Source organism: Streptomyces sp. NPDC096046, from assembly GCF_040303285.1.
Taxonomy (GTDB): Bacteria; Actinomycetota; Actinomycetes; order Streptomycetales; family Streptomycetaceae; genus Streptomyces.
In genome coordinates, this window is record NZ_JBEOSZ010000010.1 from 1 (window position 1) to 44,356 (window position 44,356).

Consider the following 44,356-nt stretch of genomic DNA (forward strand, 5'->3'; position numbering starts at 1 on the left):
TACACCCAGTACGAGGGCTTGCACCCGGCACGCCGAGAGCACGCACCGGACGCCGCTCCTTGACGGGCAAACGTTGCCTGCCGCGGCACTAGAGGTCCGGAGGCCCGCCCGAGCCCCTACTGCATGCACGGTCATCGAACCCCGCACCGGTGTTACCGTTCCGGTATGGCGTCGAAAACGGCAGGCGGGCAGCTTGAGGAGCGGTGGCGGGACATCCTGTCGACGCATGCGCGCACGCTGTGCGAGATCGACCGCGCGCTGCATCCGCACGGTCTCGGCGCGTCCGACTTCGAGGTCCTGGACATGCTCGCGGCCTCGGCGTCCGAGGAGGGCGAGCAGTGCCGGGTGCAGAACCTCGCGGGGCGCGTCCACCTCAGCCAGAGCGCGCTGTCGCGCCTGATCGCCCGGCTGGAGAAGGACGGGCTGGTGACCCGGTCGGTGTGCGCGGAGGACCGGCGGGGCGTGTGGGTCTCCCTGACGTCGAAGGGTCGTGACCTGCACGCCGAGGTGCTGCCCCTGCAACGCGCGGCACTGGCCCGGACGCTGGGCGGCTGAGCCCCCCGGGCCCGGGCCGGGCCGGTCGCCTCACTGACGTGCCAGCAGGGTGCGGACTCCCTCCGAGGTGAGTGTCAGGCGGTGCTCCGAGCTGCCGTCGATGGTGAGCGACAGGTCGTCGGCCGGCCACTGCGCGGCGAGGGCGCCGAGCGGCACCAGGCGGTAGCGGGAGACGAACGGCAGCAGCCCGGCCATCTCCACCTCGGAGGTGAACACGGGCACCACCGGTTCGCCGCCCGGCTGCTCCAGCACCGGCAGCGCCACCGCCGTGGGATTGGCGTCGGCGTCGCCCGCGTCGTCGGGCACGGGGATGAGCACGTCGCTGTTGGCGAGCGCGTCCAGAGCCGCCTCGTCCTCGGTGTTCTCGGCGAGGACGTCCAGAGCCCGCTGGGCGGGCGTGGGCGTGGGGTCGTTTGCAGGTGTCTCCATGGCAGATTCCCTGATAGCGGCGGTCGTGCGGCCAACCCGGGGCAAGATCCGCCCCCGGGTGCGGTCCTGCTCGCGTACCCGAACGGGCACGGGGCAACCCTGGTGGACCTCCGGGTTTCGTGGAGGCGTGGGAGAGATCTCGTGGGCCGGGCGCAGGCGGTTCCGAGTGGTGCCGGAGAACCAGCGGTCCCGCGCCGGTGCGCCCGCGGGCGCGCCGGTCAGCCGTTTCCCTCGGCGGCGGCCCGCTGCCAGGCGCCCTCCCGCAGCAGGCGCAGCCCGTTCAGGCCGACCAGGACCGTGGAGCCCTCGTGGCCCGCGACGCCCAGCGGCAGCGGCAGGTCACCGGCCAGGTCCCAGACGACGAGACCGGCGATGAACACCCCGGCGATCACCAGGTTCTGCACGACCAGCTTGCGGGCCCGGCGGGACAGGGCGACGGTGGCCGGGACCGCGGCGAGTTCGTCGCGCACGATGACGGCGTCCGCGGTCTCCAGCGCCAGGTCGGAGCCGGCCCGGCCCATGGCGATCCCGGTGTGCGCGGCGGCGAGGGCGGGCGCGTCGTTGACGCCGTCCCCGACGACCAGCACCTTGCGGCCCGCGCTCTCCATCTCCTGGACGGCGGCCAGCTTGTCCTGCGGCAGCAGCCCGGCACGCACGTCGTCGATGCCGGTCTCGGAGGCGAGGTGTGCGGCGGCCCGGGGGTTGTCGCCGGTGAGGAGCACCGGAGCGGTGCCGGTGAGGCGGGCGAGGGAGGCTACCGTGGCGGCGGCGTCCGGGCGCAGCCGGTCGGCGATGCCGAGCAGCCCGGCGGGGCTGCCGTCCACGACGACCAGGACGGCGGTACGGCCGGACTCCTCCAGTTCCGCGGCCGTGGCGACGGCGTCGTCCAGCCGGGCCGGGGCGCCCACCGCGACCGTACGGCCGCCGACGACGGCGGTGACCCCGACGCCGGGCGTGGAGGTGAAGTCCTGCGCGTCCGGCAGGTCGAGGCCGCGCTCGCGGGCCGCGTCGACGACCGCACGGGCCAGCGGATGTTCGCTGGGGCGCTCGGCGGCCGCCGCCAGCGTCAGCAGCGCCCCCTCGTCCAGGCCGCTGCCGGGCAGCGGCCGGACGTCGGTGACACGGGGGCTGCCCTCGGTGAGGGTGCCGGTCTTGTCCAGCGCGACCGCGTCGACCTGGCCGAGCCGCTCCATCACCACGGCCGACTTCACGAGTACGCCGTGCCGCCCTGCGTTGGCGATGGCCGACAGCAGAGGCGGCATGGTGGCCAGCACCACCGCACACGGAGAGGCGACGATCATGAACGTCATGGCGCGCAGCAGCGCGTCGGTGAGCTGCGCGCCGAACGCGAGCGGCACCAGGAAGACGGCCAGGGTCGCGGCCACCATGCCCAGCGAGTAGCGCTGTTCGACCTTCTCGATGAACAACTGCGTGGGCGCCTTGGTCTCGGACGCCTCCTGCACCATGCGGACGATCCGGGCGATCACCGAGTCGGACGCGTCGCGCTCGACCCGGATCCGCAGCGCGCCGGTGCCGTTGAGGGTGCCCGCGAAGACCTCGTCCCCCCACTCCTTCGCCACGGGCAGCGGCTCTCCGGTGATGGTCGCCTGATCCACCTCGCTCGCCCCGTCCAGCACCCGGCCGTCGGCGCCGACCCGCTCGCCGGGACGCACCAGGACGGTGTCGCCGACCTTCAGTTCCTCGACGGGGACGGCCTGTTCGCCGCCGTCGGGGCCGAGGCGGGTGGCTGTCGCGGGGGCCAGGTCGAGCAGGCCGCGGACCGAGTCGGCGGTGCGGGCCGTGGCCAGAGCCTCCAGCGCGCCGGAGGTGGCGAAGATGACGATGAGCAGGGCGCCGTCCATGACCTGCCCGATCGCGGCCGCGCCCAGGGCGGCGACGACCATCAGCAGGTCGACGTCGAGGGTGCGTTCCTTGAGCGCCTTGAGCCCTTCCCAGCCGGGCTCCCATCCACCGGTGACGTACGACAGCGCGTACAGCGGTCCCCAGGCCCAGGCCGGGGCGCCGGTCAACTGCAAGGGCAGCGCGAGCAGGAAGAAGACGGTGGCCGCGGTGGCCCAGCGCGCCTCCGGGAGCGCGAGGACGCGGGTGCGCCGCCGGGGGGCGGTCCCGGAGCGGTCGGGCTTGGCCCGTTCGGCCTGCTGTGGCGTGAGGGTGGAGGTCATCAGGGGTCCTTCTGGCGGGGGCGCGTCGGCGCCCCTCACCATACAGGAACACATGAAGACTCATTCATGCCTTCATATGCGAGTCCCCGCCGCGCGGGTCCCCCCCGTCACCTCACGGGCACGGCCACGTACTGGTGCTCCAGGAACTCGTCGATGCCCACCCGGCCGCCCTCACGCCCGAGGCCGGACTGCTTGACCCCGCCGAACGGGGCCGCCGGGTTGGAGACGAGGCCGGTGTTCAGGCCCACCATGCCCACCTCCAGGCCCTCGCTGACACGCAGCCCGCGGTCCAGCCCCCGGGTGAAGACGTAACCGACCAGGCCCCAGGGCGTGTCGTTGGCGCGGCGCAGGACCTCGTCCTCGTCGTCGAAGGTGAGGATCGCCGCGACCGGGCCGAAGATCTCCGTGTCCATCAGCCGGCTGCCGGGGTCCACGCCGGCGAGCACGGTCGGCGGGTAGAAGTTGCCGGGGCCTTCGGGCCTGCGTCCCCCGACGAGCACCTGGGCACCGCGCTCCACCGCGTCGGCGACCAGCTCCTCGACCTTGGCCCGTCCCGCCGCGTCGATCAACGGGCCCACGTCGACACCGGCCCGCGTGCCGGGACCCACCACGAGCGCGCCCATCCGCTCGGCGAGCCGCCGCCCGAACTCCGCGGCCACCGACCGGTGGACGAAGAAGCGGTTGGCGGCGGTGCAGGCCTCGCCCATGTTGCGCATCTTGGCGACCATGGCCCCGTCCACGGCCACGTCCAGGTCGGCGTCGTCGAAGACGATGAAGGGCGCGTTGCCGCCCAGCTCCATCGAGGTGCGGACGACGGTGTCGGCACATTGCGCCAGCAGGAGCCGGCCGACGGCGGTGGAGCCGGTGAAGGACAGCTTGCGGATGCGCCCGCCGCGCAGCAGCGGCTCGCACACCTCGCCCGCGCGGGAGGTGGTGACGACGTTCAGCACCCCGTCGGGCAGGCCCGCCTCTTTGAGGATCCCGGCCAGCGCGAGGCTGGCCAGGGGCGTCTGCGGGGCGGGCTTGAGGATCATCGTGCAGCCCGCGGCGATCGCCGGGCCGATCTTGCGGGTGCCCATGGCCAGCGGGAAGTTCCACGGGGTGATCAGCAGGCAGGGGCCGACCGGGCGGCGGGAGAGCAGCATGCGGTTGCGGCCGTCGGGCAGCAGCCCGTGGCCCCCCTCGATCCGCACGGCCTCCTCGGAGAACCAGCGGAAGAACTCCGCGGCGTAGGCCACCTCGCCTCTGGCCTCGGCGAGCGGTTTGCCCATCTCGGACGTCATCAGATGGGCGAGCTCGTCGGTGCGCTCCACGATGAGCTCGTAGGCGCGGCGCAGGATCTCGCTGCGTGCCCGGGGCGCGGTGCGGGCCCAGCCGGGCTGGGCCCGGACGGCCGCCTCTTCGGCGAGCCGGGCGTCCTTGGGGCCGGCGTCGGCGACGTGGCAGAGGATCTCGCCCGTGGCGGGGTCGTCGACCGCCATGGTGGCGCCGTCCGCGGCGTCCACCCATGCCCCGCCGATGAACAACTGCGTCAGTACCTCGGTCATGTCGTCTCTCCTGGTCGGTCGGCGGCGGGGTCGAGGAGTTCGGCGAGGTGCAGGGCGCGGATGCCCTGGTCGCCGGCGAGGTGGTCGATCTGGGTGGCGCAGCTGAAGCCGTCGGCGACGACGGGGCGACTGCCGAGGTTGTCGAGCCGGGGTTTGAGGGCCTGGTCGGCGACGGCGATGGAGGTGTCGTAGTGCTGGGCCTCGAAGCCGAAGTTGCCCGCGAGCCCGCAGCAGCCCTCGGCCTCGTCGACTCCGCGTACGCCCAGGCGGCGCAGCAGGTCGGCGGGGTGGCGGCCGGTGAAGGTGGCGTATTCGTGGCAGTGGGTCTGCAGGACGACGTTCTCGGGCAGGGACGGCGGTGTCCAGCCGGGGTCGGCGAGGTCGGTCAGCGCACCGGTGAAGGTGTGGACGCGGACGGCGACGCGTCGGGCCGCGCGGGTGCCCAGGAGTTCGGGCACGTCGCGCTTGAGGGCGGCGGCGCAGCTCGGTTCGGCGACGATGACGGGCCGGGTGTCGCCGTTGTCGAGGGCGGCGACGGTGCGGGCCATGATGCGGCGGGCCACGGTCAGCTGGCCGGTGCTGACCCAGGTCAGTCCGCAGCACAGATCGTCCTGCGCCGTGCAGGGGATACCGGCGTCGGCCAGGACACGGCCGGCCGCACCGGCGATCTGAGGGCGGAAGGCTCGGGTGAAGCTGTCGACGAAGAGGATCGCCTTGGCGGCCCCCTCGGGTTTCGCCGCGCGCAGGGTCGTGCGCAGGCTCCGGCGAGAGGCGAACGCGGGGATCCGGCGCTTGGTGGTGACCCCGCCGAGGCGGGCGAGGAGTCTGCCGAGCGGTCCGCGCAGCAGCAGGTTGATCGGGCGGGCGGCGTATCCGGCCAGGGCCGAGGTCAGGGGCAGCCAGCCCAGGGAGTAGTGGGAGCGGGGGCGGATCCTGCCCTTGTAGTGCTGGTGGAGGAATTCGGCCTTGTAGGTGGCCATGTCGACACCGACGGGGCAGTCGCTGGAGCAGGCCTTGCACGACAGGCACAAGTCGAGGGCGTCTTTGACCTCGGTGGAGCGCCAGCCGTCGGTGACGGCCTCGCCGCGCACCATCTCCTGGAGCATGCGGGCCCGGCCGCGGGTGGAGTCGTTCTCCTCACCCGTGGCCCGGTAACTGGGGCACATCACCCCGCCCGCGTCCGAGCGGCACCGGCCGACCCCGACACACCGGCGTACCGCACCGGCGAAACCGTCCGCGTCGTGCGGGAAACCGAACGTCGTGTCGACCAGGGGCAGTTCACGCAGTGCGAGGTCGGCGTCCAGCGGGGCGGGGTCGACGATGACGCCGGGGTTGAGCAGCCCGTCGGGGTCGAAGACGTTCTTGAACGCGGCGAACGCGGCGATCATGCGGTGGCTGTACATCACCTCCAGCAGTTCACTGCGGGCGCGTCCGTCACCGTGCTCACCGGACAGCGTGCCGCCGTGCTCGACGACCAGGGCGGCGGCTTCGGCGAGGAAGTGGCGCATCACCGCCCGGCCGGTGTCGCTCGCCATGTCGAAGTCGATGCGCACGTGGACGCAGCCGGCACCGAAGTGCCCGTACAGCACACCGGTCAGCTCGTGCGAGGCGAGCAGCTTGCGGAAATCACGCAGGTAGGCGGCCAGGTTCTCCGGAGCGACGGCCGCGTCCTCCCAGCCGGGCCACGACTCCCCGCCGTCCACCAGCCGGGCGGCGAGCCCGGCCCCGTCCTCACGCACCCGCCACAGCGAGCGGCGCTCCGCGGGACGTGTCACCACCCGGCCGCCGGTCAGCCGCCCCTGCGCCCTGAGCGCCTCCAGGAGTTCGGCGGCGCGGGCGTTCACGGTGGCCTGGTCGTCGCCTTCGAGTTCGACATAGAGCCACGCCCGGCCCTCGGGCAGACCGGTCACGGACGCGGGACCGCGGCGGGCGCGCATCGTGGCGACGATCGCCTCGTCCATGCCCTCCACCGCGCTGGGCGAGAAGCGCAGGATGTGCGGCACGTCCTCGGCCGCCTCGACGACGTCCTCATAGCCCAGGGTCAGCAGGGTGGATGCCTGTGCGGTCGCCACCAGGCGGACCGTCGCGGCGGTGACGACCGCACAGGTGCCTTCGGTGCCCACCAGAGCACGGGCCAGATCGAACCCGTTCTCCGGCAGCAGGTGCTGCAACTGGTAACCCGAGACCTGACGCGGAATACGCCCCAGCTCGGTCCGGATCAACGCCAGGTTGTCACCGACCAGACGCTTGAGACCGGCCTCCAGACGGGCGACGACATCACCGTCGGCCGGGTCGAGCGGATGCAGCCCCGTGTGATCGGCGACGGCCCGCACGCCGTCAGCCGTCACGATCTCCAGGGCCACGACATGCCCACCGGTCCGTCCATCGCGCACCGAACGGTTCCCGCACGCGTCGTTGCCGATCATCCCGCCCAGCGTGCACCGGCTGTGCGAGGACGGGTCCGGACCGAAATCCAGACCGTGCGACGCCGTCGCACGGCGCAGCGTGTCCAGGACCACACCGGCCTCGACCCGCGCGGTACGCGCCTGCACGTCGATGTCCAGGATCCGGTTCATGTACCGGGAGAAGTCCAGCACCACACCGGCGCCGACGGCGTTGCCGGCCATGCTGGTGCCGCCGCCCCGGGCCGTGACCGGCACACCCGCCTCGCGGCAGGCCCGCAGCACCGCCACCACGTCCTCGGCGGTGCGGGGGAAGGCCACCGCCCGCGGCGGGACACGATAGTTGGAAGCGTCGTAGGCGTACGGGCCGGTGGCCTCCGGGCCGGTCTCCACCCGCAGACCGGGCGCCAGCTGGGCGAGGCGGGCCGTGAAACCCTCCGGGTCGCGGGTGGCGGTGGTCATCGCTCCGACGCTCCCGACGTACCGGCTTCGACGGCGTTCGCCCAGGCCTGGAGGCCCTCGTCCACGCCCGTCTCGTCGATCACGAGCGCCGGGATCATCCGGACGACCTGGTTCCAGGCACCGCACAGCAGCAGGAGCAGGCCCTCGTCGATCGCGGCACGCTGGACGCGGGCGGCGGTCTCCGGGTCGGGGCTGCCGTCCTCGGTGACGAACTCGGTGGCGAGCATGAGGCCGAGGCCGCGCACATCACCGATGCCCGGGGTCCGGTCGGCCACGGCCTCCAGGCCCTGGCGGAGCCGCTTGCCCATCGCCTCGGCGTTCTCGACCAGCTTCTCGTCGCGCACGACGTCCAGGGTCGCGCAGGCGGCGGCGCAGGCGACGGCGTTGGCGCCGTACGTGCCGCCCTGCGAGCCCGGCCAGGCCTTCGCCATCAGTTCCTCGGAGGCGGCGATGCCGGAGATCGGGAAGCCGCTGGCCAGGCCCTTGGCGGTGACGAGGATGTCGGGTGTGACGCCGAAGTGGTCATGGCCCCAGAAGCGGCCGGTACGGCCGACGCCGGTCTGCACCTCGTCGAGGATCAGCAGGAATCCGTGCCGGTCCGCGCGCTCCCGCAAGCCCTCGAGGAAGGCGCGGTTCGCGGGGACGTAGCCGCCCTCGCCGAGAACCGGCTCGACGATGATCGCCGCCGTGTCGGCGGGCGACGAGATCGTCTGGAGGGTGTAGTCGAGTTCCCGCAGTGCGAAGCGGGTGGCGGTCTCCTCGTCCCAGCCGTACCGGAAGGCCGTCGGGAACGGGGTGACGACCACGCCGCTCATCAGCGGCGAGAACCCGGACCGGAAGCGGATGCCGGAGGTGGTCATGGAGGCGGCGGCGACCGTACGGCCGTGGAATCCGCCGTGACAGACCAGCACGTTGGGCCGGCCGGTGGCCTGTCGGGCCAGCCGCAGCGCCGCCTCGACGGCCTCACTGCCGGAGTTGGTGAAGAACAGGCTGTCCAGACCGGCGGGCAGCACCTCGCCCAGCTTGTCGACGAGGCGGCGCAGCGGCTGGTGCATGACGGTCGTGTACTGGCCGTGGATCAGCGTGCCGACCTGCTCCTGCGCCGCCGCCACGACCTTGGGGTGGCAGTGCCCGGTGCTGGTGACGCCGATACCGGCGGTGAAGTCGAGGTAGCGGCGGCCGTCCTCACCGTAGAGGTGGACGCCCTCGCCCCTGGCCGCCACGACGGGCGTGGCCTGGCGAAGGTGCGGCGACAGTGCGGTCATGGTGTCTCCCGGCCGTAGGACGAGGTCTGGTTGCTTGGCTCAGCTCCGGTACCCGAGCATCCAAGCCGCCGTGGGACACGACAACGCGTGATCTGTCCAGCCGGAACCCGTTGTTCGGACGTTGTGTCAACCGCTCGGTCCCCCGGGCCCCGCCCGCCCCTTTGGTGGCCGGCTCTTGCGCAGGTCAGCCCGGCTTGTCAGAGTGACCGGGCACGCAGGGAGGCACCGTGAACGAGCACCCCCCGACGGCCGGTCGCGCCCCGACTCTCGCCGACGTTCTCGCCCTGCCCGTCCTGGCCGCCGGACAGCCCCAGGTCGTCACGGGGCTGGACCGGCTGGACCGGCCGGTGCGCTGGGTGCACATCACGGAGCTGACGGACCCGGCCTCCTTCCTCAAGGGCGGCGAGCTGGTGCTGACCACGGGCATGCCCCTGCCCGACGACGCCGCGGGGGTCCGCCGGTACGTGGACGAACTCACCGAGGTGGGGGCGGCCGCCCTGGTCATCGAGCTCGTACGGCGCTACCACCGGCCGCCCGACGCCCTCGTGCAGGCCTGCCGGGCACGGGGTCTCCCCCTGGTCACGCTCGCCCGGGACGTCAACTTCCTGGAGGTCACCCAGGTCGTGCACGCGCTCATCCTCGGCAGCCAGGCCGACGCGATGCGGCGGACCCAGCGGATCCACGAGGCGTTCACGGCCCTCACCCTGCGCGGGGCGAGGGCGGAGGACGTGGTGCGCGCGGCGGCGGAGATGAGCGGCCGGACGGTCGTGCTGGAGAACCTGGTGCACCAGGCGCTGATCTGCGAGCCCTCCGGGAGCACGGTGGAGGAGGCGCTCGGGGACTGGGAGCGGCGCTCCCGGGCTACGGAGCCCGGCGGTCACACGCAGGTGGGCGGCCCGGAGGGCTGGCTCACGGCCCCCGTCGCCTACCAGGGCGAACGGTGGGGCCGCCTGGCCATGCTGCCCGCGGACGGGCCGCTCTTCGGGCCCGAGCACGTCACCGTCCTGGAGCGGACGGCGATGGCCCTGACCGTGGCCCGGCTCATCCACACCACGCCCTGGGAGCACACCGCCCACCGCAACGCCCTGCGGGAACTGGCGGAGCAGCGTCACCACTCCACCGAGGACGTCCGCGCCCGCTGCGCCGCGCTGGGTCTGCCCACGGAGGCCGGTGTCTTCCTGGCGATCCTCGTGGACCTGGGCCCCGGCGGGGAAGGCGCCGACCCGGAGACCCGGCTGCACCGGGAGCTGAGGTCGGCCGGCGTCCCGGCCCTGGCCGGAGAGCTCTCCCCCGGCCGCCTCGGCGTGCTGCTGGCCCTGCGCCCCGCCCAGCCCTGGCGGCCCGTGGCCGAGCGACTGAGCCGTACCGCGCTGACGCTGACCCCGCGGGCGATCGTCGGCGTCGGCTCGGAAGTGGCGGATCTCGCCGGCACCGCCCGCTCGTTCCGGGAGGCGGCCCGCGTCATAGAGGCCACTCCACCCGGCCAGCCGCTCCCCCCGGACCGTTCCTTCCACGAGCTGCCGGACATCGACCTGCGGCGGCTGCTGTACGCGCTGCGCGAGGACACCCGGATCCAGGACTACACGGAACGCCGGCTGGGCCGGCTCATCGACCACGACACCCGGCACGGCACCGACCTGCTGACGACCCTGGGGAACTACCTCGACGCCGCCGGCAACAAGACCACGGCGGCCCGTCGCGGCGGCCTGTCCAGGGAGACCATGTACCAGCGCCTGCGCACCATCGAACGCCTCCTCGACACCGACCTCGAGGCCGGCGACCGCCGTACCGAACTGCACGTCGCCCTCACGGCGTTGCGGGTCCTGCGCGCCGACTGAGGGGAGGCGGAGGGCTCGCGCCCCCGATGCCGGCCGTCCCGCTTTCGCCGCCGGACCGGCGTGCCGCCGCCGGTCGGTACCGCGGCTGCCGACCGTCCTGGAAGCGATCAGCTACTCGGTCCATCCGGTGCCGCCGGTGCCGCCAGTGCCGCCGGTGCCGCCGGTGCCGCCGGTGCCGCCGGTGCCGCGGCGATGATCGACGGCTCCGTAGGACGTCGGCGCGATGACGACGTCGTGCGCGACTGGGCTACGTCGCGCTCCCGCCGCCCCGGTGTGCACCGACCTGTCGCCGGGTGGGGCGCCGGCCCCAGGGGGCCGGCGCCGCGGGCCGGCGCACTGCCCGGGCGCTCAGGTGTCGAAGTCCACCGTCAGTGTCTCGGACACCGGGTACGACTGGCAGGTGAGGACGTAGCCCGCCTCGACCTCGGACGGTTCGAGGGCGAAGTTGCGGCGCATGTCGGCCTTGCCGTCGGTGACCAGGGCGCGGCAGGTGCCGCAGACCCCGCCCTTGCAGGCGAACGGCAGATCGGGGCGGGTCTGCTGGGCACCTTCCAGGAGGGTCCGCTCGCGGGGCAGGGCGGAGGTGGTGGAGCGTCCGTCGAGGGTGACGGTGACCTGGCTGACCGGGCCGGAGGGGCCGGTCTCGGTGTGCTGGACCTCGCGGACGGGCTCGTCGTCGGCGTAGAACAGCTCCTGGTGGACGCGGTCGGCGGGCACGCCGAGGCCGGTGAGGACCTGCTGGGCCGCGCGGACCATGCCGTGCGGGCCGCACAGCCACCAGTGGTCGGCGGACTCCACGTCGACGAGTGCGTCGACCAGGGCGGAGAGCCGTTCGGCGTCGAGGCGGCCGGAGAGCACCTCGGCCTCGCGGGGCTCGCGGGAGAGGACGTGGGCGAGCTGGAACCGCGTCGGGTAGAGGTCCTTCAGGTCGGCGAGTTCGTCCGCGAACATCACCGTACCGGTGCGGCGGTTGCCGTAGAGGAGGGTGACGCGCGAGCGGGGGTCGGCGGCCAGGACGGACTCGGCGATGGAGACCATGGGTGTGATGCCGGAGCCGGCGGCGATGAGGACGTGGTGGCCGTGGGTGGTGAGGTCGGGGGTGAAGGCGCCGGTGGGTGCCATCACCTCGACGGTGTCGCCGGGTCGTACGTCGTGCACCAGCCAGGAGGAGAACAGGCCGCCCGGCACCACCCGGACGCCGATGCGCGGTGCCGTGCCGGCGGGCGCGCAGATCGAGTAGGAGCGGCGCTCGTCCCGGCCGTCGACGTCGCGCCGCAGGGTGAGCGACTGGCCGGGCGCGAAGGTGAACGCCTCGGCCAGTTCGGCCGGGATGTCGAAGCTGACGGCTGCGGCGTCCTCGCACAGGGGCCGCACGGCGGCGACCCGCAGGGGGTGGAAGACCGGGCGGCGGCGGGCACGCGGACGTGCCGCCGGGGCGGGGGCCGGCTCCATCAGGTCCTCCATCAGATCTCCTTGACGTACTCGAACGGCTCGCGGCAGGCGAGGCAGCGCCACAGGGCCTTGCAGGACGTGGCGCCGAAACGGGAGGTCTCCTCGGTGTCGGGGTGACCGCACCGGGGGCAGGGCACCGAGCGGCGGGCCGGTGACAGCACGAGGGGGACCGGCCCGGTGGGGCGCGGGGGCGCGGCGCCGGGCGGGGCGATGCCGTGCTCGGCGAGCTTGCGACGGCCGGCCGGCGTGATCCAGTCGCTGCTCCAGGGCGGGTCGAGGACGGTGCGGATCTCCACGCGGGCGTAGCCGGCGTCCCGCAGCCGGGCGGCCACGCCCGCGCGCATCTCAGCCATCGCCGGGCAGCCCGAGTAGGTCGGGGTCAGGCTCGCGACGACCGTGCCGTCCGGGGCCATGGTCACCTCGCGCAGTACTCCGAGGTCGGCCAGCGTGAGCATGGGCAGTTCCGGGTCGGGCACCTGCTCGGCGATGTGCCGGGCCCTTCGGGCGTCCAGGAGCGCGGTCACCATGTCGCCTCCGGGTGGGCGCGGGCCACCCCCTGCAACTCGGCCAGCAGCGGGTCGAGATGCTCGGTGTGCTCCCCGGTGCGGCCCGCGCCGGGCAGCGGCCGGTAGACGGGCATGGGCAGCCCGGCCGCCTCGGTGACCTGGCGCAGCACCGCGACGACCTCGTCCCGGACGTCGTACGCCGTGAACAGCTCGCCGAGGTAGGGCGCCACCTGCTCCTGTGCCTTGCGCATCCGGCGGTGCGACTCCTCGGTGCCGTCGCCGAGGCGTACGGCCCACTCGGCCGCGTACTGGCGGTGGTAGGCCAGTTCCTTCACGCCCTTGGCGGCGATCGCCGCCAGCACCGGGTCGCGGTGAGCGGTGAGCCGCTCGAAATGGGCGAGGCGCCAGCTGGCGAGCACCAGCAGCCGCACGATCGAGAACGCGAAGTCGCCGTTCGGGAGTTCGGCCAGGCGTACGTTGCGGAAGTCACCGGGGTCGCGGAAGTAGGCGTAGGCGTCCTCGCCGCGGCCGGTGCCGTCGGCCTGGCCCGCGCGGGAGTAGAGCAGGCGGGCCTGGCCGAGCAGGTCGAGACCGATGTTGGCCAGCGCCACCTCCTCCTCCAGCTCGGGGGCGCGGGTGGTCCACTCGGCGAGCCGCTGGGCCGAGATCAGGGCGTCGTCGGCCAGGCCGAGGCACAGGGCGGCCAGTTCACCGGTGTCCACGTCGTCGGGCACGGTGGTGTCGACGCCGTGCAGGGGGTCCTCGAAGCCGGTGCCGTAAGCCCAGCGGGTGTCGTCCTCGTGTCCCTCGGCGAGGGTCATGTAGACGTGGTCGTCGCTCATGCCCTCTCCTTCAGATGTGCGGGACGTCGTCGGGGATGTCGTAGAAGGTCGGGTGCCGGTAGACCTTGTCGGCGCTGGGCTCGAAGAAGGGGTCCTTCTCGTCGCGGGTGGAGGCGGCGATGTGCTCGGAGCGCACGACCCAGATCGAGACGCCCTCGTTGCGGCGGGTGTAGAGGTCGCGGGCGTGGGTGAGCGCCATACGGTCGTCGGCGGCGTGCAGCGAGCCCACGTGGACGTGGTTCAGCCCGCGCTTGCCGCGTACGAACACCTCGTACAGGGGCCAGTCCTGCCGGTCGGCGGTCATGCCACCGCTCCCTTCCGCTCGCGGGCGGCCTGTTTGGCGGCGTGGGCGGTGGCCGCCTCGCGCACCCAGGCGCCCTCCTCGTGGGCCGTGCGCCGCCGTTCCACGCGTTGGTCGTTACAGGGGCCGTCGCCCTTGATGACCCGCATCAGCTCGTCCCAGTCGGGCGTGCCGAAGTCGTGGTGGCCCCGCTCCTCGTTCCAGCGCAGCTCCGGGTCCGGGAGCGTCACACCGAGTTTCTCGGCCTGCGGGACGGTCATGTCGACGAACCGCCGGCGCAGTTCGTCGTTGCTGTGCCGCTTGATCTTCCAGGCCATGGACTGCGCGGAGTTGGGCGAGGCGTCGTCGGGCGGGCCGAACATCATCAGCGACGGCCACCACCAGCGGTTCACCGCGTCCTGCACCATCTCGCGTTGCTCGGGGGTGCCACGCATCATCGTCATCAGCAGCTCGTAGCCCTGCCGCTGGTGGAACGATTCCTCCTTGCAGATCCGCACCATGGCGCGCGCGTACGGCCCGTACGAGGAGCGGCACAGCGGCACCTGGTTGCAGATCGCGGCGCCGTCCACGAACCAGCCGATCACCCCGACGTCCGCGAAGCTCAGCGTCGGGTAGTTGAAGATCGACGAGTACTTCTGGCGGCCCTCGATCAAGCGCCCGGTCAGATCCGCGCGGTCGGCGCCCAGCGTCTCCGCCGCCGAGTACAGGTACAGCCCGTGCCCGGCCTCGTCCTGGACCTTGGCGAACAGAATGGCCTTGCGGCGCAGCGACGGCGCGCGGGTGATCCACTCGCCCTCCGGCTGCATGCCGATGATCTCCGAGTGCGCGTGCTGCGCGATCTGCCGGATCAGTGTCTTCCGGTAGCCCTCCGGCATCCAGTCGCGCGGCTCGATCCGCTGGTCCCGCGCGATCGTCGCGTCGAAGTGCTGCTGGAGAACCGGCTCGGCGCCGTCCGTCCCCGCGGGGCTGGAGCGTGTCGTTTCCATCCGTCCCACTTCCCAACCGACCATTCGTTCGGTCCATGGTAGGACAAGCGGGCGCACCTTGGTAAGACCTCTGGGGCAAGTCCCGGACCTTGACAGGCGCCGAGCGGGCTGGTCCACATGACCGTCCGCATCGAGACCCGCCCCGGGCACCGGCTCCGGGCAGCGCCAGGCCGCGGCGGGGAGATCGAAGGCGGTCAAGGACGGCATGATCTGCTCGCGGCCTGACCCCGTGCGGCCGCCGCAGCCCTCATGAGCAGCACCTCTCCTCGCGCACCGTGGCGGCGCCGACCGGGCCGGGGTCGCTCGCCCGGGGGGCCTGTGCTTCCGCGGGGCGTACGGCCGGCTTGCGAATGAGGAGCAGGGCGGCGTCGTCGTGCAGTCGGCCGCCCACATGGGCCAGCAGTTCGTCGTGGAGCGCGCCGACCGTGTGAGCCGGCTCGTGCGAGACGTGGCGCCGCAGGCCTTCGGCGAGGGGGTAGAAGGCGCGGTCGCCGTCGCGGGCCTCGGTGACCCCGTCCGTGTAGAGCAGCAGTTGGTCGCCGTCGTCGAAGGGGAGCGTCTGGAGCCCTGGGGTGTGCCCGGTGAGGGCGCGCAGCCCGAGGGGCGGGGCCGGGTGTGCGGGTTCCACCGTGGTGATGCTGCCCGAGTCGCTCACCAGCAGCGGGGGCGCGTGCCCGCAGTTCACCACTTCCAGCTGCCCCGCCCGCCGGTATCCGGCGACCACGGCGGTGACGAAGTCGTCGTGCCCGAGGTTGCGCGCGAGGCTCCGCTCGATCCGGTCGACCACGGCCAGGAGATCGGCCTCGTCGTGGGCGGCCTCGCGGAAGACACCGAGCACCAGCGCCGCGGTCCCGACGGCGGGCAGCCCCTTGCCGCGCACGTCGCCGACGATCAGCCGCACGCCGTGCGGGGTGGGTATCAGCGCGTACAGGTCCCCGCCGATACGGGCCTCGGCCGCGGCGGCGCTGTAGCGGACGGCCGCCTGGAAGGGCCCGACCGTCGACGGCACGGGCTTGAGCAGCGCGTGCTGGGCGGTCTCCGCGACCGAGCGGACGGCGGCGAGCACCCGCTCGCGGCGCCCGCGCAGGGCGCTGGCCAGGACGCTCGCGAGGGTGACGGCGACCAGGGCCGACAGTACGGCGGTCAGTTCCCGGCCCGGCGCCCCGTCCCGGACGCCGAGTGTCACGCCGAGCGCCACGGCGAGGAAGCCGACGCACAGGACGCCGCGCGGTCCGCTGGTCGTGGCCGCCAGGGCGGGCCCGGCCGCCAGCAGGGGGAGCCAGATCATCCCGGCTCCGCCGGCGAGGTCGACCGACACGGCGAGGGCGACGACCAGGACGACGAGGACGGGCAGGACGGGTGTCCCGGCGGCCAGCCGTGCGACGGCGCGTCTGCGGGCCGAGGCCCCGGCACCGGCCACCCGGTTGCCGGAGGGTCGTACCGGCCGGTCGTCGACGCCATGGTCGCGGGCTTGGCTCATGTCTGGGTCCGCAGTCCTCACCTGTGCGCGGGGCACGTCGCCGGAATGTCCGTTTCATCCAGAGAACGGGGTGAGACCGGCCAGCGGCAAGGAGCGTGTTTTCAGATGGTGAGCGAGAGGCTCCGCGTCACCCGGCTCGCGGTCGGGAGCAGCCGTTCCCGGATCTCCGGCAGCCGGGACAGCCGGTTCGACGGCAGCGAGACACCGAGGGAGCCGAGCGTGTCCCCGCTGTAGACCGGGACGGCGACGCAGACCGTGCCGAGGGCGTACTCCTCCAGGTCCGTGACGGCCGGGGCCAGGGGCGGGGTCTCCAGCCGTCTGAGCAGCTCGGGGAGGCTGGTGACCGTTCGTGGGGTGAGATCGGCGAGGTGGTGGCGGGAGAGGTAGTCCTGGCGGGCCTCCTCGTCCAGTTCCCGCAGGACGGCCTTGCCCAGGGCGGTGGCGTGCCCCGCGTCCTCGAACCCCACCCAGAGATCGACGCGAGGGATGCCGGGCCCGTCGACGATCTCGGCGACCCGGATCTCGCCGTCCTCGTAGAAGGTGAGGTAGGCGGGGCTCGCGAGTTCGTCCCGCAGCGCGGCGAGGGTGGGCCGGACGCGGCTGAGCAGTGCCTGCGCACGGCCCGTGGAGCGCAGGGTCTGCAGTTTGTCGCCGAGGACGAAGCCGCCGTCGTCCAGCTTCCGCACGTACCCGTCGTGCGCCAGGGTCCGCAGCAGGTGGTAGGCGGTGGCCAGGGGCAGGCCCGTCTCACGCGCCAGCTGCTTGGCCGGCGCGCCGTTGTCGTGCGCGCTCACCGCCTCCAGCAGCCGCATGGCCCGCTGGACGGAGTTGATGAGCGTAGGGCCGTCTCGCGTACCCATGGGACCAGCGTGCGCCCGAGGCCCGGAGCGGGCAAGGCGGCCCGGTCGTGACGCCCGCCCTTTCGTCCTCGGCCTCGGCTCGGCCCGCGGCGTGGTCAGTCCGCCGGCAGGCCGTCCTCGGCCTCGGCGGCCCGGGGCGTGGGCAGTCCAGCGGGCAGGGTCTGTTCGGCCCAGATCGTCTTGCCGCGGTACGTGTGGCGGGTCCCCCACTTGTGGCACAGCTGCGCGACCAGCAGCAGGCCGCGCCCGCCCTCGTCGTGGACGCGGGCCCGGCGCAGGTGCGGGGCGGTACTGCTGGCGTCGGAGACCTCGCAGATGAGCCGGCGGTCGAGGATCAGGCGCAGCTGGATCGGCGGTTCTCCGTACCGGATGGCATTGGTGACCAGTTCGCTCACGACCAGCTCCGTGACGAACGCCGCCTCCTCCAGGCCCCACTGCGTCAGCTGCCGGCTCGCCCTGCTCCTGATCTCGGCCACCGCGGACGGTTGCGGCGGCACGTCCCAGGCGGCCACGTGGCCCGCGTCCAGGGCACGCGTGCGCGCGATGAGCAGCGCCACGTCGTCGCCCGGCCGGTCCGGGAGAACGTCCTCGACGACGGCGTCGCAGATGTGCTCCAGATCGGGTCCCGAGCGGCCCAGCGCCCGCATCAGCAGCTCCATGCCTTCGTCGCCGTCGCGGTCCCTGGACTCGACGAGGCCGTCCGTGTGGAGCACGAGCAGGCTGCCCTCGGGCAGCTCCACCTCGGCCGCCTCGAACGGCAGGCCGCCCAGCCCCAGCGGCGGCCCCGCGGGCAGGCCGAGGACGCGGGGCGCGCCACCGGGACTGAGCAGCACCGGTTCGGGGTGGCCGGCACGGGCCAGAGTGCAGCGCCGGGTGACCGGGTCGTACACGGCGTACAGGCAGGTGGCGCCGACGTCGGCGGCGCCGGAGGCGTCGTCGTTCTCGGCCGACAGCCGGTTGACCAGGTCGTCGAGACGGGTCAGCAGTTCGTCGGGCCCCAGGTCGACGTCGGCCAGGGTACGGACGGCGGTGCGGAGCCGTCCCATGGAGGCGGAAGCCTGGATGCCGTGCCCCACGACGTCGCCCACGACCAGGGCCACCCGGGCGCCGGAGAGCGGGATGACGTCGAACCAGTCGCCGCCCACCCCGACCTGCGCGTCGGCGGGCAGATAGCGTGAGGCGACCTCGACGGCGGTCTGCCGGGGCATGCGCCGTGGCAGCAGGCTGCTCTGCAGGGTCAGCGAGGTGTCCCGCTCCCGGGTGTAGCGGCGGGCGTTGTCGATGCTCAGGGCCGCCCGGGCGGTGATCTCGGCCGCCAGCAGCAGGTCGTCGTGCTCGAAGGGGTCGGGGCGCCGGTGCCGGGAGAAGGTGGCGACACCGAGGGTCACCCCGCGGGCCCGCATCGGGATCGCGAGGACGGAGTGGAAACCGAAGCGCCGCATGCGTTCCGCCCGGTCCGGCGCCTGGGCCGCCCACCGGTCGATCCCGGTCGGCCCCACCTGCTGGATCAGCGGCTGTCCGGAGGCCAGGCATTCGGCGGCGGGCGAGGTGGACGGGTAGGTGGCGACGGTACCGAGCGGGACCACCGCCTCGGGGCAGCCCGGCAGCACCGACTGGTTGGCCACGCGCCGCAGCTCGACCGGCCCCGGCAGCGTGGTCGCGCGCGGTTCCTGGCCGTCCTGGATGTCGGGGAGGAGGTCGACCGTGACGAAGTCCGCCAACTGCCCGACGGCCACATCGGCCATCTCCCGGGCGGTGCGGTCCAGATCGAGGGTGGTGCCGATGCGCACGCCGGCCTCGGCGACGAGAGCGAGCCGCTGCCGGGCCCGGTGCTCCTCGGTCATGTCGTGCGCGGACAGCAGGATCCCGCGCACGGTTCCCCGGGGATCGCGCACGGGAGCGAGAGACACCGACCAGAAAGTCTCGTGCTCATCGTCGACCAGGTGCAGGGCGGCCCGCAGGTGCTGCTGTTCCCCGGTGGCGACGGCTCTTCGCATCAGGTCCTCGGTGCGTTCGCCCTCCGGGTGGAGCACGATCTCCGACACTCTGAGTCCGCGCATCTCCGCTTCGGAGAGCCCCATCACGCGTTCCATGTCCGCGTTGGCCTTGAGGAGCCGCAGCCCGGTGTCGTAGAGCGCCATGGTGCACGGCGACTGGCTCAGGGACCAGCTGGTCAGCAGGTCTTCGTCGGGCCGCGGCCGGTCGCGGGACAGCGGCGAGACCAAGAGCCATTCATGGGCCTCGCCGTCGCCGCTCGGGCCCCGGGCGCGGCGGTGGGCCAGCAGGGTCACGGGGAGAAGGTGCCCGTCCCGGTGCCGCAGGGTCGCCGTGCCGTTCCACCGTCGTACCCCCGCGAGGGAGCGCGGGATCTCCTGCTGGGGGCCTCCCGCGAGCAGTAGGGCCGCCGGCCTGCCGATCACCGCCGAGGCCGGGTGGCCCACCAGGCGTCGCGCGCCTTCGCTCCACCCGGTCACCGTGCCGTCGGCGTCCACGACGGCCCGGGCCGTGGCCGCCTCGTCGAGGGGCGGCACCGGCCGCGGCGCCGCCCCTTCGCCTTCGGTGGCCCCCGGTGGGCCCATCGCGCTCACCCGCCTCCCGCAGCTACCTGTTCGAACCCGTCGATGCCATCGTCATCGATGCAAAGCCATGAATTCACGGAGTATGCGTGACAGACGGGGCGGGCCGAAAGGCCGGTCCCCTTGTAGATTGGCTCTACCGGACCGTCGCGCTCACGGACGGAGATGAGCGCGTCATGACAGCGGACATCAGTTTCACCGCCTTTCTCGACGCTACGCCGTGTCCCCATCTGCTGCTGGACGCGGACCTCGTGATCCGCTATGTGAATGCGGCGTATCTGCAGGCCACCGGGCGTGCCGAAGCGGAACTGACCGGAAGCTACTTCTTCGACGCGCTGCCGGGGAATCCCGGTGCTCCCGACGACGACACACAACGCGATCTCAAGGAGTCACTGCACCGGGTCCTGGACACGGGGCAACCGGACACCCTGGTGCTGCAGCGGTACGACATTCCCGCGAGCGACCGGCCGGACGGGTTCGAGGAGCGCTGGTGGTCCGACGTGCACACCCCGATTCCGGGACCGGACGGGGCGACGAAATGGATCGTCCAGCGCTCGGAGGACGTCACCGCCTTCGTGCACTCGGGACCGGCGCGGCGGCTCACCGAGGAGCTCACCGAGCAAGGGCGGGGCACGGCGGCCGAACTCTACGTCCGGGCCCGCCAACTGCACCGCCTGAACCAGGAACTGCGCAACGCCCATGCCCGTGAACGCCAGATCGGTGTCACCCTGCAAGAGGCCATGCTGCAGGCGCCGGACCTCGGCCGGCACGGCGACGCCATGGCCGTCCGGTACCTGCCCGCCACCAGATCGCTCAACGTGTGCGGCGACTGGTACGACATCGTGGATCTGCCGCCCGACCGCTACGCCGTGGCGGTGGGCGACGTCGTCGGCCACGGACTGCCCGCGGCAGCCGTCATGGGCATGCTGCGCAGCGCCCTGAGCGCCGCCATCCGGGCCGTGCCCAGCCCGGCCCAGGCCCTCGAAGTGCTCGGCCTGTACGCCCGCTCCGTCGACGGCGCGACCGCCGCGACCGCCGTCAAGGTGCTCGTCGACACCCGCAGCAGACTGATCATCTACAGCAACGCCGGACACCCGCCTCCCGTCCTGCTCCACCGCGACGGCGGCTGCGCGTTGCTGGACCAGGCCACCGACCCGCCGCTCGGCGCCCGCCCGCACCACGTCCCCCGCCCCCAGGCCGGCCTGTCCTACGCCCCGGGCGACACCCTCGTGCTCTACACCGACGGACTCATCGAGCGCCGCCGGGAGGACATCGACGTCGGCCTGTCCCGCCTGACCTCGGCACTCTCCCGGCACGCGACGCTCGCCCCCGACCGGCTGGCCGACACGCTGCTGAACCGTCTCGGTGTCACCGGCGGGGCACCCGACGACATCGCCCTCGTGGTGATCCGGCTCTGAGGCCGGGACGGCCGCCGGCCGGGATGCCCGCACGGGCGGAGAGTAGGCCGGAAGCGGACGAGGGGGGCGAAACGCCGCGGGGGTCCTTCTCGGCCCTCCCCGAACCGGCGAACATGCCATGTCATGGACATCTTGCTTGTCGCCAGCGCGTTCAACAGCCTGTCCCAGCGTGTGTACGCCGAGCTGTCGGACGAAGGGCACCGGGTGGACGTCGTGCTCGCCTCGCACGGGCCCGACGCCGTCCGGGACGCCGTACGCGAGATGGGCCCGGAGCTGATCATCGCCCCGATGCTCAAGTCGGCCCTGCCCGAGGACGTGTGGCGAGAGCACACCTGCCTGATCGTCCACCCGGGCCCACCCGGCGACCGGGGCCCCTCGTCTCTGGACTGGGCGATCGCCGAGGAGGCCCGCGAGTGGGGCGTGACGGTGCTCCAGGCCGAGGCGGCCATGGACGCGGGGGACGTGTGGGCGGACGGCTCCTTCCCGGTGCCGCCGGTGGGCAAGAGCGACGTGTACCGCAACGAGTTGTCGGACGCCGCCACGGCCGCCGTACTGCTGGCCGTGCGGCGCTACGCCGACGGGTCCTACAAACCGCGCCCGCAGAACGAACCCGGCGTCCATGTGATGTGGCGGGACTTCTTCCGCCAGGAGCAGCGGCGCATCGACTGGGACGACGACACCGCGTCGGTGCTGCGCAAACTCCGCGGGGCCGACTCGCAGCCGGGCGTCCGGGACGAGATCTGCGGCCGGGAGGTGTTCCTGCACGGCGGGCACCCCGAGGACCGGCTGCGCGGGGAACCCGGGGAACTGCTCGCGACCCGGGCCGGCGCGGTCTGCCGGGCCACCCGGGACGGCGCCGTGTGGATCCCGGAGCTGCGCCCCCGCAAGAGCTCCGGTGACCCGGCGCCGTTCCGCCGGCCGGCCGCCTCGGTGCTGTCCGGCTTCCCCGCCCCGCCCGGCAGCGGCCCGGGCATGCCGGGTTCCAACGACCGCCCGTACTGGCTGCCCGAGATCGCAGCACCGCTCGAACTGCCCCCGGGCCGCACCACCTGGACCGACATCCGCTACCGGCAGCGCGGCCCGATCGGCTTCCTGTCCTTCTCGTTCCCGGGCGGGGCGATGAGCACCACCCACTGCCGCAGGCTGCTCGCCGCCTGGCGCTACGCGCTCACCCGCCCCACCTCGGTGCTGGTGCTCGGCGGCGCCCGCGACTTCTTCTCCAACGGCATCCACCTCAACGTCATCGAGGCGTCGAGCGACCCGGCGGGCGAGTCCTGGTCCAACCTCAACGCCATGAACGACCTGGTCGAGGCGGTGCTGCGCACCACCGACCGGCTGGTGGTGGCGGCGCTCGGCGGCAACGCGGCGGCCGGCGGCGTCATGCTCGCCCTGGCCGCCGACGAGGTCTGGTGCCGCACGGGCAGCGTCCTCAACCCGCACTACCGGAACATGGGCCTGCACGGATCGGAGTACTGGACGTACTCACTGCCCCGCCGGGTGGGCGCCGAGACGGCCGAGCGGCTGACGACCGAAGCCCGCCCGGTGAGCGCCGCGACCGCGGAGCGGATCGGGCTGGTCGACCGCCTGGTGCCGGTCGCGGCCCGGGACTTCACCGCCGAGGTCGAGCGCCTGGCCGCCGACCTGGCCGACGATCCCGACCTCCCGCGCCGGATCACCGCCAAGGCCACGGCACGGCACGCGGACGAGCTCCACCGGCCGCTCGCCGAGTACCGGCGGGCCGAACTCGCCCGTATGCAGGCCGTGTTCTTCGACCCCGAGGCGCCGTACCACGCGCTGCGATCCGCGTTCGTCCGCAAGCTCCCGACCGGCTCCCCCAGGCCGCTGGCCGCCGGGGACGCGCGATGAGCACGCGACTGCTCGTGGCGGGCGTCGGCAACATCTTCCTCGCCGACGACGCCTTCGGCCCCGAGGTGATCCGCGCCCTGGAACGGCACCCGCTGCCGCCCGAGGTCAGGGTGCGGGACTTCGGCATCCGCGGCATGGACCTGGCGTACGCCCTGCTCGACGGCTACGACACGGCCGTCCTGGTCGACGCCGCCGTACGCGGACACGAGCCGGGCACCCTGTCGCTGATCGAACCGGACCTGCCGGACCGCTCCGCCTCGGGGGCACCGCCCGAGGCGCACGGCATGGACCCGGCCAGGGTTCTCGCCCTGGCCGCCCACCTGGGCGACGAGCCCTTGCCCCGCGTCCTGGTCCTGGCCTGCGAACCCGAGCTGCGGGCACCGGCCGACGAGGACATCGCCCCGGGCATCAGCGCGACGGTGGGTGAGGCGGTCGGCCGGGCCGTCGCGGCCCTGCACACCATGGTGCCGGTACTGCTCGCGGACCCGGCCGCCACGCCCCCGTTGAGCCGCCCGGACGAATCCCCCGCCCTGTCGTCGGCCGTGCTGCCCGGCACGGCAGGCGCGGGCGCGGAGGATCGGTAGCGGAACGAGATGTCCCTACCGACCCGCGAGGAGCGGCGCCCATGTGCGATTCCGTGGACGAGGTCACTCAGGCCGTCCTGGCGAAGAACGACGGTCTGGCCGCGGATCTGCGTGAGGAGTTGACCCGGCGCGGAGCGAGCGTGGTCAACCTGCTGTCCAGCCCGGGCAGCGGCAAGACGGAACTGCTCGGAAGGGTGCTGGCCAGGGCGGTGGAGCGGAGCCTTCCGGTGGCCGCGCTCACCGCCGACCTGGCGACCGAGAACGACGCCGACCGGCTGGCCCGTTCGGGAGCGCCGGTGAAGCAGCTGCTGACGGACGGACTGTGCCATCTGGAGGCCCGGCAGCTGCGCGGCCACGTGGAGGGCTGGCTGCCCGAGGGCACCTCGCTGCTGTTCGTGGAGAACGTCGGCAATCTCGTCTGCCCCGCCTCCTACGACCTCGGCGAGAGTCTGCGGATCGTGCTCATGGCGGTGACGGAGGGCGAGGACAAACCGCTGAAGTACCCCACGGCCTTCGGGTCCGCCCATCTGGTGGTGCTGACCAAGACCGATCTGTCCGGGCCGGCCGGGTTCGACGAGGCGGCCTTCCTGGCGCACGTCCAGCGGGTCAACCCCGGGGTGGAGGTCGTGCGGTCCTGCGCCCGCACCGGCGACGGCGTCGACACCCTGCTGGAACGCGTGCTCACCGTCCGGGACGGGGCGCCTGTGCACCGTCCACCCCTGGCGCCCCGCCCGCACACCCACACGCACGAGGGCGCCGCAGCCGGCCTTGTCTCGTGACAGCGCCCGCCACCCGGGCGGTGCGCCGCCGCCTCACCGTGCGCGGCACCGTGCAGGGCGTGGGGTTCCGCCCCTTCGTGCACCGTCTGGCCACCGATCTCGCGCTCGCGGGCTTCGTGAGCAACACGGCCGGCGGCGTCCTCATCGAGGTGGAAGGCCCGCCGGACGGTGTCGCCGCCTTCTGTGACCGACTGGCCGGGGAGCATCCGCCGCTGGCCGCCGTCACCGGTGTCGGGGTCGAGGACCTGCCCGTCACCGGGGCCGAGGGCTCTTTCGGCATCCGCGCCACCGACCGCTCCCCCGGCAGCACGCTGCTCCCGCCCGACACGGCGGCCTGCGCGGACTGCCTGCGCGAACTGGGTGATCCGGCCGACCGCCGGCACCGGCACCCGTTCGTCACCTGCACCCACTGCGGGCCCCGCTTCACCATCGCCACCGGCATGCCGTACGACCGTGCCGTCACGACCATGTCCGGCTTTCCGATGTGCGGCGAGTGCGCCCGGGAGTACGGCGATCCCCTGGACCGGCGCTTCCACGCCCAGCCCGTGGCCTGTCCCGGTTGCGGCCCCCGGCTGCGCCTGGTGCCCGCGTCCGGGAGCGGGGTCCGCCCCGCCCGGGACGCCGAGGCCCTGGCATCGGCACGGGCGCTGCTGGCCGCCGGGCGGATCGTCGCCGTCAAGGGCCTCGGCGGCTACCACCTGGCCTGCGACGCCGGCCAGGCACAGTCCGTGGCCACGCTGCGGGCCCGCAAGGCGCGCGGTGGCAAGCCGTTCGCGGTGATGTGCGCGGACCTCGACGAAGTACGCCGGATCGCCGAGCTCTCCGCGTCCGAACTGGCTGCCCTCACCAGCCCCCGGCGCCCCATCGTCCTGCTGCGCCGGCGCTCGGAGGCCGACGGTCCGGCACCCGGCGTCTGCCCCGGCAGCCCGCACCTCGGGGTGATGCTGCCCTACACGCCCGTGCACACCCTGCTGTTCGGCCTGCCCGGTGATCCGCCCGGCCCGCGCGTGCTGGTCATGACGAGCGGCAACCGCTCCGGGGAGCCGATCGTCACGGACGACGACGAGGCGCTGACCCGGCTCGCCGGGCTGGCCGACGCCTGGCTCGCCCACGACCGGCCCATCGCCTCGCCGTGTGACGACTCCCTGCTGCGGGTACGGCCCGACGGCACCGAGCAGGTGCTGCGCCGGTCCCGCGGCTACGTGCCCCGGCCGCTGCGGCTGCCGGTCCCGGTGCGGCCCGCTCTCGCCGTGGGCGGTGATCTGAAGAACGCCCTGTGCCTCGGCGCGGGCGACCAGGCCTGGTTCGGCCCGCACATCGGCGACATGGGCGACCTGGCCACCCTGGAGGCGGCCCGGCGGGCGGAGGCCCACCTGCGCGCCCTGACCGGCGTGCACCCCGAACTGGTCGCCGCCGACCGGCATCCGGGCTACCACTCGACCCGCTGGGCCGCCCGACTGGCCGGACACGCCCCCGTGCTGGTCCAGCACCACCACGCGCACATCGCCTCCGCCATGGCCGAACACGGCCTCGACGGCACCACCCCGGTGATCGGCGTCGCTTTCGACGGCACGGGCTACGGCGACGACGGCACCATCTGGGGCGGCGAGATCCTGCTCGCCGGCTACACGGGCTTCCGGCGCTACGCCCGCCTCTCCCCCGCCCCGCTGCCCGGCGGTGACGCCGGCGTGGCCAACCCGTGCCGCCTGGCGCTGGCCCGGCTGTGGGCGGCGGGGCTGCCGTGGGACGCGGACCTGCCGTGTGTGACGGCCTGCGCGCCCCAGGAACGGGCCGTGCTCGAACGGCAGTTGCCGGGTGGCCTGACCTGTGTGCCGACCTCCAGCATGGGCCGGCTCTTCGACGCCGTGTCGTCGCTCGTCGGCGTGTGCCATCGCGCGGGGTACGAGGCGCAGGCCGCACTGGAGCTGGAGGCCGCGGCCGCTTCGGCGTGGGGTGCCGACACGGCGGCGTACACCTTCGCCGACGGGCTCGATCCGGCGCCCGTGCTCAGCGCGCTGGTCACCGACCTGCGGCACGGCACCCCGGCCGCCGTGCTCGCGGCCCGGTTCCACCGGGCCGTGGCGCGCGCGGTGGCGGGGATCTGCCGGCGGGCGCGTCAGGACACCGGCCTGGCCACCGTCGCTCTCAGCGGCGGGGTGTTCGCCAACGCCCTGCTGGAGGAGGAGTGCGCGCGGCTGCTGGCCGACGACGGCTTCGCGGTGCTCCGCCACGGCGAAGTCCCGCCGAACGACGGCGGGCTGGCCGTCGGCCAGCTGGTGGTCGCGGCGCACCTACGACAGGAGGAGTGACCCATGTGTTTGGCAGTGCCCGGCAAGGTCGTGGCCATCGACGACAGTTCCGACCCGCTCACCGGGCTGGTCGACTTCGGCGGCGTCCGGAAACAGGCGTGCCTGGAGTACGTGTCCGATGTGCGGGTGGGCGAGTACGTCATCGTGCACGTCGGATTCGCGCTCCAGCGCCTGGACGAGGAGTCGGCTCTGGCCTCCCTGAAGTTGTTCGAGGAACTGGGGCTGCTGGAGGAGGAGTTCGGGGACGCCTGGGAGCAGGCGGCCCAGGAGGCGGGCGGTGCCGCGGTGGCGGAGCCGCAGGACAGCGGAAGTGAGACCCGGTGAAGTACATCGACGAGTTCAACGACCCCGAACTGGCGCGGCGCCTGCTGGACGAGATCCGCGCCACCGCCACCCGGCCGTGGGCACTGATGGAGGTGTGCGGAGGGCAGACCCACTCGATCATCCGTCATGGCATCGACCAACTGCTCCCGGAGCAGGTCGAGTTGATCCACGGGCCCGGCTGCCCGGTCTGTGTCACCCCGCTGGAGGTCATCGACAGGGCGCTGGAGATCGCCTCGCGGCCCGGGGTGATCTTCTGCTCCTTCGGTGACATGCTCCGGGTGCCGGGCACCGACCGCGACCTGTTCCGGGTCAAGGGCGAAGGCGGTGACGTGCGGGTGGTGTACTCGCCGCTCGACGCCCTGGAGCTGGCCCGCCGCAACCCGGACCGGGAGGTGGTGTTCTTCGCGATCGGCTTCGAGACCACGGCCCCGGCCAACGCGATGGCCGTGCACCAGGCGCGCCGGCTGGGCCTGAGCAACTTCAGCCTGCTGGTGTCGCACGTGCGGGTGCCCCCGGCCGTCGAGGCCATCATGACGGCACCCGAGTGCCGGGTGCAGGGCTTCCTCGCCGCCGGGCACGTGTGCAGCGTGATGGGCATGGCCGAGTACCCGGAGCTGGCCGAGCGGTTCCGGGTGCCGATGGTGGTGACCGGCTTCGAGCCACTGGACATCCTGGAGGGCATCCGCCGGGCGGTGCGCCAGCTGGAGCGCGGTGAGCACCGGGTGGAGAACGCCTACCCGCGTGCCGTGCGCAAGGAGGGCAACCCGGCCGCGGTGCGCATGATCGAGGAGGTCTTCGAGGTCACCGACCGGGCCTGGCGCGGCATCGGGCCGATCCCGGGGAGCGGCTGGCGGCTGACCGACGCCTTCCGGGCGTACGACGCGGAGCACCGCTTCGACGTCGGCGGGATCCGCACCGAGGAGCCCGCCGAGTGCCGTGCCGGCGAGGTGCTCCAGGGTCTGATCAAGCCGACCGAGTGCGGCGCGTTCGGCACCACCTGCACACCGCGTACCCCGCTCGGCGCCACCATGGTCTCCAGCGAGGGCGCCTGCGCGGCCTATTACCTGTACCGGAGGATGAACGCCCCGGCGCCGCAGGCCGGCGGGGCCGCGCGCCAGGAGGTGACCCCCGTTGCCTGAACAACTCACCGATGTGGTCGACCCGGCCGCCTGGACCTGCCCCGCCCCACTGCGCGACCAGGGAGTCGTGGTCATGGGGCACGGCGGAGGGGGTGCGCTGTCGGCGGAGCTGATGGAGCAGATCTTCACCCCTGCCTATGGCAACGCCACCCTGTCCGGCCTCGCCGACTCCGCCGTCCTGGAACTGGGGGGCGCGCGGCTGGCCTTCTCCACCGACTCCTACGTGGTCCGGCCGCTGTTCTTCCCCGGCGGCGGCCTCGGCGACCTCGCGGTCAACGGCACCGTGAACGACCTCGCGATGAGCGGTGCCGTGCCCGCCTATCTCTCCGCCGCCTTCGTGCTGGAGGAGGGCGTGGAGCTGACGGTCGTCGAGCGGATCGCGCGCTCCATGGGGGCGGCGGCCGAGGCGGCCGGGGTCACCATCGCGACGGGTGACACCAAGGTGGTGGAGTCCGGGCACGGCGACGGGGTGTACGTCACCACCGCCGGGGTGGGTCTGGTGCCCGGCGGGGTGGACATCAGACCCCAGCGTGCCCGCCCCGGCGACGTGGTCATCGTCAGCGGCCCGATCGGGCTGCACGGCGTGGCGATCATGAGCGTCCGGGAGGGGCTGGAGTTCGGGGTGGAGATCGCCAGCGACACCGCGCCGCTGGCGGATCTGGTGGCGGCGATGCTGGCCGTCACCCCGGACATCCATGTGCTGCGCGACCCCACCAGGGGCGGCCTGGGCGCGTCCCTCAACGAGATCGCCCGTGCCTCCGGGACCGGTGTCCGGCTCCAGGAGCGGGCCGTTCCGGTGCCGGACGCGGTGGCGAACGCCTGCGGGTTCCTCGGGCTCGACCCGCTCTACGTCGCCAACGAGGGGCGGTTGGTCGCGTTCGTGCCCCCGTCGGAGGCGGAGGCGGTGCTGGCGGCGATGCGGGCCCATCCCCGGGGTGCCGGGGCCACGGTGATCGGCGAGTGTGTCGCCGAGCACCCCGGGATGGTGGTGGTCGCCACCGGTCTCGGCGGGACGCGGGTGGTGGACCTGCCGCTCGGCGAGCAGTTGCCACGCATCTGCTGACCGGAGCAGGACAGACGGGTGAGGGCCCCGCCGGTGCGCCGGCGGGGCCCTCACCCGTCTGTTCCTCTATGCCGTCAGCGGCTCGATGCCCGCGATCTCCAGTTCCCGGCCGCTGCGCAGATCGCTGGAGGGCTGGTCGCAGCGCGGGCACCAGAAGAACGGGGGCACACCGACCGCGAACTCCTCGGCGCACGGGCCGCACCAGGCCTGGGCGGGGATCTGCTCCACGACGAGGTGTGCCCCCGCGAGGGCGGTGCCGTCACGGGCCACCTCGAAGGCGAAGCCGAGGGCGTCCGGCACGACGCCCGCCAGCTCGCCGACCCGGACGGTCACCTTCGAGACGGCGTCCGTCCCGTCCGCCCGGGCCAGCTCGTCGGCCCGCTCGATGATCGCGGTCGCGATCGACAGTTCGTGCACGGCCGGCTCACGGGTAGCGGTGGCCGGAACGGAATCCGCCGGCCATCCGCCAGATCCGCATCTCGCGCCTCAGGCTGGGCCATTCCCAGCACAGCAGGGCCAGGACCACACCGCCCACCAGGACGGCCTCGGTCTTCAGCACCCGCTGTCCGCTCATCCCGGCCTGTCTGCGCGCGACCGGTCTGCGTACTCGTTTCATTGCGGTGACTTTCTGTTCGTTCTCATCACGGTTCTCATCCCGGAGAGATGTTCGGCATGGTTTCGGCGAGGACGTCATGCCGCTTCCAGTGGATCCCCGTGGAGCGGCGCGCGTCGGCGGTGCCGTCCTCGTGGTGTCCCTTCTGCCGCTCGCGCGGTCCCCGGTTGCCCTGGTGGATCCCGGCGATGTGCCGGGGCGTGTCGGGCTTCGCCTGGGGCCTGCCCACTCTGATGCTTCCCATGGGGTGCTCTCCTTCCTCGCCTCCGGCCTGCGGAGTGCGTGGTCATGACCGCTCGGTGAGGTCCTCGAAGAACTGCTCGAGGGCCGGCCAGATCCGGCCGCCGCCGGACAGGCCGCGCCACTCCCGGCGTACGACGGCGACCATCCGGTAGCAGTCGTCGATCGGCACGATCCAGTGGTGGTCGAGGCCGTGGACGGTGTTCACCAGCAGAGCCTCCACCTCGGGTTCCACGGTGGCGAGCTGCGGAACCGTGCCGGACAGCTTCTGCCAGGCGGCCGCTTCCACCTCCCACCGCATGGCCCCCGCCGGGCTCGGTCCCTCGGCGGTGACGGAGCCGTCCGCGCGGGGCACGAAGAAGACCAGACCGACCGGTACGCCCAGCACGGCCGTGTCGACCTCGGGCAGCCGGACCCGGCGCCGGGGCACGAGCCGGTACTTGCCCTCCCCCGCCGCCGCGTCGGCGAACAGCACGGAGCAGGGGCCGCAGACGCAGCGCACCTCCTCCTGCCCGGTGTCGTACAGGTGGGCGTGCTCCTCGGCGACCGGCGCGGCGCACAGGTCGCACACCTCCGTCCGGGCCGTCGCGGTGCGGACGGCCGAGGAGCGGATGAGGCGGGCCAGTGCCCCGTCGGTGGTCACGGTGCGCCCCGGTGCGTCAGCGTGGTCAGCGGGACGAACGCGGGAGCCGTCTCGGTCACGGGCTCCACCGCCGTCAGCTCGGGCGCCACGGAGAGCACCGCCGCGCGCACCGCGTCGGTGACCTCGGAGCCTCCGCCTCCGCAGCCGGACCCGCAGCCGCCCGTCGTCAGACGCACCCGGGCGACCTGTCCTTCCACTCCGGCCCACTCCACGTCGCCGCCGCGCTCCTGCACGGCGGGCCGCAGGCGTTCGACCGCGCGGGCCGCCCGGCGTTCGGCGGGCTCGGGGTGGATGTCGTGCAGCACCATGAGGTGTGCCAGCAGTTCGTCCTCGGCGAGGCGCTCGGCCAGTCGCTCGTCCGCGTGGTCCAGGACCCGGGCCAGTGCCTCGCCGTAGACCTCGGTCAGCAGCGCCACCGCCTCGGTCGCCGAGCGGGTCGTGGGGCCGGGCGCGGACTCGATGCCTTCCAGCAGCTCGTCCAGCCGGCCGAGCCTGGCCTCGACGTCCGGGTCGGCCAGCCGGGCGCCGGCGGCCTCAGCCATGGTTCGCCCCGTAGGTCGGCGAGTGCAGGGTGGTCAGCGTCTTGCCCTTGCCGACGTACATGTGCACGCCGCACGGCAGACAGGGGTCGAAGCTGCGGACGGTGCGCATGATGTCGACGCCCTTGAAGTCGTCCGGCCCGTTCTCCTCGAAGATGGGCTGGCCCTGGACGGCGTCCTCGTACGGCCCCGGGGTGCCGTACATGTCGCGGGGACTGGCGTTCCACGGGGTGGGCGGGTACGGGTGGTAGTTGGCGATCTTCTTGTCCTTGATCACCAAGTGGTGGGAGAGGACGCCGCGCACCGCCTCGTGGAAACCGCAGCCGATCGCCTCGTCGGGCACCTCGTAGTTCTCGAACACCTTGGTCTCGCCCGCGCGGACCATGCCCATGGCCTCTTCGACGAACTGCAGGGCCATGGCGGCCGCGTAGGCGATGAAGTAGGGCCGGGCGCGGTCTCGTTCGATGGTGTTGCTCCACTGCGGGATGCGCCACTCCAGGGTGGTCTCCGGCAGGGACTCGCCCTTGGGCAGCGAGATGCGCACGCTGTGGCCGGTGGACTTGACGTACGGGGTGTCGACCAAACCGCTGAGCGCGGTCGACCACAGGCGGGCCAGCGGGCCGCCGCCGGTGTCGAGGGCGAGGTGGTCGCCGGTGCGCTGGTCGAACCAGCGGGGGCTCATCACCCAGCTGTACTTGTCGTCGAAGTCGCGCTTCTGCGGTACGGGGACGGTCGTCTGGTTCCACGGGTGGCGCATGTCGACGGGGTTGCCGAGCGGGTCGTGGGTGACGAAGGGCGACTCGTTGACCCAGTCCTCGTAGTACGAGCTGCCGAGCATGATGCGCAGGCCGAGGTTGATGTCGACGAGGTTGTTGGTGACCAGTTCGCCGTCGACGATGATGCCCGGGGTGACGTACATGTCCTTGCCCCAGGAGTTCATGTTCTCGTAGCGGTAGTCGACGGTCTGGGGGTTCTGGAAGGCGCCCCAGCAGCCCAGCAGGACGCGGCGGCGGCCGACCTCCTCGTAACCGGGCAGTGCCTCGTAGAAGAAGTCGAAGACGTCGTCGTTCATGGCGACGGCCTTCTTCACGAAGTCGATGACCCGCATGAGGCGGCTGAGGTAGTCGGTGAAGACGGTCGGCTGCGGCATCGTGCCGACGCCGCCCGGGTACAGCGTGGAGGGGTGGACGTGCCGTCCCTCCATCAGGCAGAACATCTCGCGGGTGACCCGGCTGACCTTGAGGGCCTCCTTGTAGACCTCGCCCTCGAAGGGGTTGAAGGCCTTCATGATGTCGGCGATCGTGCGGTAGCCGTGGATCTCGCCGCGGGGTGCCTCGGTCCGTTCGGCGCGGGCCAGGACACCGGGGTTGGTGGCCTTGACCATCGCCTCGCAGAAGTCCACGAAGACCAGGTTGTCCTGGAAGATCGTGTGGTCGAACATGTACTCGGCGGCCTCGCCGAGGTTGACGATGTGCTCGGCCAGCGGGGGCGGCTTGACGCCGTAGGCCATCTGCTGGGCGTAGTCGGAGCAGGTGGTGTGGTTGTCGCCGCAGATGCCGCAGATCCGGGAGGTGATGAAGCCCGCGTCGCGCGGGTCCTTGCCCTTCATGAACACCGAGTAGCCGCGGAACAGCGACGAGGTGCTGTGGCATTCGACGACTTCCCGGTTGGCGAAGTCGATCTTCGTGTAGATGCCCAGGTTCCCGATGATCCGCGTGATCGGATCCCAGGACATGTCCACGAGCTGTGGCGGTTTGCGGTCCGTGGGCCGGGCCTCGGTGGTGGTCATCTGCGGTACTGCCCCTCGCTGTCGGTGGTGTACGGGGTGTCGGGCTGCGTCCGGTGACGCTTCATCAGGGACGCCAGTGCGGGTCGTAACCGCTGGTGAGCTTGCGCTTGTTGTGACGCCACCTGGGCTCGTGGTTGACCAGCTCGTTGGTCATGCCGCGCAGTCGGCGGACGACGGCCCCGTAGGGCTTGATGACCAGGGACGACAGGGTGCTGCCCGGAGGCTCGTCCATGAACGGCATGAACGCGTCGGGGAAGCCGGGCATTGTGCAGCCGATGCAGATGCCGCCGACGTTGGGGCAGCCGCCGAGGCCGCCCATCCAGCCGCGCTTGGGCACGTTGCAGTTCACGACCGGGCCCCAACAGCCCGTCTTGACCAGGCACTTGGGCGAGTTGTAGTCCGTGGCGAAGTTGGCCTGCTCGTAGTACGAGCCGCGGTCGCAGCCCTCGTGGACCGTCTTCCCGAACAGCCACTGCGGGCGCAGCATGTGGTCCAGCGGTGGCGGGGGCGCGGAGCCGGCCGCGTGGTACAGGACCCAGATCAGGGTCTCCATGAAGTTCTCGGGCTGGATCGGGCAGCCGGGCACGTTGACGATCGGCAGGCCGGCCTGGGACGTGTAGTCCCAGCCCAGGTAGTCGGCGAGGCCCATGCAGCCCGTCGGGTTGCCGGACATGGCGTGGATGCCGCCGAAGGTGGCGCAGGTGCCGGCGGCGACCACCGCCCAGGCCTTGGGGGCCAGTTGGTCGATCCACCAGTTGAGGGTCTGCGGCTCGCCGGTCTCCGGGTCGTTGCCGAAGGACGTCCAGTAGCCGTCGCCCTCGATGATGTTCTGGTTGGGGATCGAGCCCTCGATGACGAGGATGAACGGGCCCAGTTCGCCGCGTACGGCCGCCCGGTAGGGGGCGAGGAAGTCCTCGCCGCCCAGGCTGGGCGAGAGCACCTTGTTGACCAGGTTCACCTTCGGCAGGCCCGGGATCAGCCCGAGCACCACATCCTCGATGGAGGGCTGGTCGGCGGCGGTGAGCGAGACGGTGTCGCCGTCGCAGCTCATGCCCTCGGAAATCCAGAGGATGTGGATCTCGTCGATGCCCTGCCGGTCCTCGGACCGTTCGGGTTCCTTGCTGACTTCGGTCGTGCTGCTGTGGGTGGTCATGTCACTCGGCCTCCGCTGCGGGGGTCTCGGAGTCGGTCGTGTGCCGCGCCGGAGCTGCGGCGGGAGCCGGTGCCGACGGCTCGTCCGGGCATCCGGCGGGCTCGAGGGGTTCGAGCTCGTCGGGCCGGAAGTAGTGGAAGCGGCCGTACCAGTTGTTCAGTTCGGCGGCCGGGTCGTCGTCGAGGGTGACAGCGAGGTGCACGCTGCCGTCGACGTCGTGGAAGACGGCGGCGACCTCGGCGGTCCGCCCGGCCAGGAACATGTCCTGGGCGTCGGCGCCGCGTCCCCGGGGGCGGAGCCGTACGCGGCTGCCGCCGACCAGGGGGACACCGTCGACGAGCACGGTGTCGCTGGTCGGGGAGAGACCGTCATCGCCGCCCTCCTGCCACCAGGCGGGACGGTCGGCGGGCGCCTCGGGGGTGACCGGTGCCGGCGAACCGGCAGTGCCCTGCGGCCGGTCGGCAGGAGTCGTGGGGGCGGCCGGTGTCAGCGAACGGACCGCGCCGTGCAGCCGTTCGAACACCTCCTGCGGCATGGTGTCGACCCGGTCGAGGATCGCCGCCGCCCGCGGGTCGGTGGCCCGCGCCTCGCGCTTCTCCTCATCGGTCAGCAGCATCGTGCGCAGGGTGAGGATCTCGTCGATCTCCGCCGCGTCGTGCAGGTCGCCCGGGCTCTCGGGGGCGACCTGGGGGTGGTCGGGCAGGATGATCGGCGCGGACAGTACGACACGGCCGGCGTCCCCCGCCTCACCGCCGAGGACGGGGAAGGTGAACTCGTTGCGGCACGCGCCGGCCGGTGCTCGCAGGTCCGTCGGCGGATCGATCAGCGAGACGAACTCCGCCCCCTCGCCCCCGATGAGGGTGTGGGTGGCGATGAGGGCCCGACGCAGCGCCTCGTCCCGCGCGCTGTGCGGGGGCGGGGCGGGCGCGGTGTTCGTGGTGTGGACGCGGATCCGGCAGAGGCCGTCGGAGAGCCGCTCGGCGGTGACGCTGGTCTCGGCCCGGATCTCCTCGCGGCTGCGCACCACCCGCCCGGCGCCTTCGGCCAGCGGCTCGATGTCCTCTCCTGCCGCGGCGCCCACGGCGACGGTGTGTCCGTCCCGGAGGAGTTCGCCGAGCGGGACCTCGACCTCGCACTCGCGGCGCAGGGCCTCGTCGAAGGTCAGGTGCACCGTGCCGTCGCCGGTGCGCAGCGACTCGACGGCGCCGTGGCCGGCGTCCTCCACCTGCTTGCGCTGCATCTGGAGGTAGCGCACCCGCACGCGTACGCGGGCACGGTCCGGCTGACGGACCCGCAGCAGGCACTCGGTCCGCTGGTACCAGGAGTCGGCGGAGCCGGAGACACCGGGGATGACGGGGCCGTCCGCCTCCACCCAGTCCCGGGGGAACAGCACGCCGAACTGCCAGCGGACGCGGTTCTTGGCGGAGGAGCGGCGGTAGGGGTAGAGGAGGTAACCCTCGTAGAGGACGGCGTCGGCGACGGCGCTGAGCTGCTCGAAGACGCCCGGGGCCAGGCCCGCGCCGCCCGGTGGGGCAGCGCTCTTCGTGCCGTCCTCGGCCAGTGCCTCCGCCATCACGCCTCCTCGTCGCCGGGTGCACGCGCATCCCTTCCACCACGGTCACACCGCTCATCCCGACTCGCCTCCTCCGGCGCAGCGGAATTGGGCCGTTGGGGGTGCTCGTGGGGCAGTCGGCGGGTGTGGCGGAGACGAGGAGCACGGCGGCGGGCCCGTCAGCGCCGAGGCGCGACGGGCCCGTGTCGGTGGTGGAGGAGTCAGCGCTGCCCATGGGCGAGCCTGTGTGCCAGCAGCGGGACGACGACCGCGGCGGCGACCACGTGGGACACGGCCAGGACGATCTGGGTGGACGTGGCGGTGTGCGGGGTGACGGCCGGGCCGGCCAGGGACAGTGCGGTGAGCGCGACGGTGGTCACCGTGAAGGTGCGGGCGGGCCGCTTGGCCCAGCGGGCGAGGGCGACCGCGAGGACGATCCCCGCGACCGACCAGAACACCACTCCGCCGAAGAAGCCGCCGACCGGGATCTCCGCGGCCCGGGTGGCGCCCGGGCTCGCCGCCTCCATCGGTACACCGGCGGCCCGTGTGACGAGCGCGAAGGCCTCCGTCACGACGGCTCCGGCGAGGGTCGCCACCAGGCCCACCAGCCATACGGGGCGCGTGACGAGGAAGCCGGAGGTGCTCCGGGAACCGGTCTGCGTGGTCTGGGTCTGCGGCGTCGTCGCACTCATGTCACGTTCTCCTGGCGGTCGTCGGGGCGCGGTGGGGATTTCGGAGAGTCAGACCGTGCGGCACGGCGGAACTCATCGGTCCCAGGGGTGTTTTTCCCGGGGCCGGTGGTTCCTCCGGATGGCACACGTCACTCGTACGAACCGGCCTGTCACGGGAAGGCGTCACCTCATGGACCAGCCGACACATCGACCCCGCCCCACCACGAGCCCGGCCGTCACCACCCTGGCCGACCCGCTGGTCAACAAGGGCACCGCCTTCAGCCGACGCGAACGCGAGGAGCTGGGACTCGACGGGCTGCTGCCGCCCGCCGTGGAGACCCTGGACGAGCAGGTCGCCCGCGCCCACGAGGCGTTCCGCGGCTACGACAAGCCCCTGAACCGGCACATCTACCTGCGGCAGCTCCAGGACACCAACGAGGTGCTCTTCTACCGTCTGGTCACCGAGTACCTGGAGGAGCTGCTGCCCGTCGTCTACACGCCGACGGTGGGTGAGGCCTGTCGGCGGTTCAGCGAGATCTACCGCCGGCCGCGCGGGCTCTTCCTGTCCTGGGAGGACCGGCACCGCTTCCGTGACATCCTGCGCAACCGCCCGCACCGGGACCACCCGGTGGACGTCATCGTCGTCACCGACGGGCAGCGCATTCTCGGCCTGGGCGACCAGGGCGTCGGCGGCATGGGCATCCCGATCGGCAAGCTCAGCCTCTACACGGCGATCGGCGGCATCCACCCGGCCCGCACCCTGCCGATCCTGCTGGACGTCGGCACCGACAACGAGGGCCTCCTCGGCAACCCCCGCTATCTGGGCCGCCGGGCCCGGCGGCTGACCGGCGCCGAGTACGACGAGATGATCGAGGCGTTCGTCTCGGCGGTCGAGGCGGAGCTGCCCGGGACGCTGCTGCAGTGGGAGGACTTCGCCACCGCCCACGCCCACCCGATCCTCGCCCGCTACCGTGACCGGCTGCTCACGTTCAACGACGACATCCAGGGCACCGCGGCCGTCACGCTGGGCGCCCTGTCCACCGCGGCGAACGTGGCCGGCACCCCGCTGCCCGAGCAGCGCGTGGTGATCCTGGGCGCGGGATCGGCCGCCATCGGCGTCGCCGACATGATCCGTACGGCCATGATCGACGAGGGCCTCCCGGAGGGCGAGGCCACGACACGGTTCTGGATCCTCGACGTCGACGGCCTGCTGGTGTCCTCACGCTCCGAACTGTCCCCGCAGCAGCGGATGTTCGCCCGCGACGACAGCGAGGTGGCCGACTGGGACGGCACCGGCCTCACCGACGTGGTGCGCCGCGTCGAGCCGACGGCCCTGATCGGGCTGTCGACGGCTCACGGCGCCTTCACCGAGGACATCGTGCGGCAGATGGCCTCGACCTGCGAACGGCCCGTCGTCTTCCCGCTCTCCAACCCCACCTCGCACTCCGAGGCCGAGCCCGCGGACCTCACCCGCTGGACCGACGGCCGGGCGCTGATCGCCACCGGCTCGCCCTTCCCGCCCCTGACGGTCGACGGGCACGAGGTGCCGGTGGCGCAGTCAAACAACGTGTACGTCTTCCCGGCCATGGGCCTCGCGGTGACCGCGAGCCGGGCCACCCGTGTCACCGACCGCATGCTCGTGGCCGCCGCCCGGGCCGTCGCACGGTGCGCGGTCCGGGCGGCGGACGGCGACGACGGCCCCGTGCCGTTGCTGCCGCCCCTGAGCGGCATGCGGGAATCCGCCCGCGAGATCGCCCTGGCCGCGGCCCTCGCCGCCGTGGAGGACGGGGTGGCTCCCCGGGCCACGGAGCAGGAGCTGCGCGAGGCGGTCGCCCGGGCGCAGTGGACGCCGCGCTACGAGGACTAAGGCCCTTCTGATGGATCTCCGTGGGAGAAGGAGCGGCGTTCGGTGCGTGCTCTCGGCGTGCCGGCCGGAAGTCCTCGTACTGGACGTACTTGGGCTTTCGGCCGGTGCGGCGAGAGTGCGTGCCGGGCGTCGCGACGGGGCAAAACGTTGCCTACCGCGGCACCAGGAGGGTTCGGTGGACCCGCCCGCGCCCCTCACCCGACCCGGATGCCCACGATGCAGGTGTCGTCGTCGGTGTCCGACTTGCTGTAGGTGAGAAGGCGGTCCAGCTGCTGGTCGAGGGTGCTGGGCGCCGCGCGGGCGGTGGTCAGGAGGTGGGTCAGGGACTCCTCCACCGGCCGGTCGCGGCGTTCGACCAGGCCGTCGGTGTACATCAACAGGGTGTCCTCGGGTTCCAGCCGAAGCTCGGTCTCCTCGTACACGGCCTCGGGGACGGCGCCCAGCAGCAGGCCCTTGACCAGGGGCAGAGGTGCCGCCTCGGTGTCCCGGACGAGCACGGGCGGCAGGTGTCCCGCCCGGGCCCAGCGCAGCGTCCGCCCGACCGGGTCGTACAGCCCGCACACCGCGGTCGCGGTGACGGCGCCCGTCAGATGGTGCGCCACGATGTTGAGCCACGACAGCAGCTGGCCCGGCCCGGCGCCGGTCACCGCCAGACCGCGCAGCGCGTTACGCAGGACGACCATGCTGGTGGCGGCCTCGATGCCGTGGCCGGCCACGTCGCCCACACAGAGCAGCACCTTCCGGGACGGCAGGACGACGGCGTCGTACCAGTCGCCGCCCACGAGTTGCTCGGTCTCCGCGGGCCGGTAGCGGACGGCCACCTGAAGCCCGGACACCTGCAACGGCGCCTGGGTGGGGGGCATGATGGCGTGCTGCAACTGCAGGGTCAGCCGGTTGCGTTCGGTGGCCTGCTGCTCGGTGTGGGCCAGCTGGTCGCGGGTGGCGGCGAGCGCCACCTCGGTCCAGTGCTGGGCCGAGATGTCCTGGTAGGCACCGCGGATCAGGAGCAGCCGGTCGTCGGTGTCGAGCACGGGTTCGGCGACGATCCGGATGTGGCGGGTCACCCCGTCCGGCCGCTGCAGCCGGAAGGCCGCGGCCGCCGGCCGCCGGTGGTGCAGCAGCGTGCGCAGGAAGCGGCGGATGGAAACGCCGTCGTCCGGGTGGGCATGGGCCGGCAGCTCTTCCAGGGCCACCGGGGTGCTCGTCTCCGGCCGGCCGTAGAGGTCGAAGAGCTGTCCGTTCCAGGTGATCTCACCGGTGAGCACGTTCTCCTCGAACCCACCGATGCGGCCGAGCCGCTGGGCGTGCTGGAGCAGGCTCGCAAGGCGCGCCGTCTCGTCCTCGATACGCCAGATGAGGAGTACGGACATCCCGTGGCGGCTGATGCTGATGTCCGCAACCGCCGAGAGGGGGACCTGGTCGACGAGGGCGGTGAGGTTCATCCGCCGGGCCCGGAAGGGCTCACCGGTGGCATAGACCCGCTCGACGCGCTGGAACAACTCGCTGTCCCCGGCGGCCATCGGGTAGGCCTCCAGAAGCAGCGCGCCGCTCACGACCGCCCGCGGCCTGCCCGCGGGGTCCAGGAACCGGCTGTTCACGTGCTGGATGCGGAAGTCCACCAAGTGGCCGTCGCCGTCCAGGTGCGGCACCAGCACGAGGGCGGGGTCGTGCAGCCCGTCGGCCAGGTCCATCAGCTCGGCGGCGTCCGGCAGGACGCGCGGCTCCTGGGCGGCCCCCTGGGGCGGCGTGTACAACTCCAGGGTGTGGGCGCACAGTTCGGCCAGCGCCTCCACCTGGCGGACGATCTGCGGAGGCTGCGGCTCCAGCCGGGCCGGCCAGGCGATCTCCAGGACGCCGTGGATGCGCCCCCCGGTGCCGGCGGGCAGGGCGACCCGGCCGCCGTCCGGGTGGTGGTGCAGGCCGATGCTGGGCAGTCCGGTCGGGCCGAGCGTGCTGATCCACTGCCCCTCGCGCTCCATGAGGCCCCGCCGGGCCACGGTCACCACGTCCGGCGGGACGTAGCGCCAGCGTGCGGCCTCGGCCGGTGAGAATCCCGCGCTGCCCGCCAGGGTGAGCGAGCCGTCGGAGCCCACGGCCCATATGGCGACCGCCACCGCGCCGAGGGGGCGCAGCGCCTGTTCCAGCAGGGCGTCGGCCACGGCCTGGGTGTCGTCCGCGGCCAGCACGCCGCTCTCGGCCGCGCGCAGGCGCACGGCCGCCGACTCGCGCTCGGCCTCGTCGGCGGCCTTGGTGGCGGCGAGGAAGGCATCCGTCACCTCGGACATCCGGTCCCGGGCGGCCTGGTTGATGACGTCGACGGCGAACTCCAGGGGAGTCACCTGGGCCTGCTCGGCCAACTGGGTGAGCTGCCGGGCGGCCTGGGCAGGGCCGCACTTCAGCCGCTCGACCAGGACGCCCTTCGCGAGCTCGATCAGGGCCCGCCCTTCGGCCTCCGCCTGGGCGGCGCGCACCTCCCGGCTGAGCCGTTCCACGGTGGCGGCCAGCCGGCCCACCGGTGAGGCGGAGGGGAGCTCTTCGAGGTCGCCGGGCGGGTCGTCGGGGGACGCCGACGGCTCCTCCATGGCCCCGGACGGCCCGTCGGGAGGCGCCGCCTCCCCGTCGGCGGCCTTCGTCTCCCCAGCGGTGGCAGGGGGCAACGCGTCGGACGGCACGGACGACGGAGAGGACTCCGGACCGGTGGCCGAGTCGCGCTGCGGCTCACGGTCCTGACCCGGTTCGCGCGGCTGCTCGGACATGCTCACGGTGTGGATGCTCCTCGACTGGAGCGCTCTGAGGCGCGGAACGACAGGCGCTGCGGGGCGCCCGGCCCGCGGGTGTGCGGGTCGGGCGCCGGTGTTCTCATGCCGGCAGCCAGCGGCGGACGCAGGCGATGAGGTCGCGCGTGTCGACGGGCTTGGTGACGTAGTCGCTGGCTCCCGAGGCGAGGCTCTTGTCCCGGTCTCCGGGCATCGCCTTCGCCGTGACGGCGATGATGGGCAGCTCGGCGTACTGGGGCATCCGGCGGATCTCGGCCGTCGCGGTGTAACCGTCCATCTCCGGCATCATCACATCCATCAGCACGATGGCGATGTCCGGGTTGTTCACCAGCGTCTCGATGCCTCTGCGCCCGTTCTCGGCGTGCAGGACGCGGAAGCCGTGCAGCTCCAGGATCCCGCTCAGGGCGAACAGGTTCCGCGCGTCGTCGTCCACGACGAGGACGGTGCGCCCGGCCGACGCGGCGTCGAGGGAGGGCGGCGTCGGTTGCTGCTGTCCCTCGGTCCGGACCAGGGACAGCACGTCCCCGGGTTCCTCGGCGGACAGGTGCAGCGCGATGCGCTCACGCAGCTCGTCGAGACTGGACAGCAGCTCCAGGGCGCCGCCCTCCGAGCGGGACCGCAGCGTCTCGTCCAGGGGCATGTCCACGGGGTGGCTGTTGTGCACCAGCACCGGAACGCTCGTCAGCGCCGAGTCACCCTCCAGGGCCCGGAGGAACCGGGCCGCCTCGCCGTCGCGCATGCCCAGCTCCAGGACGACGCAGTGGCACGGCTCGGACGCCAGCGCACCGGCCGCCTCCTGCGCGCCGACGGCGGTGATGATGTCGACCGCGGGACGCTGAGCGCCGTCGGTGCGGCCGTGCGCCAGGTCGGCGACCACGCTCTCCGCGACGAGCGTCAGCAGACCGCGCGACCGCTCCTCCACGACGAGCAGACGCCTCGGCCGGGGGCCGGGCCCGATCTGCGGCACCGGCACCGAGCCGGACAGTCCCCGCGGCAGGGGTTCGGCCGCCGTCCGCTCGGGTGTTCTGCCGTGACCGAGCAGTTCCTCGAAGTCGGGACGGGCCACCGGCAGGAAGAGCGTGAACGTGCTCCCCTGGCCGGGTGTGCTCTGCACCGACACGGCGCCGCCGAGCAACTGGGCGATCTCCCGCGTGATGGACAGGCCCAGGCCGGTACCGCCGTACTTCCGGCTGGTCGTGCCGTCCGCCTGCTGGAAGGCACCGAAGATCGTCTCGAGGTGCTGTTCGGGGATGCCGATGCCGGTGTCCTTGACGCGGAAGGCCACCACGGCGGCGCCCCGGACCACGCCCTCGGGCACCTCGTCGTCCGAGGCGGGCTCGATGCTCAGCTCCACGCCGCCCTGCTCGGTGAACTTCACGGCGTTCGACAGGAGGTTGCGCAGCACCTGGCGCAGCCGGGAGTCGTCCGTGAGCACGTCCGCCGGCGCGCCCGCGGCGGTGGTCACCTTGAACTCCAGGCTCTTCTGCGTCGTCATCGGCCGGAAGGTGGCCTCGACGTACTCGATGAGCTGGCGCAGCGTCACCCGCTCGGGCGTGACGTCCATCTTCCCGGCCTCGACCTTCGACAGGTCGAGGATGTCGTTGATGAGCTGCAGCAGATCGGAACCGGCGGAGTGGATGATCTGCGCGTACTCGACCTGCTTGGGCGTGAGGTTGCGGGACGGGTTCTGTGCCAGCAACTGGGCCAGGATGAGCAGGCTGTTGAGCGGGGTGCGCAGTTCGTGGCTCATGTTGGCCAGGAACTCCGACTTGTACTTCGAGGCCAGCGACAGCTGCTGGGCGCGGGTCTCCAGTTCCTGGCGGGCCTGCTCGATCTGCAGGTTCTTCGCCTCGATGTCCCGGTTCTGCGCCGCGAGCAGCGAGGCCTTCTCCTCCAGTTCCGCGTTGGAGCGCTGCAGTTCCTCCTGCTGGACCTGCAACTCCGTGGATCGGGCCTGGAGTTCGACCGTGAGGCGCTGCGACTCGACCAGCAGCTCGTCGGTGCGGGCGTTGGCCACGATGGTGTTGACGTTGACGCCGATGGTCTCCATCAGCTGGGCGAGGAAGTCCCGGTGGATCTGGGTGAAGGGCGTGACCGACGCCAGCTCGATGACGCCGAGGACCTGGCCCTCGACCACGATGGGCAGCAGCACCAGCGCGGTCGGCACCACCTGGCCGAGGCCTGAGGAGATGGTCACATAGCCGTCCGGCAGCTCGTCCACCATGATGGTGCGCCGACTGCGCGCGGCCTGGCCGACGAGGGTGCGGCCGAAGGCGATGCGGGTGGGGCGGCTGCTGTCCTCCGGGTAGCCGTAGGAGCCGACGAGCCGCAGTTCGGGTCCTTCGTCGCCGTCCTCGGCGAGGTAGAAGGCCCCGTACTGGGCCGAGACCAGGGGCACCAGCTCGTCCATGATCAGCTCGGCGACCACGGGCAGGTCGCGGTGGCCCTGCATCAGGCCCGAGATACGGGCGAGGTTGGTCTTGAGCCAGTCCTGCTCCTGGTTGGCCCGGGTGGTCTCGCGCAGGGACTCCACCATGGAGTTGATGTTGTCCTTGAGCTCGGCGACCTCGCCGGACGCCTCCACGGTGATGGAGCGCGTCAGGTCGCCCTCGGCGACGGCGCTCGCGACCTCGGCGATGGCGCGGACCTGCCGGGTCAGGTTGCCCGCCAGTTCGTTGACGTTCTCCGTCAGGCGCTTCCAGGTTCCGGAGACGCCCTCGACCTCGGCCTGTCCACCGAGGCGTCCCTCGGTGCCGACCTCGCGGGCCACCCGCGTGACCTCGTCGGCGAACGCCGACAACTGGTCGACCATGGTGTTGATCGTCGTCTTGAGTTCGAGGATCTCCCCGCGGGCGTCGACGTCGATCTTCTTCGACAGGTCGCCCTTGGCCACCGCGGTCGTCACCAGCGCGATGTTGCGGACCTGGCCGGTGAGGTTGTTCGCCATCGAGTTGACGTTGTCGGTGAGGTCCTTCCAGGTGCCGGCGACGTTCGGCACGTGCGCCTGGCCCCCGAGGCGTCCTTCGGTGCCGACCTCGCGGGCGACCCGCGTGACCTCGTCGGCGAAGGCAGAGAGCGTGTCGACCATCGTGTTGATGACCTCGGCCAGCGCCGCGACCTCACCGGCGGCCTCCACCGTGATCCGCTGTGACAGGTCGCCGCGCGCCACGGCGGTGGCGACCTGGGCGATGGAGCGGACCTGGCCGGTCAGGTTCGACGCCATCACGTTGACGTTGTCGGTGAGGTCCTTCCAGGTTCCCGACACACCGCGCACCTGGGCTTGTCCGCCGAGGCGTCCCTCGGTGCCGACCTCGCGGGCCACCCGCGTGACCTCGTCGGCGAACGC

35 protein-coding genes are annotated in these 44,356 nt (G+C 72.7%); 11 read left to right on the forward strand and 24 right to left on the reverse strand.

Translation table 11 applies throughout. From position 1 onward, the window contains the following. The first annotated feature begins 165 nt into the window (after window positions 1-165). Window positions 166-555, forward strand: a complete 390-nt coding sequence (locus ABTX62_RS11485; RefSeq protein WP_352115955.1) for a MarR family winged helix-turn-helix transcriptional regulator — start codon at window positions 166-168, stop codon at window positions 553-555. 30 nt (window positions 556-585) lie between these two features. On the opposite strand, the gene ABTX62_RS11490 is transcribed toward ABTX62_RS11485, so the two are convergent. The 5 genes from ABTX62_RS11490 to ABTX62_RS11510 form a co-directional block, all read right to left on the reverse strand. After that, window positions 586-984 carry an SseB family protein gene (locus tag ABTX62_RS11490; RefSeq protein WP_352115956.1) on the reverse strand — a complete coding sequence of 133 codons (399 nt, stop codon included), beginning with the start codon at window positions 982-984 and terminating at the stop codon, window positions 586-588. 218 nt (window positions 985-1,202) lie between these two features. Next, entirely contained in the window at window positions 1,203-3,167 is a 1,965-nt protein-coding gene (locus ABTX62_RS11495) for a heavy metal translocating P-type ATPase (protein ID WP_352115957.1), read from the reverse strand. 107 nt (window positions 3,168-3,274) lie between these two features. After that, on the reverse strand, window positions 3,275-4,714 hold the full coding sequence (locus ABTX62_RS11500; protein ID WP_352115958.1) for an NAD-dependent succinate-semialdehyde dehydrogenase: 1,440 nt from the start codon (window positions 4,712-4,714) through the stop codon (window positions 3,275-3,277). After that, complete coding sequence (locus ABTX62_RS11505) at window positions 4,711-7,578, reverse strand: FAD-binding and (Fe-S)-binding domain-containing protein (protein ID WP_352115959.1); 2,868 nt, start codon at window positions 7,576-7,578, stop codon at window positions 4,711-4,713. The genes ABTX62_RS11500 and ABTX62_RS11505 overlap by 4 nt, the downstream gene beginning before the upstream one ends. Beyond that, the gene (locus ABTX62_RS11510) at window positions 7,575-8,843 is read right to left on the reverse strand and encodes an aspartate aminotransferase family protein (protein WP_352115960.1); all 1,269 of its coding nucleotides are present in this window, start codon (window positions 8,841-8,843) and stop codon (window positions 7,575-7,577) included. Before ABTX62_RS11510 ends, ABTX62_RS11505 begins: the two co-directional genes overlap by 4 nt. 227 nt (window positions 8,844-9,070) lie before the next feature. Here ABTX62_RS11510 and ABTX62_RS11515 point away from each other — a divergent pair, with 227 nt between their 5' ends. Next, window positions 9,071-10,681, forward strand: a complete 1,611-nt coding sequence (locus tag ABTX62_RS11515; protein WP_352115961.1) for a PucR family transcriptional regulator — start codon at window positions 9,071-9,073, stop codon at window positions 10,679-10,681. Window positions 10,682-11,029: 348 nt separating this feature from the next. Here the strand turns inward: ABTX62_RS11515 and paaE are convergent, their stop codons facing one another. From paaE to ABTX62_RS11555, 8 genes are all read right to left on the reverse strand, one after another. Continuing rightward, a complete protein-coding gene (gene paaE, locus ABTX62_RS11520) occupies window positions 11,030-12,145 on the reverse strand; it encodes a 1,2-phenylacetyl-CoA epoxidase subunit PaaE (protein WP_502997939.1) in 1,116 nt (371 codons plus the stop codon). Then, window positions 12,145-12,660, reverse strand: coding sequence for a 1,2-phenylacetyl-CoA epoxidase subunit PaaD (paaD, locus tag ABTX62_RS11525; protein ID WP_352115962.1), 516 nt, complete (start codon window positions 12,658-12,660; stop codon window positions 12,145-12,147). Before paaD ends, paaE begins: the two co-directional genes overlap by 1 nt. Further along, the gene (paaC, locus tag ABTX62_RS11530; protein WP_352115963.1) at window positions 12,654-13,481 is read right to left on the reverse strand and encodes a 1,2-phenylacetyl-CoA epoxidase subunit PaaC; all 828 of its coding nucleotides are present in this window, start codon (window positions 13,479-13,481) and stop codon (window positions 12,654-12,656) included. Before paaC ends, paaD begins: the two co-directional genes overlap by 7 nt. Before the next feature lie 10 nt (window positions 13,482-13,491). Next, a complete protein-coding gene (paaB, locus tag ABTX62_RS11535; protein WP_283968961.1) occupies window positions 13,492-13,785 on the reverse strand; it encodes a 1,2-phenylacetyl-CoA epoxidase subunit PaaB in 294 nt (97 codons plus the stop codon). After that, the gene (gene paaA / locus ABTX62_RS11540) at window positions 13,782-14,768 is read right to left on the reverse strand and encodes a 1,2-phenylacetyl-CoA epoxidase subunit PaaA (RefSeq protein WP_283968960.1); all 987 of its coding nucleotides are present in this window, start codon (window positions 14,766-14,768) and stop codon (window positions 13,782-13,784) included. Before paaA ends, paaB begins: the two co-directional genes overlap by 4 nt. Before the next feature lie 247 nt (window positions 14,769-15,015). Next, complete coding sequence (locus tag ABTX62_RS11545) at window positions 15,016-16,248, reverse strand: PP2C family protein-serine/threonine phosphatase (protein WP_352115964.1); 1,233 nt, start codon at window positions 16,246-16,248, stop codon at window positions 15,016-15,018. A gap of 101 nt (window positions 16,249-16,349) precedes the next feature. Then, complete coding sequence (locus ABTX62_RS11550) at window positions 16,350-17,108, reverse strand: IclR family transcriptional regulator (protein WP_352115965.1); 759 nt, start codon at window positions 17,106-17,108, stop codon at window positions 16,350-16,352. A gap of 95 nt (window positions 17,109-17,203) precedes the next feature. Continuing rightward, window positions 17,204-19,687 carry a SpoIIE family protein phosphatase gene (locus tag ABTX62_RS11555; protein WP_352115966.1) on the reverse strand — a complete coding sequence of 828 codons (2,484 nt, stop codon included), beginning with the start codon at window positions 19,685-19,687 and terminating at the stop codon, window positions 17,204-17,206. Between the two features lie 173 nt (window positions 19,688-19,860). On the opposite strand from ABTX62_RS11555, the gene ABTX62_RS11560 reads away from it, so the two are divergent. From ABTX62_RS11560 to hypE, 8 genes are all read left to right on the forward strand, one after another. After that, window positions 19,861-21,102, forward strand: a complete 1,242-nt coding sequence (locus ABTX62_RS11560) for a PP2C family protein-serine/threonine phosphatase (protein ID WP_352115967.1) — start codon at window positions 19,861-19,863, stop codon at window positions 21,100-21,102. A 123-nt stretch (window positions 21,103-21,225) separates the two neighbouring features. Then, entirely contained in the window at window positions 21,226-22,968 is a 1,743-nt protein-coding gene (locus tag ABTX62_RS11565; protein ID WP_352115968.1) for an enoyl-CoA hydratase-related protein, read from the forward strand. Beyond that, window positions 22,965-23,552 carry a hydrogenase maturation protease gene (locus ABTX62_RS11570; protein WP_352115969.1) on the forward strand — a complete coding sequence of 196 codons (588 nt, stop codon included), beginning with the start codon at window positions 22,965-22,967 and terminating at the stop codon, window positions 23,550-23,552. The genes ABTX62_RS11565 and ABTX62_RS11570 overlap by 4 nt, the downstream gene beginning before the upstream one ends. A gap of 41 nt (window positions 23,553-23,593) precedes the next feature. Beyond that, window positions 23,594-24,331 (forward strand): hydrogenase nickel incorporation protein HypB, encoded by a 738-nt coding sequence (gene hypB, locus ABTX62_RS11575; RefSeq protein ID WP_352115970.1) that lies wholly within the window; start codon window positions 23,594-23,596, stop codon window positions 24,329-24,331. Beyond that, a complete protein-coding gene (gene hypF / locus ABTX62_RS11580; RefSeq protein ID WP_352115971.1) occupies window positions 24,328-26,640 on the forward strand; it encodes a carbamoyltransferase HypF in 2,313 nt (770 codons plus the stop codon). The genes hypB and hypF overlap by 4 nt, the downstream gene beginning before the upstream one ends. A gap of 3 nt (window positions 26,641-26,643) precedes the next feature. Next, window positions 26,644-26,964: a HypC/HybG/HupF family hydrogenase formation chaperone gene (locus tag ABTX62_RS11585; protein WP_352115972.1), complete on the forward strand. Its 321-nt coding sequence runs from the start codon at window positions 26,644-26,646 to the stop codon at window positions 26,962-26,964. After that, a complete protein-coding gene (gene hypD, locus ABTX62_RS11590; RefSeq protein WP_352115973.1) occupies window positions 26,961-28,103 on the forward strand; it encodes a hydrogenase formation protein HypD in 1,143 nt (380 codons plus the stop codon). Before ABTX62_RS11585 ends, hypD begins: the two co-directional genes overlap by 4 nt. Beyond that, on the forward strand, window positions 28,096-29,166 hold the full coding sequence (hypE, locus tag ABTX62_RS11595; protein ID WP_283968949.1) for a hydrogenase expression/formation protein HypE: 1,071 nt from the start codon (window positions 28,096-28,098) through the stop codon (window positions 29,164-29,166). The genes hypD and hypE overlap by 8 nt, the downstream gene beginning before the upstream one ends. A 66-nt stretch (window positions 29,167-29,232) precedes the next feature. On the opposite strand, the gene hypA is transcribed toward hypE, so the two are convergent. The 9 genes from hypA to ABTX62_RS11640 all read right to left on the reverse strand — a co-directional run bounded on the left by hypA (window position 29,233) and on the right by ABTX62_RS11640 (window position 36,387). Further along, window positions 29,233-29,583: a hydrogenase maturation nickel metallochaperone HypA gene (hypA, locus tag ABTX62_RS11600; RefSeq protein ID WP_352115974.1), complete on the reverse strand. Its 351-nt coding sequence runs from the start codon at window positions 29,581-29,583 to the stop codon at window positions 29,233-29,235. Between the two features lie 7 nt (window positions 29,584-29,590). After that, on the reverse strand, window positions 29,591-29,740 hold the full coding sequence (locus ABTX62_RS11605; RefSeq protein ID WP_352115975.1) for a hypothetical protein: 150 nt from the start codon (window positions 29,738-29,740) through the stop codon (window positions 29,591-29,593). A 76-nt stretch (window positions 29,741-29,816) separates the two neighbouring features. Beyond that, the gene (locus ABTX62_RS11610) at window positions 29,817-30,023 is read right to left on the reverse strand and encodes a hypothetical protein (RefSeq protein WP_352115976.1); all 207 of its coding nucleotides are present in this window, start codon (window positions 30,021-30,023) and stop codon (window positions 29,817-29,819) included. A gap of 42 nt (window positions 30,024-30,065) precedes the next feature. Further along, window positions 30,066-30,662 (reverse strand): DUF5947 family protein, encoded by a 597-nt coding sequence (locus ABTX62_RS11615; RefSeq protein ID WP_352115977.1) that lies wholly within the window; start codon window positions 30,660-30,662, stop codon window positions 30,066-30,068. Further along, a complete protein-coding gene (locus ABTX62_RS11620; RefSeq protein WP_352115978.1) occupies window positions 30,659-31,204 on the reverse strand; it encodes a NifU-related iron-sulfur-binding protein in 546 nt (181 codons plus the stop codon). The genes ABTX62_RS11615 and ABTX62_RS11620 overlap by 4 nt, the downstream gene beginning before the upstream one ends. Further along, entirely contained in the window at window positions 31,197-32,990 is a 1,794-nt protein-coding gene (locus ABTX62_RS11625; protein WP_352115979.1) for a nickel-dependent hydrogenase large subunit, read from the reverse strand. The genes ABTX62_RS11620 and ABTX62_RS11625 overlap by 8 nt, the downstream gene beginning before the upstream one ends. A 64-nt stretch (window positions 32,991-33,054) precedes the next feature. After that, on the reverse strand, window positions 33,055-34,143 hold the full coding sequence (locus ABTX62_RS11630) for an NADH-quinone oxidoreductase subunit B family protein (RefSeq protein ID WP_352115980.1): 1,089 nt from the start codon (window positions 34,141-34,143) through the stop codon (window positions 33,055-33,057). Between the two features lies 1 nt (window position 34,144). Further along, a complete protein-coding gene (locus ABTX62_RS11635; RefSeq protein ID WP_352115981.1) occupies window positions 34,145-35,716 on the reverse strand; it encodes a hypothetical protein in 1,572 nt (523 codons plus the stop codon). Window positions 35,717-35,916: 200 nt separating this feature from the next. Next, the gene (locus ABTX62_RS11640) at window positions 35,917-36,387 is read right to left on the reverse strand and encodes a DUF6069 family protein (protein WP_352115982.1); all 471 of its coding nucleotides are present in this window, start codon (window positions 36,385-36,387) and stop codon (window positions 35,917-35,919) included. Window positions 36,388-36,556: 169 nt separating this feature from the next. On the opposite strand from ABTX62_RS11640, the gene ABTX62_RS11645 reads away from it, so the two are divergent. Next, on the forward strand, window positions 36,557-38,233 hold the full coding sequence (locus ABTX62_RS11645) for an NAD-dependent malic enzyme (RefSeq protein WP_352115983.1): 1,677 nt from the start codon (window positions 36,557-36,559) through the stop codon (window positions 38,231-38,233). 194 nt (window positions 38,234-38,427) lie between these two features. On the opposite strand, the gene ABTX62_RS11650 is transcribed toward ABTX62_RS11645, so the two are convergent. Further along, window positions 38,428-40,815, reverse strand: a complete 2,388-nt coding sequence (locus ABTX62_RS11650) for a SpoIIE family protein phosphatase (RefSeq protein ID WP_352116116.1) — start codon at window positions 40,813-40,815, stop codon at window positions 38,428-38,430. Between the two features lie 277 nt (window positions 40,816-41,092). Then, a partial coding sequence (locus tag ABTX62_RS11655) for a HAMP domain-containing protein (protein ID WP_352115984.1) occupies window positions 41,093-44,356 on the reverse strand: 3,264 nt, incomplete at its 5' end.

What these genes read in the sequence shown, in the direction of transcription:
- ABTX62_RS11485 (WP_352115955.1), top strand. Translation starts at nt 166, where the DNA reads ATGGCGTCGAAAACGGCAGGCGGGCAGCTTGAGGAGCGGTGGCGGGAC.
- ABTX62_RS11490 (WP_352115956.1), bottom strand. Translation starts at nt 984, where the DNA reads ATGGAGACACCTGCAAACGACCCCACGCCCACGCCCGCCCAGCGGGCT.
- ABTX62_RS11495 (WP_352115957.1), bottom strand. Translation starts at nt 3,167, where the DNA reads ATGACCTCCACCCTCACGCCACAGCAGGCCGAACGGGCCAAGCCCGAC.
- ABTX62_RS11500 (WP_352115958.1), bottom strand. Translation starts at nt 4,714, where the DNA reads ATGACCGAGGTACTGACGCAGTTGTTCATCGGCGGGGCATGGGTGGAC.
- ABTX62_RS11505 (WP_352115959.1), bottom strand. Translation starts at nt 7,578, where the DNA reads ATGACCACCGCCACCCGCGACCCGGAGGGTTTCACGGCCCGCCTCGCC.
- ABTX62_RS11510 (WP_352115960.1), bottom strand. Translation starts at nt 8,843, where the DNA reads ATGACCGCACTGTCGCCGCACCTTCGCCAGGCCACGCCCGTCGTGGCG.
- paaE (WP_502997939.1), bottom strand. Translation starts at nt 12,145, where the DNA reads ATGGAGGACCTGATGGAGCCGGCCCCCGCCCCGGCGGCACGTCCGCGT.
- paaD (WP_352115962.1), bottom strand. Translation starts at nt 12,660, where the DNA reads ATGGTGACCGCGCTCCTGGACGCCCGAAGGGCCCGGCACATCGCCGAG.
- paaC (WP_352115963.1), bottom strand. Translation starts at nt 13,481, where the DNA reads ATGAGCGACGACCACGTCTACATGACCCTCGCCGAGGGACACGAGGAC.
- paaB (WP_283968961.1), bottom strand. Translation starts at nt 13,785, where the DNA reads ATGACCGCCGACCGGCAGGACTGGCCCCTGTACGAGGTGTTCGTACGC.
- paaA (WP_283968960.1), bottom strand. Translation starts at nt 14,768, where the DNA reads ATGGAAACGACACGCTCCAGCCCCGCGGGGACGGACGGCGCCGAGCCG.
- ABTX62_RS11545 (WP_352115964.1), bottom strand. Translation starts at nt 16,248, where the DNA reads ATGAGCCAAGCCCGCGACCATGGCGTCGACGACCGGCCGGTACGACCC.
- ABTX62_RS11550 (WP_352115965.1), bottom strand. Translation starts at nt 17,108, where the DNA reads ATGGGTACGCGAGACGGCCCTACGCTCATCAACTCCGTCCAGCGGGCC.
- ABTX62_RS11555 (WP_352115966.1), bottom strand. Translation starts at nt 19,687, where the DNA reads ATGGGCCCACCGGGGGCCACCGAAGGCGAAGGGGCGGCGCCGCGGCCG.
- ABTX62_RS11560 (WP_352115967.1), top strand. Translation starts at nt 19,861, where the DNA reads ATGACAGCGGACATCAGTTTCACCGCCTTTCTCGACGCTACGCCGTGT.
- ABTX62_RS11565 (WP_352115968.1), top strand. Translation starts at nt 21,226, where the DNA reads ATGGACATCTTGCTTGTCGCCAGCGCGTTCAACAGCCTGTCCCAGCGT.
- ABTX62_RS11570 (WP_352115969.1), top strand. Translation starts at nt 22,965, where the DNA reads ATGAGCACGCGACTGCTCGTGGCGGGCGTCGGCAACATCTTCCTCGCC.
- hypB (WP_352115970.1), top strand. Translation starts at nt 23,594, where the DNA reads ATGTGCGATTCCGTGGACGAGGTCACTCAGGCCGTCCTGGCGAAGAAC.
- ABTX62_RS11585 (WP_352115972.1), top strand. Translation starts at nt 26,644, where the DNA reads ATGTGTTTGGCAGTGCCCGGCAAGGTCGTGGCCATCGACGACAGTTCC.
- ABTX62_RS11605 (WP_352115975.1), bottom strand. Translation starts at nt 29,740, where the DNA reads ATGAGCGGACAGCGGGTGCTGAAGACCGAGGCCGTCCTGGTGGGCGGT.
- ABTX62_RS11610 (WP_352115976.1), bottom strand. Translation starts at nt 30,023, where the DNA reads ATGGGAAGCATCAGAGTGGGCAGGCCCCAGGCGAAGCCCGACACGCCC.
- ABTX62_RS11620 (WP_352115978.1), bottom strand. Translation starts at nt 31,204, where the DNA reads ATGGCTGAGGCCGCCGGCGCCCGGCTGGCCGACCCGGACGTCGAGGCC.
- ABTX62_RS11625 (WP_352115979.1), bottom strand. Translation starts at nt 32,990, where the DNA reads ATGACCACCACCGAGGCCCGGCCCACGGACCGCAAACCGCCACAGCTC.
- ABTX62_RS11630 (WP_352115980.1), bottom strand. Translation starts at nt 34,143, where the DNA reads ATGACCACCCACAGCAGCACGACCGAAGTCAGCAAGGAACCCGAACGG.
- ABTX62_RS11635 (WP_352115981.1), bottom strand. Translation starts at nt 35,716, where the DNA reads ATGGCGGAGGCACTGGCCGAGGACGGCACGAAGAGCGCTGCCCCACCG.
- ABTX62_RS11640 (WP_352115982.1), bottom strand. Translation starts at nt 36,387, where the DNA reads ATGAGTGCGACGACGCCGCAGACCCAGACCACGCAGACCGGTTCCCGG.
- ABTX62_RS11645 (WP_352115983.1), top strand. Translation starts at nt 36,557, where the DNA reads ATGGACCAGCCGACACATCGACCCCGCCCCACCACGAGCCCGGCCGTC.
- ABTX62_RS11650 (WP_352116116.1), bottom strand. Translation starts at nt 40,815, where the DNA reads ATGGAGGAGCCGTCGGCGTCCCCCGACGACCCGCCCGGCGACCTCGAA.